This is a genomic window from Photobacterium angustum, assembly GCF_002954615.1.
GTDB lineage: Bacteria > Pseudomonadota > Gammaproteobacteria > Enterobacterales > Vibrionaceae > Photobacterium > Photobacterium angustum_A.
In genome coordinates this window covers 1,211,102-1,268,772 of sequence record NZ_MSCJ01000003.1, presented here as the reverse complement: position 1 = coordinate 1,268,772, position 57,671 = coordinate 1,211,102, and the positions used below count along the sequence as shown (strand labels likewise).

Here is a 57,671-nt window from a genome sequence, read left to right as displayed (position 1 = left end):
GGCGCACGTATCAACGTCTGTGATGCTCGTGATTTAGCAATGGTTGATCATATTGTTCCAAATAGTGCTTATGATAATGTTGTCAATCAACTAAAGCATTACCCGTGGTCAACAGTATTGGCTGATATACAAAGCCAGTCATCGGTATCAGAAGCAATCTCGACCATATTAAATAACTGTGCTGTAGAAGAGCACTCCGTGTTACCAGCAAATCAATTAATGCCATACTTTGCGCAAATTCAGGCGGCCTGTTTTTCCCAATCATTACCTACTATTTTCGAACAGATTAATGCCATTGATGGTTTGGGGCTCTGGATTGAGACTGCAAAAAAGGTAATGAATGCAGGTAGCCCTATTACCGCACATATCTGTTTTAAACAAATACAGGACTATAAAGATGTATCTTTACTAGACTGTATAAAAATGGAATTGGGCCTTTCAGTGAATTGTGGTTTGTTGGGTGAGTTTAAAGAAGGTGTCCGTGCACATTTGATCGATAAAGATTATACGCCTAACTGGATTTATTCATCAGTAAGTGATGTTGATACAAAGATCATTGAGCAAATATTTACACCTATCTGGTCTGAGCATGAAAATCCACTTAATCAGGTGAATATTAGCTAACTATTTATAATAACTTAGATTTTATGAATAGAATTATTGTGATAGTTAAATATACGTTAAAGTAGCAAAGTCAAAAATTTTGTTTTAATTCAGGAGCAATAAATGAATATTGAGAATAGCGTTGTTGTCATTACCGGTGCTAGTCAAGGTCTAGGCCAGATGATGGCTGTAACTCTAGCTCAAATGGGCGCTGAATTGGCTTTAATTGATATCAACTCAGCTGGGCTACGTCAAACGCAAGATCAGTGTCATATGCTAAATAGTAAAGCAATGATCTATGAGGCTGACGTAACAAGCGAAGAGGAAGTTGTTCAAGCATTTGCGCATATTATTGAAGATTTCGGTCATATTAATGTCTTAATTAACAATGCTGGTATTCTTGATGATGGCTTGCTGGTTAGTGAAAGTAATGACGTATTAACGAAAATGCCTTTAGAACAATTTCAAACGGTGATGGATGTTAATGTTACTGGTTCATTTTTGTGTGGACGAGAAGCTGCTGAAAAGATGATCAAAACTGGATCACAAGGCGTTATTATTAACATTTCAAGTGTCGCTAGAGCAGGAACATTAGGCCAAACTAACTACGCGGCATCAAAAGCTGCAGTTGCAACTATGGCTGTGGGTTGGTCGAAAGAGTTAGCAAAATATGGTATTCGTGTTGCTGCAATTGCTCCCGGTTTGATTGATACTCCTTTAACAGACCAATTGAAGCCCGAAGTGCTTGAAAAAATGAAGGCGTCAGCACCTTTAGAGCGTGTTGGTGAGCCTGAAGAGGTTGCTCATACAGTGAAGTATATTATTGAGAATGACTACTTCACTGGGCGTATTCTCGAAATTGATGGTGGTATGCGTTTATAACGTTAATTAACCGTAAAACATCGCATATAGTGCCATACCTCCGCCAGCTACAAACATAACCATAGAGACAGTAAAGGCGAATTTAGCAAGGTATGGCATTAATTTTTCCATGATATTTCTCTGCTCATTATTGTGTTGAATGGATAGTACCTTTCATCTTCTATTTAGTGAAGATAATTAAATGTAACAAATATAATTCTATCAGTTACTCTTTTATACTTAATTCGTATACAATTACGAAAAACAAGATTAGAGACATCTAATGAGTATATTAAAGTCTGCAAAACTCGCTTACAGTCATAAAAATCACGGTAAAACATTGTCTATCGCTAAATATGCGTTTAGAGCAATGGTATATTCACGCCAATATAAAGAACTTGCTCATTTCTTTTCAAATGCCCAACGACAAGAAGTCATTGAGCAGCAACCTGAATTTTTAATGCGCTTTACAAAACCCTATTTGGCTACGTGTTTTTCTAAAAATCAAATTGTTGAGGTTTTAAAAAAACATTATAACTGGATGGAAAACCATTTTTCAGACTCAGCTCGCCATACTATTTATACTGATGAATTAGAGCTTTATAGCTTTGATATTGAGGATAAATCCTATCAAGTCAAACTAAGTTTTGATCATACTTATCGTCGCGAGGGTGAGTTAGCGTTAATACTGACAGATAGCAACGATCACCGTTATTACGCTATCGCATTTACCGTTATTGATAACGATATTTATGTTGGTTGTATGCAAGGTGGTGCTAACGATAATGGATTTAGCCGCTTATTTACGAAAGCTTTTTATGGCTTACGACCAAAGTCATTTATGGTTGAAACCTTACGTTTATTTGCTAATGATATGAATATTGAACATATCTATGCGGTTAAAAATAGTGCGCATGTATACACCGCTAAGCGTTACGGTAAAAAAGCGTCAACGATTAATCTTAACTATGACCAATTATGGCAAGAGCATAATGGTGAAGAATTCAATGATGACTTCTATTTGTTACCATTACACACAGAGCGTCGCGCAATGGAAGACATTAAACGACCAAAGCGTAAAATGTATCGCGAACGCTATGCGTGGTTAGATGAATACGATCAAGAGTTGAAAGAGAAGTTAGACGCAGTTTCTATCGTTCACTAAGTATTCTTTAAAGTGGCAAGGGATTGAATACATATTGCATCATGGCGCCAATATTCCAAGTCACAGTCAATAAGATTATTATATTGATCATAATTTAAGCGTTCTACAAACATAGCAGGACTACCTGCTGTAGCACGAAGCGCTGTCGCTGTAGAGCCTGTTAATGATGTAGTGCTCACACGATAGCGCGTTTTTGAATATATGCGTTTGTAATGTTCACGGTAAATAATACTGAGAGAGTGAGTAAAATCTGTTTCCAGTAAATCTGGAAAGAATGACGGTAAGATGTAGTTGGTTACTACAACGACAGGGCGATTATCGAGAAAACGTAAACGCTTGATTCGATACAATTCATCTTCAGTGGTAGTTTGTAGTAATTGTGCTATTTGCTTATTGGGTTTGACTAATTCAGCAGAAAGTAACTCCGATCGGGGAGTGCGACCTTGTGCCATCGCCATTGCAGGAAACTCTGTGGTATTCGTTGGATCATAAATTAATGGTTGGGGTGATATAAACCAACCACGACGATCTTCTCTAAAGAGTTTTCCCTCAGACTCAAGTAACGATAATGCTTCTCTCAAGGTAATACGAGTTGTGTTAAACGACTCTGCCAATTTTCTTTCTGATGGCAGTTTTTGTCCTAATTGACCTGATTCAATTTGTTCAAAAATAGCATCCTTGATCTTTAAATATTGCACTAAACCACTCTCTTTTAACTGGTGCCGAATTTAATTTTTATCCGTTAAACAGTATTATATGGATATAAAATAGAATTATAAAAGTATTAATATACAAGAGGGCAAGCGTTCCCTTGCCCTTATATTATTTACCGTTTACGCCATGTTTGTGTTGTTCTTTCAAGTAATTGACTGACACCAACATAACTTATTTTCACCATTGCCGTTGTGATTAATAACATCACAGCCATTGCTGCTGCTGGTCCTGTTTGTCCTGCTTCATCCATATTTAGTACAGAAACTGACGCTGGCATAGTATCTGTTGAATATAAAAATATAATCGCAGAGGTTGTCGTCATTGCATTAACAAACAAATAGACAAAAATATCCAGAATCGCTGGTGCGCACACAGGTAAAGTAACTTTAAAAAATGCTTTATATTGCGGCAGTTTTAATGATGCCGAAATTGCTTCGATTTCTTCAGGTAATTGTTTTAATGCCGTGACTGCCGTCATATGACCCACAGTGTAGTAATGCATTATTGTGTTAATGACCAGAATAGTAAGTGTGCCGTAAATAATTGTTAGCGGGTTCGCGCTATTATTAAAAAAGAAAATATAACCTAAACCAAGCACCATTCCAGGAACTGCCATTGGAATAATTGCAAACATTTGTAGCAATTGACGAAGCGGACCCAGACAGCGTCCTTTTTCAATACAGTATGCACCTAGAAAAATGGTTATTGTTCCGAAAACGGCAACCAATACACCTAACTTAATCGAATTAAAATATGGTTCCCAACCGGATGCACTAAATTGCGCAAAGTTATAATTATGAAGACTAAGGGTGGTATTCCATGGCCAAAATGTGACGAGCGAGCCGTAAATCGCCATACCAATAATTGCTATAATAACGAGACAAATAAGGCTACAAAAAATAAAGCATAAACCATCTCGGATAAAGTTAGCTTGAGGCACATAAGCGACAGAGCGAGAATCAAATAGCCCTTTTTGTTTTTTCTGTACCCAACGATCAGCCGTAAAAGCAAGAATTGCTGGCACCAGTAACGCAACACTGGTTACCGCACCCATCTCAAAGTTTTGTTGACCAACTACTTGTTTGAAAATATCAGTTGCCAGAATGTTATAGCTACCGCCGATAACCTTAGGTACTGAAAAATCACATACAACAAGTGTAAATACCACAATCAACGCACTTATCACACCGTATTTCGCTCCTGGTAACGTCACGATAAAAAATGTTTTTAATGGCGAAGTATTAAGAGCTTTTGCTGCTTCGTATAATCTTGCATCTGAGGTGCGAAGTGACGTTTTGATGATCATCAAAGCATGAGGAAAACACCAGAAGGTTAAACCAATAGTTATTCCTATTGGGCCATAAATGGAGTGCCCCATTAGAAGTTCTTTAGCAATCCCTTGATTACCTAAGATATAGATTAAACTGAGTGCTGGTAACAGCGAAGGTGCGAGGATTGGCGCTGTTCCTAAAATACTAAATAACCCTTTAAATGGCATACAACTGCGGGTTAAAGCGTATGCGTAACAAAAAGCAAATAGACCAACGAGAGAAGTGACAGTAACACCAATAAAGAGCGTATTTCTGATTGATTGCCATACTGAAGAGTATGAAAAATACTCTACAAAATTGGCTAAACCAACAAATTGTCCAGTGTCATTTTGCATGCTCTTTTGAAGCATAGAAAAGAGTGGTGCTATAACAAAAGTCCCCATCATTACTAAAAGTAAAATGAGTATGACCGCAATAATAAAGTTGTTCTTAGTAACAGTATTTTTCAAAATTGCCAAACGCACATTGAGTGGTATCGATGTTATTTGATGACGACTATTTGGGATAGCTTTAGCTGGAAGTAGAGAAGCCATAATCATTAATCCTTTAAAATTGTTAAATCACTGAGCTTTAAAAATGTGGGTATATTGCTGAGTGATGTTCACGAAGAGGAAATGACCTTCCTTAATGGCAAGACGTCGTAGTTCTCTAATTGGTACGTCGACTTTAATATTTTTAGTGGGGTTATAGCCTTGCAGTCGACAATTTGCGCGTACGTAAGTACCTTGAAATTCTAAATCTTCAACTTGAACAGGAATCGAATATGCTGATTGTTGATTATTATCGGTGAAATGAATATCTTCAGGGCGCAGACCTAATTCAATACGTTGTCCACGATTAAGATGCTCATTCGGTGAAGGTAACAAAGTTTCACCAATTCGGATTTTATCGTCACTCACAACAGATGCATCAATAAAGTTCATGCTACCAACGAACTCTGCGACAAAGCGCGAAGCAGGATTTTGATAGATTTCTTCAGGTGTACCAACTTGCTCAATGACACCGTGATTCATGACAACAATTCTGTCAGCCATTGATAAAGCTTCTTCTTGATCGTGAGTTACCATGATTGTGGTAATGCCAAGTTTACGTTGAAGTTGGCAAATTTCATCACGAAGGTGTGTTCGTACTTTTGCATCTAATGCGGATAGAGGCTCATCGAGTAATAGTAAACCCGGTGACAAGGCGAGTGCGCGAGCCAGAGCAATACGTTGTTGTTGACCACCCGATAATTGGCTTGGGTACTTTTCACCAGAATCTGGCAATCCAATAAGTTCTAACCAATATGTGACAATGTCACTCGCTGTTTTATGAGATTTACCTTGATTACGTAAGCCTAATGCAATATTTTCTGATACCGTTAGGTTTGGGAATAGGGCATAAGATTGAAATACTATACCGAAATCACGTTTTTCTGGCGCAAGGAAAGTCGTGTCTTTGCCATCTTGAATGATATGACCTGAGCTCGCGATATCCATGCCAGCAATAGCGCGAAGTAAAGTTGTCTTACCGCAGCCAGAAGGACCTAGAAAACAAATAAATTCCCCCTTATTGATAGCGAGGGAGATATTCTTTAAGGCGGTGAATTGACCAAAATGCTTACAAAGGTTGTCAATTTGGAGATATGTACTCATGGTGATAACTCATACTAATTGGTATATACCAAATTTAGTCTTCAAGAGTTACACTTCAATGACGTAAGTTTTACGCAAATAAGACAGTTTATATTTGCGAGATATAAGGGAAAGATCAGTATGTATTTAAAATATATATAATAAAGGGTGCTGACTGATAACAAATATATATCTGTTTAATCTACCAACACCCTCTAGTTTTATCTCGATTTATTCACGTATCACACAAGACCGACGGTGAAATGTAATCCGTAAAAAACACCACGGCCAATTAATTCAGCAATAAACATTACGATAAACGCGAGTACGCCGAGCTTGGTTGTAAGCGAAGCTTTAAAAGCTGATGTTATCCATAATCCAGCCGCAATAACCAATAAAGTTAAACGCGTAACTATTGAACCCGAGTAGTTTGCTAAATGGTCAGCACCTGTTTGAATTGATGTCGTTATTTCAGCTATATCAACTAATTGCCACGCTGTAACAATGAGGTGTAGAGCGATAATGATTACACCTAAGATGGCCAATTTTACATTGAGATCACGACTTGATGAGTTTGTGAAGTTAAGTAATACATATGCTAATAGTATTCCTGACATTAATACGGTGCCAATAAATTCAACATAAGTAAAACTACTGTTCCAAACTGGCACAGTATTTATCAAATAAACTTTTACCATTGCTGCCATAAAGACAATACCAGCAATTGAAACAATTATACGAGCAAGCTTTAAAATAGACTCATTGGCGACTTTAAACAGATCAGCAAGCCAGTAAATTCCACCAAGAGCAAAAAATAGACTTCCCGTTAAGATCTCATTTGAAAGGCCTGAATGTCCAACACGGTTTAATGCATTGAATGCACGGAATGGGCTGCCTAAGTGCATCGTTGAAGCTGCAAAACCAACGGCCATAAATGCCCATAAGATAAACATGCTAAGAACAAGAGGGCGGCGCTGTTTGAATGTTGATCCCATTGCAGACAGGCGCGAAGCCATAATGATATAACTACCAACAGCTGTCTGTGCTAGAACGGTAAAGATGACTAATGGTAATTCAGGATAAATCATGATTTAACCTCTCTAGGGTTTTGTAAAAATCCGCTAGTATCACCAACCGGTTTACCATTAGGATTTAATTTAATGATCAAATTCGGGTGCGTAATGCTTGAATCTGGCAATGGTGCACAATTTGCGTTACTACCATATTTTTTACGCAGTTCACTAATCTCACCAAATTCGATGGCACGCAGTGGACAACTATCAACACAAATAGGCATTAGTCCTTCAGCAACACGTTCAAAACAGCCGTCACACTTCGTCATGTGACCTTTTTCTTCACTGTATTGTGGTGCACCGTATGGACAAGCCATATGGCAGTATTTACAACCAATGCAGACATCTTCGTTAACAACAACTAGACCATCTTCTTCACGCTTATGCATTGCACCTGATGGGCAAACTTTTGTACATGCAGGATCAGAACAGTGATTACATGAAATTGAAAGGTAGTAAGAGAAAACATCTTGGCGAAAAACGCCGTTATTTTCACTCCAGTTTCCACCAACATATTCATAAATACGGCGGAAGTTACGGTCTATACCTAGATCTTTATTATCTTTACATGAAAGCTGACAGGTTTTACAACCAGTACATTTACTGGAATCGATGTAAAAGCCATATTGTTTCTTAGGTGTCATTATGAAGCTCCCATGCTTTTCACTAGTTTAACTTCAACAAGGTTGGTATGAGATGGATTCGACTTTGCCAGTGGGCTAGGTCGGCTGGTGGTCAATACGTTAATTGAACCCGCTTGATCCACACCTTTACTGTTCGGAGAGTACCAAGCACCTTCGCCTAGTGCTGTAACATGCGGCATAATACGCGGTGTTACTTTCACACGAACATTCAATTCACCTTGTTTGCTTCTCACATTGACAAGATCACCATTTTTAATGCCGCGAGTTTGTGCATCAATAGGGTTCATCCATAGCTCTTGTGGTGCAGCTGCTTTTAACAAGGCAACGTTGCCATAAGTCGAGTGGGCACGAGCTTTATAGTGGAAGCCAGTAAGTTGCAGTGGGTATTCTTTACGATCTTTTGAATCCCAACCATTAAAGGTGGAATGGTATTCAGGGATAGGCGTAATATGCTCATCACTGTCTAATTGCCATTCTTTAGCAATGGTCGCTAATTGCTCAGAATAGATTTCAATTTTACCTGACGGTGTTGGCAATGGATTCGCTTCAGGGTTTGCACGGAAATCTTCATAAGGAACATGTGGACGTTCAAATTGTTTTTTGTAGATCCCTTGCTTACGCATTGTATCGTAATCTGGAAGATGCGGATCGTTGTTTTGTTTAACGGTTTCGGCATACATCCATTGTAACCATTCTTCTTGCGTACGACCTTCAGTAAAGGCTTGTTCCACACCCATACGCTTCGCTACACCCGTCATGATGTCGTAAATAGGTTTACACTCAAAGCGTGGTTTAATTGCTTGGCTTGCGAAAATAAAGTAAGGCATTGATGCCGCTGCGCCATCCATACAGAAGTCAGACTGTTCGGAAGTTGTACAATCAGGTAGCACAATATCGGCATATTTTGCAGATGATGTCATGTGATTATCGATAACAACAATCATCTCACACGCTTTTTCATCTTGTAGGATGTCATGGGTACGGTTGATATCAGAATGCTGGTTGATTAAACAGTTACCCGCATAGTTCCAAATAAACTTAATTGGGTTATTAAGCTTTTCTGCACCTAAAAGACCATCCGTTTTATCTGTCATTTCATGAGCACGGAAAATAGCGTCGGTCCACAGGAACATTGGAATGGCTGTTTTGATTGGGTTCTCTACTTTAGGAAAGCGCACAAAAGGATAACTATGATTTCCTTCACGAGCACCAGTACCACCACCTTGAAGGCCTACTTGACCTCTCAGTAGAGATAACATCATGATAGCTTTACAGGCTTGTTCGCCATTAGCAGAGCGTTGTAAACCCCAACCTTGAGTAATATAAATACGGTTAGAATTGCCAATTTCACGGGCTAATTTAATGATTATATCGCTTGGAATACCTGTAATAGGAGCAGCCCACTCTGGTGTTTTAGCTGTATTATCGTTGCCATGACCCAAGATATAGTCTTTATAGCTACCGTTTTTTGGCGCAGATGCTGGAAGAGTTTTCGCATCATAACCAACACAATATTTATCAAGGAAAGCTTGGTCGACTTTGTTTTCAGTGATCAATACATGGGCAATCGCAGCACACAGTGCAGCATCAGTACCATGTTTAATCGGAACCCATTGATCTTCTCGACCACCTGCGGTGTCCGTATAGCGAGGATCAATACAAATAGTGCGGGTATGATTGATCTTTTGTCCATCAACGAAACTATGAACCTGACCACCGCCAGACATACGAGTTTCAGCAGGGTTGTTACCAAACATGATACATAAGTCGGCATTTTGAACGTCATCAATACTGTTGTTATCAACAAATGAGCCGTAAAAGAATTCACTCATACGTTCAATATTTGCGGCAGAATAATCACCGTAATGGTTAAGGTAACCACCGCATAGGTTCATCATTCGAGCAATCAACGTACTTGAAGGATCCCAACTTTTAGTAACAGTGCCACCAAGGGTACCTGTACCGTAATTTAGGTAAACAGCGTCATTTCCATACTCGTTAATGGTATGTTTAAGACTATTACCAATAATATCAAAAGCTTCATCCCAGCTAATACGTTGGAACTTACCTTCACCGCGTTTACCAATACGTTTTAATGGATATTTTAAGCGGTCGGGATTATATACGCGTTGGCGCATTGAGCGTCCACGTAAACAAGCTCTGACTTGATGTGAATGGTTGAAAATGTCGTCACCAGTATTATCTGTTTCAACATATTTTATTTCACCATCAACAACATGCATTCGTAAGGGACATCGAGAACCGCAGTTTACAGTACAAGATGACCAGACGATTTTTTCATTAGGTTTAGTCGGTGTTTCTTTTGCTAGAGCTTTTACGCTGGTGAATGGTAGGGACATACCACCAACACTCGCAGCTAATAAAGAGCCACTTTTTAATACATTACGTCGAGTAATGCTCAATGACTTTTTTAAGTTAGACACGATATTTCCTTGGGACATTGCTTATTTGAATCACAATTATGCCTATATGAAATGATCGTTTATTGTTTTATGTCAATATATATAAAATAGTTAAAAAGTATTGTTGTGCTAACGGTAAAATTAATAAATTGTGAGTTGAAATGTATAGCAGTGCTGATCTGGATAATATAAGAGTGTTTAGTCGTGTTATTGGAGGGTTATTTTATTACCATCCAAGCCAATATGACGTTTCTGGTGTAAGCACTGTGCTTACATTAGAAAATACAGGGTATACACAATTTGATGTCACAACTAATGCCTTCTTAAACACTGATTCAGATGTATTAGCTGTTTGGCATGATGAACTCTTCACTGGGGTAGGTGAAATGAAAGCACCACCTTGGGGCTCGGTATATTTAGATCGAGAGTCTGTTGTGTTTGGCGAATCGACTTTAGCTTTTCGTGCTTTTTTAAAGCAATATGATATTGAATTTGAAGCTTGTCATAATGAACCAGAAGATCAATTTGGATTGATGTTAATGGTTGTTTCAAGCTTGATAGAGGCTAAGGAGTTTGATGCTGTTAAAGCGTTGCTTTCGGTTCATATATTGCCATGGGCAAGTCATTATTTAACGTTATTAGAACAAGCGGCACCAGAAGGTGCTTACCATCAGTTAGCTTTATTAGGACAAGAGTTTCTTGAGGTGCTTACTGAGGAGTTTGGTGCTGAAGCAATTCCTAGCAAGGTTTATTTTAATGCGCGAAGCTAAACAGTATAGTCGCCGAGAGTTATTTACCCGATTTGCAAGAACACAAACCCAGGTGATTCAAGAAAAAATCGTGATAAGTAATACTTGCGATAATATTTATGGTTATTGTGAAAGTTGTAGTGACAGTTGTCAGCAGCAAGCGATTACTTGGCTAGCTGAGAGTAAACCTGTGGTTGATCATGAAAAATGCACGCTTTGTAAAGAATGCATGATTAGTTGCTATATTTCAGCAATCTCTATTAGTTAGAATTAATGTGTTATTCATTTAAAACGCCGAGCCTGTGATAGGCTCGGCGTTTTAAAGTTAGATTAATTAAGATTTTGGCTCAGATTTCGAATCAAACTTTTCAGACCATGTTCTTAGTACATCTTTGCGAGATGATGCCATTTTTGAGAAGTCCATTTTAACCATGGCTTTTTCAACATCAGGGTAGTTTGGTACTGGTTTAGATTCTGCTTTACGACCTACTACAGGATAGAATTCGTTGTATAATTTGTTAGCATCGGCTGAAATTGACCAATCGACTAGGCGCTTTGCTGCTGCAGATTTAGCATTTACAAGACCAACAGCTTCCGCTTCCCAACCAACACCACCTTTAGGCATGATCACATCGATAGGTGCTCCTTGTGATTTTAGTGTTGCACCGCGAATGGCCATAGAGATACCGATAGCCACCTCACCTTGTGCTGCTTGAACGCATGGCTTAGAACCAGAGTGAGTGTAGTGATCGATGTTTTTATCAAGCTTCGCCATGTATTCCCAGCCAGCCTTATCACCCATAGTCTGTAGCCATGCTGAAACCTGCATGTAGCCAGTCCCCGAAGAAGCAGGGTTAGGCATTGCAATATGGCCTTTGTATTCAGGTTTTAATAAATCTTGCCAAGATTCAGGTTTAGTTAAACCGAGTTTCTTTCCAACCACTTCGTTATAACAAACCGCATTAAAAAATGCGTCGTTACCAAACCATGCTTTATTTGCTTGTGGGTCAATAAGAGAAGGGCGAACTTGATCTAAACCTTTAGGAGAGTACGGCTTTAAGATGCCGTTTTCTTTAAGCAATGCCATTGAAGATCCAGCCAAGCCCCAAACAACATCAGCGCGTGGTGCGTCTTTTTCAGCAAGTAATTTTGCAGTCATGATCCCTGTTGAGTCACGTACCCATTTGATTTTGATATCTGGGTTAGCTTTTTCAAAACCATCTTTAAATTTAGCTAACATATCAGTTTCAAATGCACTGTATACCGTTAGTTCCTCTGCGGCAAAAGCATGTGTCGCTGAAAGTACTGAAATAGCAGCAAGAGGGGCTAGTATCCAACGGTTCTTCATTGTTGTATCTCCATGATTGATAAAATCTAACTCAATGTTGTAATTTTGGTATGTACCAGTTTGTGAGCCATTACGATGCTAGGGTGTCTTTATGACGCTTAGATGATTACTGTATTTCAGTTTTAAGGCGGTTTTATGTGGCTTATATGACTGAACAAAGATGAGAGTTTTCTAATATGAATCTTTTATTAACTCTTTAGATGAGCCATTTACAGCTTGGTTTTTAACTCGTTATAGTTTTTAAACTGGTATAGTCCAAATGAGATTAAAAGATGGAAAACTCGACGAATCAATACTTGCTGTTAACCCCCGGCCCTTTAACAACAACGCAGTCTGTTCGTGAGGCAATGTTAAAAGATTGGTGTACATGGGATGATGATTACAACAAAGATATTGTTGAAGTGATTCGCACTAAACTGGTGGATTTGGCAACACAATATAACGGTTACACATCAGTACTGATGCAAGGGAGTGGGAGCGCCTCAGTAGAAGCAACAATTGGCACAGTTATCCCTGCTGATGGCAAATTATTAGTCATTAATAATGGTGCTTATGGCAAGCGCATCACTCAAATTGCTGAGTATTTAAACATTGATCATCATGTTATTGAGCTAAGTGAAGTTGAACAGCCAGATCTTGAGCATATTGCTAATTTGTTGGATGCCGATTCAGATATTACACATGTTGCCATGGTGCATTGTGAAACCACGACAGGCATGTTGAACCCGATTGAAGCGGTTTGTGATTTAGTTAAATCACGTAATAAGATCATGATCTTAGATGCAATGTCGAGTTTTGGTGGTATTCCAATGGATATTGGTGAGCTTGGTGTTGATTTTATGATCAGCTCTGCTAATAAATGTATTCAAGGCGTACCTGGATTTGGCTTTGTTATTGCAAAAACGTCAGAGTTAAAACAATGCCAAGGACGAGCACGATCATTATCGCTAGATCTCTATGATCAATGGGATTGCATGGAGAAAAATAACGGTAAGTGGCGTTTTACCTCTCCTACGCATACCGTACGTGCTTTCTATCAAGCCATGTTAGAGCTAGAACAAGAAGGTGGTGTTAAAGCTCGTTATCAACGCTATCTATCGAATCAACGCTTACTTGTAAAGGGCATGGAGTCATTAGGCTTCAGGTGTTTACTACCTCAATCACTTCATTCACCAATTATCACTTCATTTGACTCACCAACAGCGCCAAATTACGATTTTAAAGAGTTTTATACTCAGTTGAAATCACATGGTTTTGTTATTTATCCGGGGAAAGTTTCAAACGCTGATTGTTTCCGTATTGGTAACATTGGAGACGTCCATAACGATGATATTCGCCGTTTATTAGATGCAATTGCGCAAACCATGTTTTGGCAGAAGGCTACACAATAATGAGTATGACTGCTGAAAAAAATCTACATCTGCGTTGTGAGGGGGATACCAATACTACTGAGGCTCGAACAAAGTGGTATCGAAAATTAAACTCACCGCAAACCGAAGCAATGTTAGCGCAAGACAGCGAGTACTTTTTACATCAATCCATGTCCACACCTTGTATGAATGCGTTAGCAGCAGCCGATGGTATTTATATAGAAGATATTAGTGGTAAACGTTATATGGATTTTCATGGTAATAACGTTCACCAGCTGGGGTATGGTCACCCTAAAGTGTTAGCAAGCATTCAACAACAATTGACTGAATTGCCTTTTGCTCCGCGACGTTTTACTCATCAAGCTGCGATTGATTGTGCAAAGAAACTAACAGAAATCGCTGGTGGAGAACTCGATCGCGTGCTGTTTGCTCCCGGTGGAACATCCGTGGTTGGTATGGCATTGAAATTAGCCCGTATTGTTACGGGTAATGCAAAAGTGATTTCGTTGTGGGATTCATTTCATGGCGCGTCTTTAGATGCCATATCAGTAGGTGGTGAAGCGTGTTTTCGGCAGGGGATGGGACCATTAATGGCTGGCGTCGAGCGTATTCCACCACCGATTACCTATCGTGGCGCTTTTCCACGTGAAGATAATAGCGATTTACATTACGCCGACTACCTTGAATATGTCATTGAAAAAGAGGGCGGTGTAGGAGCATTTATCGCAGAAGGGTTACGCAATACTGATGTACAAGTGCCTTCAAAAGCCTACTGGCAACGGGTACGTGAAATATGTGACAAACACAATGTTTTGCTGATCATTGATGATATTCCAAATGGTATGGGAAGAACTGGTCACTGGTTTAGCTATCAAGCTTTTGGAATTGAACCTGATATTTTATGTATAGGCAAAGGCTTAGGTGGTGGTGTTGTGCCATTTGCAGCTTTAATTACGAAAGATAAATATAACCAAGCTGCTGATATTTCATTGGGTCACTACACCCATGAGAAAAGCCCGATAGGTTGTGCCGCCGCGCTTGCGACCATTGATGTCATCGAATCTGAAAAGCTATTAGATAAAGTAAAGCAAGACCAAGACTATGTATCTGAACGTTTATCTCAAATGCAAAAATCTTATCCCGTCATTGGCGATATAAGAGGGTTAGGGTTGTTATGGGGGATTGAACTTGTCACCGATCGCCTCACTAAAAGCCGTGCCTATGATGCTGCTGAACAAGTGCTATATCGATGCTTAGAGCTAGGTTTAAGTTTTAAAGTCTCGCAAGGTAACGTACTGCAATTAAGCCCCCCACTGATTATCAAGCGTGAAGATCTTGCTCATGCATTAGATATTGTTGAGCAAGCTATTAGCGAAATCATTATTAACTGAATTAATGTGAAAAATTAAAAGGATAGAAAATGAAACAGATTAAGGGTGTAATTTTTGATTTAGCTGGAACCGTAGTCGATTTTGGTTCATTTGCACCAACCACTATCTTTGTAGAAGCATTTCGACGTGGTTTTGACTTTGATATTTCATTACAAGAAGCTCGTGTACCAATGGGGCTAGGTAAGTGGGATCACATTAAGGTTGTGGGTGAGTTACCAGACGTTTCAGGGCGCTGGTACGCACAGTTTGGTCGTAAAATGGAAGAATCAGACATTGATGCGATTTATGAAACGTTTATGCCATTACAAATTGCAAAAGTTGGTGAACATGCTGATTTAATTCCAGGCACAGAAAGTGTTGTGGCTGTGTTACGTGAGCAAGATATTAAAATAGGTGCATGTACTGGTTATCCTCGCGCAGTGCTAGACGCCTTACTGCCTTCTTTAAATGCTAATGGTTTTGTACCTGACTGCGTTGTTGCCACTGATGATCTAGCCGTAGGTGGTCGTCCTGCAGCCTTTATGGCATTAAAAAACATGCTAGAACTAGGACTTGGCGATGTTTCAACGTGTATTAAAGTGGATGACTCTGTTCCTGGTATTAGTGAAGGGTTAAATGCAGGGATGTGGACTGTGGCGTTATTATTATCTGGTAACGAGGCAGGTCTTACTCAAGAGCAATTTGAATCTGCAGATATTGACACTTTAAACGCTGCACGTGAAAAAGCGCAGAAAGCATTTAGTCATTCTGGTGCTCACTATCAAATTGATACCATAGCAGATTTACCTAAAGTTGTGGCTGATATTAACCTTCGTCTTGCAAGGGGTGAAAGGCCCTAATTTAGTGATTATATAGTTATCATATAATTAATAAGTGAGTTAGTTCTTTTGTAGAAGGCTAACTCACTAGATTTATAGTCCTGTTTATTCATATTAAATTTATATTTCAATTGTTTGCTGTTATTAAAACGTCATACAAAGATTTTATTGTTTCTTTAATGGTCTATACCAATAAAGGAAGCAGTAGGGTATGCATAATAGTCATTTCCAACCATTTTGGTTTTCAGAAGCATTAAAGAAAGAATCTGATAATACAGTTACCTCACTCAAACACGATATTCAAACGGATGTATGTATTGTTGGAGGTGGTTACACTGGTTTATGGACCGCTATTGAGCTAAAGAAACAGCAGCCGAATCTCGACATTGTGATTATAGATAAAGGCTTATGTGGTAGTGGTGCATCTGGTCGAAATGGGGGATGTATGCTGACATGGTCAACTAAATATTCCTCCATGAAGAAACTCTACGGTGAAGAGGAAGCGGTAAAACTAGTACAAGCATCTGAACGTGCTGTTTATGAAATAGCTGATTTTTGTAAAGAAAATAATATTGATGCTGATCTACGTCTTAATGGCACTTTATATACAGCAACAAATAAAGCGCAGCAAGGTGCAATGAAAGGTGTACTTGAACAACTATCTAAACATGAAGTGAATAGTTGGCAGGAGTGGCAAAATGATAAGGTCCAGCAAGAAGCTGGCTCAAAGCTACATTGTGAAGGGTTTTATTCACCCGCAGCGGCAAGCGTACAACCTGCGTTATTAGCGCGTGGGCTTAAGCGTGTTGCTGAAAACATGGGGATTAAAATTTATGAAAATACCCCTATGGAAAATATCAGCACAGAAATTCCAATTTCAATCACGACACCAGAAGGCGATATTTTTACCAAAAAAGTTGTACTCGCGTTAAATGCATGGATGCTAGAACAATTTCCGCAGTTCAAACGAAATGTTGTTTTAGTTAGCTCTGATATGGCGATCACTCAACCAATTCCTGAAAAGCTTAATGATATGGGATTAAAAGATGGTAAAACCGTTATCGATTCACGTATTTTTGTGCACTATTATCGCTCGACGTCCGAAGGGCGTTTAATGCTGGGCAAAGGAGGGAATTATTTCTCCTATGGTAATAAAATCAGCAAAGTATTTGATTCACCGAGTCGTTATAGCAAGCTGTTGCGACGATCATTTAATAAGCTTTTTCCAAACCTTGAAGAAGAAAAATTTGCTGCGACATGGACTGGCGCATCGGATCGTTCAACGACGGGCTTACCATTTTTCGGCCAATTAGATGGCAATAAAGATATTGTGTATGGTTTAGGCTATTCGGGAAATGGAGTGGCACAAACTTGGATTGGTGGGCAAATATTATCTTCATTAGTACTCGAACAACAGAATGAGTGGAGCCAAAGTGGTCTTGTATCAGGGCCTAAAGGTAGTTTTCCTCCTGAGCCAATTCGATGGTGTGGTGCGATGATGGTGCGTAATGCAATTCGTCGAAAAGAGTGCGCCGAAGATAATGGTAAATCGCCTCTTTGGTTAGATAAGCAATTAGCAAAATTTGCTAATGCGGCTGGTAAAGCTGATAAGGCTTGATATATAGAATAAATAAGAAAAAGGCTTGTTCTAATAGATTTTAAGAACAAGCCTTTATCTGTTTATACCTCGAAAAAGATTTAGCCAGCAGCGACGTTATCTTCAGGGTATTTAAGCAAGGTTGGTTTAGGACGAGCTAACATGTATGCCAAGGTTAATGGGCCTAAACGACCGATGATCATGACTACTATCATGATGTATTTACCTGGTTCAGATAAGGTTGCAGTTAAACCAGCAGTAACGCCTACGGTTGCAAATGCTGAAATGGTTTCAAACATTACCTCATAGAATGGTGCTTTTTCCGTGATCATTAAGGCAAACATTGCAATGGTAAGTACAATGCCACTAACAACAATGATGGCCAGTGATTTCGTCACCGTTTGGTTTGAAATTGTGCGCTTAAATAGCACTACACGATCACGTTGCTTTAAGAACGACCATGTTGCCAAAATGGCTACGACGAAGGTTGATACCTTAATACCGCCACCTGTAGATGTTGAACCAGCACCAATAAGCATCAATAGCATCATGACCAACATAGTTGGTTCGGTAAACTTACCAATATCAACACTGTTGAAACCGGCTGTACGTGCTGTAGCTGATTGGAAAAAGGCTGCTAACCATTGCCCTGATTCATTAAGTGGTCCTAGAGTATGGCTATTATGGTGTTCTAAAAGCCAAATCATTACGGTACCGACAAATAATAGGATGGGTGTTGCTATTATCATTATTTTTGAATGCAAAGATAAAAAATGGAACCCACGATGTGCATTTCTTTTGATATCAGAGATAACAGTAAAACCTAAACCACCTAATATGAATAATGATGAAATCGTAATAATAACGAGTGGATCATCAACATAGCGTGTTAAGCCGTCAGAGAATAAAGAAAAACCCGCATTGTTAAAGGCTGAAATCGAATGGAAGACAGCAAAGAATAAACCTTGCTCCCAACCCATCTGAGGTACCCAGCGTAGCGACAGAAAAAATATACCGATCAATTCACAAATAAGCACAAAGATGATGATGTGTTTTACAAGGCGGCGAATATTTGTGAATTTATCTTGTCCTAATTGCTCTTTCGTTAATGCTTGTTGACGTAGACTTAACCGCAAGCCGAACATGTAAAGTAAAACGGCAGACAATGTCATTTGTCCTAAACCGCCAATTTGCATGAGTAGCATTAATAACACTTTACCACTAATGGAAAAATGCGAGCCTGTATCTACTACGCCTAAGCCCGTTACACTGATTGCTGAAGTTGCAGTAAATAGAGCATCGACAAAACTAAGCCCTGAAACTGAAAATGCAGGTAACGTGAGCAGGATTGCTGCTGGTATTAAAATGGCTAAAAAACTAAAAATGATGATCTTAGGCTCAGACCATCTTTTTTTATGGTTGTCAGTTTTGATAGGGACATACATGCCCCTGTTTGGAATGAAACTCATAGCTTTCTTAAAGTCTCAGTTAATATTTTTTCAGGTCCTGTGATAATTAAAATATCGCCAACTTGTAACTCAGTACTTGGATCTGGAGCTTTACGTACTTCAGGACCACGTTTTAGTGCTAATACTTGGGTTTCTTTATGGGCACCACATGGATGTTCAGATATTTTACGTCCCATATTTTTTGCAGTAACAACCACTTCTGCGAGTGAAATACCACTTCCTAGTTCAGAGAACTCAAAAATACGTTTATCTAACATATTGCGAGCTATACGAATCCCCATATCACGTTCTGGACGGATGATCTTATCAGCGCCAATTTTAGATAAGATTTTGCTATGAGGTGTATCTTTTGCTTTAACCCAAACTGTTTTAACTCCCGCTTCTTTTAAAAGAAGGGTAGTAAGAATACTGGCATTAACATCTTCACCAATTGACACCATAACAAGATCATAATCATCCAATTTTAGCTCAGAAATGGTGGCTTCATTTGAACAATCGGCAACAACAGCTTGAGTTGCGACATCAGCCGCTTTACGCACACAGGTTTCATCAAGATCGATAGCAAGTACTTGAGCACCGCGCTCGCTCAGTTCTTCGCAAAGTGACATGCCAAATCTGCCAAGACCAATAACGGCAAATTGTTTATCTTCAGGATTCATTGTTTTTCCCCAAACTGTTTTAGTGTAGCGTTTTAATTGTTTTGTTGTTGATTCAAAGAACATTTTTCTAAAATGTTGTAAAGACTATGGACGTATAAAATTTGTCTTGCTCAATTAAGCGTACGTAGTCGTTACACATTTCCAGTTATCAAAATAGATCGTGAATAGTGCTAGGATTTTATTTGTAATACAAGATGATTGAGTGTTCGTATGGATTTTATCTACTATAGAGTATTCTGTGATTTTAACTTAATTTATTGATTTAAATTCACTTTATTTGATTTGTAGCGCAGTTTTTTTAAAAATAGCAATCTTATATTTAGTACAAATGATAAAGAGTTATAAATTTTGCTCATCTAATTGATGTTTTTTTGTCCATTTATGCGTGTTATGTCATGCGTTTATATTAGACGTGTGTAAATGACTAACTTATTTTGTTTTTTATATTCCAAAACCCAAATTTCTTTATTGTAATAAATTATTTTTCCTGATTCTTGGTTAATATTGCTTATGGTTCTATAGCTATCAGAAAGATCACTTTGATGTGTTGTCTTTGATATGTAGCTTAATGCAGAACTGTTAACACTATAGTTGAATTTGTTATCGGCAGTGTGATGCACGATTCCATTAGACTCGAGCACTATTAGGTGGTGATATTTCCCACCTTTTTGTGTGGTAGTTGCGTTATATGCGTTGTGTTCTATTTTTATATTTCGTTCGGTAATCACACTTTTATTCCTAGGTGTTTTGTGAACCTCGCATGCATGCCAAAAGCCATCCAAATCAGCCATTGAACGTAAGTTTATAAAATAGCTAGCTGAAAAGACAAAAAGAGATAATGAGCATGTAAGTAAAAAGTAATAACGCTTCATATTTTTAATACTCTATCTAACTCTGAAAATAGTAGGTTTGTATTTTTTTTATTTACAACATGGCTTTTATTATTTTTTTTTGCACTTAATATTGAAAAAGTAACATTATATTTATCTTCAAAGTAAAATATAGTGATGTTTTCATTAACTAATTTTAATTCATTAATGATATTACTATCTATTTTATTATCAATATTATTTATAACCTTGACTGTGTGCCCGTTATTATTTATTTGATATAGATATAGACCGTCATCTACGTACTCTTTGTTTGGTGCGTTTAATAATAGTAAAACCGATACCAGCATTAAAGTAAGTGACAAATAAACAAGAAAGTGTTTAAGAAGACTAGCATCACCTTTATCAATACCGATTGATTTGAAATAGATAAAACCTACACAAGATATTAAAAAAGTACTACTGTTTTGATAGCTGTTGACTAACTTTTTTATATTATTAATAGTAATGTTAATAACATCTTCAGCATGACTATCGTTTGGATAGCAGACGTCTTTTATATTTTTTATTGTTGTAATTTTGTTGGTGTTTTTGATAAGAAAATTAAGAATCTTCACTTCATTAAATTCAAGGATGATTTCCTGATTATTTATACTGATAAGATTTAAGCTAGGGTAATAAGTTGCTCTGCCAATATTATATGTCATTATCTTTATTACCTATCTTAGCCATCAGAATAAGTAGTTTAAAAAAAGTGTGACTAAAAGCAAATATTGTCAGAATGTTTGACGTTAACTTTACAAATCTCACAATATTCTATGTGGAAGATATATAAGATAATTAACTGCCATCATTAATTTGAATGCTTATGGTTTATTTTGATAAAAATAGCTTGAAACAAATACGAGCCAGAATAAACCCTGTGATTAACCCTCCAGTATTTGCAGCTAAATCTAACCATTCGCCATAACGGTTAACATAAGGCTGGATTAACTCAATTGCTCCGCTCCATGCAATACAGCCGATAAATAGCCAATACCAGTTTTTAGGCATTTTCAGCCCAATAGCAAAAATTAATGCGCTATAGGCGATAAAGTGGTGTGTTTTATCTGTTCCTGGTACTTGGGGTAAGCTGGGTTGAGGTAATAGTGATAAAATTGTAATTACGATTAAAATTAGGAAGGTAATAATTTTCCAGTTTTTTACTATATAACGTAACAACATAGGCATAATGAAGGCTTGCTTTTATATAAGGGTAAATGGATTTTGCGATCATACGCGTTATTAAGCAATGTTCAATATTAGAATTGTTGAATAAGTAGCAGGAGTAGTCCTGCTACTTATAGTTATTCTAAATTATCGAAATCAGTCTTATCTATTAGAAAAGGGGCATTGAGTAAATAGGATTGACTTACAAAATGCTCAGCAAGTGTTCTGACCGTATGCAAGTATTGCTCAAAATCCTCTTGGTGTTGTTGACTGATATGTTGCGTTAAAATAAGTTGGCATAGTTCACCAGTAATCGAATGAGAAATTTGTTCGACAAGTTTGTATGTCGCTTGTTTTGATAGTTGGAAACCTTCATCAATATCTTGGTTAACAATGACTCGACTAAAAACAAGATCGAGACTTTCGGTGATATCTTCTTGCGTTGTAAATGTGTTAATGAGTGATGTCATTTGTTGAATAGATAAAGCAGATATAACCATTTCACATTCAGTATTAAATGTATTTTCAACTAATTCAGTTGTTTCTTTCTGCGTGATATGAGTAAGCGTTCCACGCCTATTAGCCGCTCTAATAGCAAAATCATGTTGTGATTGACGAATAACCTCAGTCAGTTTCTGACTTATTTGATCAAAATTCTGAAAGCTGACATTAGTTCCATAATGGCATTGCTTGCTAATGGTATTGAGAGATTCCCCTTGAAATGATTGCAGAAGTAGATAGAGCGTATAAGTGATCTTATTTTGAAAGATACACGCACTCTTTTTTGCACTATGGCTGTTAGATGACGGATTCAACGCCATAGTAGTTAGGATTTGCTGTACAGCACTTTGAACTTCGAGTTCTAGGCTGGCGGTTTCACATAACCTTGTGCTCATAAGCGTACTCCTTTAACGCTATTGCTCTTTAAGCATGATACAAAATTATACGAATTTCACGTCTCAAACGTTTAAATGTGACCAATATTGTCTAAAACGCTTGTTTTTATAAAGAAAATAGCAAGTTACGACATATTAATAACGATCTATTTTTTATGATACGTTTTTGGGTAGGTATATTTTACCCATAGTCTGACGTACTTTTTAACCGTTTATCTAAACTAAAAAGGATTTAGGTGCAGGGCTGTTCAGCTTTGTGAGTATTTCATGACTATGGAATAGAAAAATGAAACTAAGTGCAAGAAATCAGCTTAAGGGCATTGTCACCAATATTGAAGTTGGTGCTGTGAATGTTGAAGTGACTGTTGAAGTAGCGCCGAGTGTAGCGTTGACGTCTATTTTAACTAAGAAATCTTGTGAATATCTAGGGCTTGCTGTTGGAAAAGAAGCCGTGCTTGTTATTAAAGCATCAAGTGTGATGGTGGCAACTGAATAGTGGAAGCGAAAAGAAGATTGCTCTATCTAGCGCTTAGGTATAGCAATCTTATAATTTATCTAATAGCTAATTAGAGCGAGTAGTCGTGAGTCTTACATCTGTTACTACTCGCACATATAAAGCGATTTGATTATAAACAATCATCGGCCTTATGTTTTGTAGGCTGTTAATGTCCTAACTTATTAACTAGTGTTACTAATTGCTGGTTTAAATCATCATTAATCAATTTGTTTTTTTCTAAATCAAAGTTTTGATAGAAACTAGGTATAGATAATGATCCTACCACCTCTGCGGCAAAATAAGGTGCAGACGTAACAGCACTATTTAATACACTTGCAGCGCCACCTGGACCCGGAGAAGTAGCTAGCATGATCGCTGGTTTACCTTGGAAAACCTTTTGATCTATACGTGAAGTCCAATCGAAAACATTCTTATAAGCCGACGTATATGAACCGTTATATTCTGCAAACGAAATTAAAATAGCATCCGCTTGGCCAATCTTATCGAATAAGATTTGTGCTTGTTCTGGAATGCCTGAATTATTTTCACGATCAATACTGTAAATCGCCATCTCAAAATCATTAAGATCTAAAATTTCAACGTCATCGGTATTAGCTTGTGATGCTGCATAAGTCACTAATGCACGGTTGATAGAGTGTTGGCTGTTCGATGCCGCAAAAGCAAGTAGTTTCATTTTTAAATCCCCATATCCACAAGTCTTTTAACAACATGCCGTTGTTAACCTTTGTACAGAGTGTATATTAGAGTTCAGATGTAATTAATAGGCTAAAAGTGATTAGATAGATTCCATATGGCTAATAATAAATTGTTTGATGGCATCACTGTGTTTGTCCAAGTTGTGAAGTGCGGTGGCTTTGGCGCAGCTGCCGAAGTTACAGGACACTCTAATTCTTATGTAAGTAAAGAAATCGCCAAACTTGAAAGCCGATTGGGGGTTCGACTACTTAATCGCACCACAAGGAGCATTGCTTTAACTCCTGAAGGGAAGACTTATTATCAAGAGTGTGTACAACTTATTAGTGATGCAGAGCAAGCCGTTGCGGAAATAACACAAAGTACCGTTGAGCCAAAAGGAACGTTAAAAGTTAGTTGTCCAGTTTGGTTTGGTAAACATTATTTAGCCGATGTTTTCACAACATATTTATCTCGATTCCCTGAAGTAACGCTTGATCTAGATATGAGTGATAAGCCTATTGATGTGATTGCCGACGGTTATGATTTAGTTATTCGCGCTACTGCTAAATTAGATGACTCGAGTTTAATTTGTAAGCGTATTTATAGCAGCAGAATTTGCACAGTGGCATCAAAACAGTACTTAAAAGACTATGGCTACCCTCAACATCCCTCAGAGTTATCCGCTCATAGCTGCTTTTGCTACACAAATTTGAAAAAATTCAATATGTGGGAATACCTAGATAAAGCAGGAAACAAAACACTAGTCGAGGTACAGCAGCGCGTATTGAGCAATAATACGGAAATGTCACTAGAACTGGTTAAAAATGGATTGGGTATTATCCGTATACCTGAATTTTATATTGAGACACAACTACAATCAGGTGAGTTAACGTTATTATTTAATGATTACATATTCCCTGAAATTGACGTTTATGCCCTTTACCCAACACGTAAACATGTTGCATCGAAAGTAAGTTGTTTCCTTGAGTTAATCGCAGAAATAGTAACGCCACTTTAGGTCACTGAACATTGGCATGCTTTGTTGAATATCTTGTTACAAGTTTTCTCTTTTTTTTGTGAGGTAAAGTGGTATTTTTTCCGTATCAGCAGTAAGGCTTGTGTATTTACTGCTCCATTACTATCAAGGATATAGATAAATGAGTAATGTTATTCGTCTACGTGCACTAGAGCGTACTGATCTTCGCTTTATTCATCAATTAAATAACAATCGCACGATTATGGCGTACTGGTTTGAAGAGCCTTATGAGTCGTTTGCAGAGCTCGAAGAGCTATATCGTAAACACATTCATGATAGTACTGAGCGTCGCTTTATTGTTGAAAATGAAGATGAAGAGTCAATTGGTCTTGTTGAGCTGGTGGAAATTAACAATATTCACCGTACAGCGGAATTTCAGATTATTATTGCCCCTGATTTTCAGGGTAATGGTTACGCGCGTACTTTAATTAACCGTGCACTAAACTATGCGTTTACGATTCTTAACCTGCATAAAGTATATTTGCATGTGGCAGTTGAGAATGAAAAAGCAATCCATCTGTATGAAGAGTGTGGTTTCTTAGAAGAAGGCCATTTAGTGAAAGAAATCTTCATTAATGGTAAGTATTGCGACATTAAGCGAATGTATATCTTACAAGATGAATATTTCTTGAGCCGTAATAAGTAATTAGAATACCAGACAAGCTAATGGAGACAATAACTTGTCTGGTTTCTACTATTAAAATTAACTCATTAAGCTACTTAAATCGTTATCGCGAGAAAAGTTACCCATCTCAGGATCTGTCACAGCTTTAAAGTTGTGTTTGTGATTCATCTCAATACGTCCTGCGGCTTGTAGTGAAAAATATTTACAATTATCTGCTGTTATTGATAAATCATACCAACAGTGTTTACAGGCTTTATAAGCAATATGCTCTACTTTTCCAGCCTTGATCTGAAGCTCCACAGGATCTTTACCGTAAATATTATCTGTTAGTGTGATCACTTGAGTTTGTTTAGAGCGATTTTGAATTTTAATCGATAGATGAGGGTTAGCATGACCTGCTCTTGTCTCTCTGTGATCGATTGAAACAATTGGCATCTCCCTATGCTCAGATGTAAAACCTTTAACTCTACGAATGAACCCATTGGGACCAAAGGTCATTAAATCAAAGTCTCTGTGATCACCAAATGTCCACTTATCTGAAATTGTAGGCTCAAGGTTATTAGCCCCTTTAGACGCTACACTGTATTGACGCGGCATGGTCATATCATATGGGCTATTTTCAGGTGCGAGAAATTTGTTTTGCTGGGGCTCATTATGTGCAAGGTAGTTATAGGTTTGATATACGATGCCTTGTTTACCTTGGTTAGCGAATTCAAACATTACGGCATCAGGTTTAAAATGAATATCTACTTTCGGTCCATATGGAAGTTGGCAAGATGGGCGAGAACCGTTTTGTGTAACAACAGGTAAACCAACTAAACTCATTTGTGGCTTCGTTCTTTTTCCAGACTCATCGTAACCGTACTCACGCTCATGTCCAGGTTTAGTCGAATGTTTCTCATGTTCTTTTTCTGCTGCTGCTTTTAACTGATGGGCTTCAGATTCTGATTTACCCTGTGGAATATCAATCGCGTCATTACGCTTTTCAAAGTCAAAACAAGAGGTGAGGTCGCCACAAATTTCACGTCGCCAAGTGGAAATATTCGGCTCTTCAACGCCTGTTACTTTCTCTAAGAAGCGTAAAACTGAGGTATGATCAAACACCTGTGAGTTAATATTCCCCCCAATACTCCACGGTGAAATAACATAACAAGGGACACGTGGTCCTAATCCATGTGAAGCATTGCTTACAAAATTATCAACATTTTCCTCAGTTTTTGAATAATCGGTATCATAATAATACTCATTATGGGTACTGATGTTCGACTTACCGTATACCTTGTTATCTGGTGTTTTGTGAGGAACAGACGGTGGTGGCATATGGTCAAATAAGCCATCATTCTCATCGAAATTAACAATAAACACCGTTTTAGCCCAAGTACTAGGATCTGAAGTGAGTATATCTAAGACTTCAGATGTGTAAGCAGCACCTAAGGTTGGAGTTGAACAACCTGGATGCTCAGACAAATCATTTTCAGTAACAATCCAAGTGACCTTGGGTAAACCTTCCTCACTATTATAAAGCTCTCGGAATGTTTCGATGGAAGGTTGTGTTTCTGTTCCGATACCATTTAAATAGAAAGGTGCTGATGGATTATTATGGTGTGCATCTCTAAAGGTTTTAAAACCAGCAAGCGGGTTATCTGTGTAGTTATTGTTAATATTCTGCACTAGACGCCACGATATACCTGCTTGTTGTAATCGTTCAGGATAGGTTGTCCATTTATATCCGTTTTCTATTTCATCTGGTGTATAAAAATTTTCATGATTATTATTGATGACAGGGCCATTTTTCTTTGCGTGAGCATCATTTGTACCTGACCAATGGACAACACGATTAGGATTAGTGCCTGTTTGTGTTGAGCAATAGTATGCATCACATAAGGTAAAAGCGTTAGCGAGAGCAAACTGAAAAGGGACCTCTTTTTCAGTGAAATATCCCATCGTCCTATCGGTTTTATTCGGTAGCCATTGGTCCATTTTACCGTGTGCATTGGCATATTGTGCATTATTAAACAGATGAGGAGTACCTGCAAAAAATTCGTATCCGATATTTTTGCTAGTATTAAAATACCAAGGTAATAAGGTCTTTTTGAAAGTACTTACTTCATCTGGATTTGGGTTGTGCTGATTCCAAACAAAATCACCGTTAGGTTGTCTTAATGGAAAACGGTCAGCGAAGCCTCGAACCCCCGGCATTGTGCCAAAGTAATGATCAAAGGAACGGTTTTCTTGCATTAAAATAACGACATGCTCAACATCTTTGATACTGCCATGCTTGCGGTTTGCAGGAATTGAAAGTGCCTTTTCAATACTTGCAAACACATTTGGGGTTGTACTAATTGCAGCAGCGCCTGCACTAACAACGGCAGACTTTTTTATAAATGAGCGACGACTATCGTTTACCATAAAAATTCCTTATTAAAAATGAGGTTTAATCAACCTTCAGCTAATTTGAATAAGGAATATTTCAGAACTATTAAGCTATTGTTGTTAGTTTAGTTATTAACATAGCGCTGACATTCGCTACGCAAAATTCATAGCTAATTCACTAATTTGTCATGGTTAAGTCATTGTATTTATTAGTAACTGTGCTTCTTCTATTATCCCATAATGGATACTTTTTCATTGCTTTTGAAAAAATAGGGTCTTGATAAAGACTACTTAACCATTGCTTTATATTTGGATAACCGGCTTGTCTAAACCATTGACGTTCAATATGCGAAAATTGTCTTATAAAAGGTAATATCGCGTAATCAGCTAGGCTCAATGTATCTGTCATTAAATACTGATGGTTAGACAGACGGTTTTCGAGATCGGTTAGAAATGATTCACACAGTTTACGATATATTGGTACTTCTGGATTATGGTAGCGAGCATCGGCTTTATAGTGATCTAATGCTGAAATGTATTTATGATCATTTCTTGCGATAAGGCTGAGCATTTCAGGAAAGAAGTGAGGAGTATGACTCAATAGTAAATTGTGAGGGTCATTTTTGTTCAAAGCCCAGATCATAATTTCTAAACTTTCATCAATATAATCGCCATTTTCTAATACAAGTAAAGGTACGGTTCCTTTCTGTGTTATGTCTAACATTTCGGCAGGCTTTTGCCTTAAATCAATATCACGTTGTTCGAAATCAAGTTCAGCAAGTGTCAGGCTTAATCTTGCTCTGATAGCATAAGGGCATTGTCTTAGTGTATATAAAATAGGTACTGACATATCTAAAACCTTCTACTCATCCCTTTTGTTATTGAGGGTAGTCTAAAATACCGCATAGTGCGTATATCTAACAAAGTAACGTATTGTATTTATTCGTTCCCATAAGCTAATGGAATGGAGTATAAAGATCTGTGTTTACGATACGCTTACAAAAAATGTAACGTTTCTTTACCTTATTTTAGTTTGATTCTGGATGAGAGTAATACGGATGGATGAGCTGTTAGATCAATATATAACACAACAAAAACAGGCGTTTTTACAATGTCCTATGCCTGAATTACAAGAAAGATTATCAGATTTAGATAAGATATCGTTATTAATTACGCAGAATCAACATGCTATTTGTCATGCGATTGCACAGGACTTTGGTCAGCGCTCTGCTTCAGAAACAGCATTGCTTGAAATATTTACCAGCATTGAGTGTATTAAACATACACAAAAAAATCTGTCTCGTTGGATGAGAGTACAAAAACGTCATACCTCGATGTGGTTTCAACCCGCTAAAAATAGAGTGATACCTCAACCTGTTGGCGTGGTAGGTATTATAGTGCCGTGGAACTATCCCTTATTTTTAGCTATTGCACCATTAGTTGCCGCGATAGCTGCGGGTAATTCAGTGATGGTGAAGATGTCTGAAAATTCCCCAGAGCTCTGTCGATTGTTACAACAGCTATTTACAGATACATTTTCGTTAGAAAAGATTCGCTTTATTGCAGAAGAAGGCAACACAGGTAAAGTATTTTCAGCACTACCGTTTGATCATTTAGTCTTTACAGGCTCAAGTTCAACCGGTAAAGCCGTAATGGCAAATGCGGCTAAAAACCTTGTTCCAGTAACGCTAGAACTTGGGGGGAAATCTCCTGCTATTATTGCTGATGATTATGATCTCAATAAGGCATTAGAGCGAATTTTAGGCGGAAAAACTTATAATAGTGGCCAAACGTGTGTAGCGCCAGATTACCTATATGTTCCTGAGGCTTTGTTACCAGAAGTTGTAACAAAAGCAAAAAAGATTATTACTAAGCGCTTTGTTGATATTAACCACCAAGATTACACATCAATTATTGATAGTCAGTCCTTTGAACGATTAGTGACGACTTTAGAAGATGCAAAAGCGAAAGGGGCCGATATTTATAATTTGATCCCCAATTCTTCTCCAGATGTGAACTCGCGTAAATTCCCACTTCATCTTATAACTGGTGTAGATGATACTATGCAAGTGATGCAGCGTGAGATTTTTGGCCCTATTTTACCTATCATTGGCTATCAATCGATAGAGCTGGCTATATCATCAATAAATAAAGGTGATAGGCCACTGGCTTTATATCTATTTTCTAACAATAAAGATTTACAACAAAAGGTTATTAATGAAACACGTTCAGGTGGTGTCACAATTAATGATGTAATGTTACATGTAGCGCAAGATGATTTACCCTTTGGTGGCTCAGGCCATAGTGGGATAGGTCATTATCATGGCAAAGAAGGCTTTGAACGTTTATCAAAGATGCGTCCTGTAATGTATCAAGCTTCATTGTCATCATTGAAGCTATTATATTCACCGTATTCATCATTAGGTAAACGAATGATTAACTTTATTATTAATCGTAAGTTTGGAAAGTATGACTGATTGTAGTAGCAATAACGTAATTTATGTAGGCTTTTGGCAACGTGTTGTCGCGACGATTGTTGATACCTTAGTTGTTTCATTAGTCACTGCACCATTATTGTACAGTTTATACGGTGATTTCTTCTCGACTGGGTCGAGCGCTATTTTTGATCCTGCTAGCTTACTCGTTAATTATGGTCTGCCATTTATTGGCGTGATGCTTTTTTGGTTTTACAAATCAGCAACGCCAGGGAAAATGGCAATACATTCAATCATTGTTGATGCAAGAACAGGAAATAAACCTACGGTTAAGCAATTTATTATTCGTTATTTAGGTTATTTTGTATCAGCAATCCCTTTAGGAATAGGGTTGCTTGCCGTTGGCTGGGATAAACGAAAACAAGGCTGGCATGATAAATTAGCCAATACGGTTGTAATCAAGAAATCTAAATAAAAGATCTTTGTTGGATATAAATAACGACATAATAAAAAGCCCTTAACGATGAGAACGCTAAGGGCTTTCTTTTATCTATGTTCAGCAAAACTAAAAATTATTTCTTAGTGTATGCCGCAATGATAACCATTTGAACGCCGTCTGCACGACCTTGGATATGAAGAGGGTTATCAGTTAGGCTGATGTTACGTACAGGCGTACCACGCTTAATTACCATACTAGAACCTTTAACTGGAAGGTCTTTGATAATTGTTACGTTGTCACCAGCTTGCAGTTTAGCACCGTTTGCATCAAGCGTTGGAATAGAAGCTTGTTCTTCTTCAACAAGACCTTTATCTGCCCACTCTTTAACATCATCTTCTAGGTACATCATGTCAACTAGGTCCATTGCCCAGTCAGTTTTTGAAGATAGACGCTTAAGTTGACGGTAAGCCATTACTTGTACAGCTGGAACCTGACTCCACATAGAGTCGTTTAGGCAACGCCAGTGGTTTTCATCTGTTGTCTCTGGATCTTCAAGCTGACCACGGCAAGTATCACAAAGGTATACACTACAGCCCGCGCTCTTATCTTCAGACGCTGGAACTGCGTATACAGCTAGGTTATTTTCAGAAGAACATAGTTCACATTTTGATTCGCTACGATCTTTTAAAGCTTGTTCGATAGTCATGGGAATTGTCCATAGAGTTATTGTGGGCACATTATGCACATCAAATAATCATAAGGGAAGAAAACAAGCGCGAGATCACGAAATATATAGTACATCAGACTGTTTAGTGTCCAAAGAAAGAAAAAAGTCATAAGAATTTATCTAGAAGCCAACCAAAAAATAATTAACCTTTTTAACCTTTTTAACCTTTTTAACCTTTTTAACCTTTTTAACCTTTTTACCAAAATCAAAGTTATGTTTACGATGTTGTATTTATTTTATGGTCATAATGGTTAAAATTGCCGTTGTAATTAGTAGTTATTCTTATTTAGGTTATGAGTGGTGTCACTTTTTTACTTCTCTCTTCTGCTTGGCTAATAATAATTTGTTACTTTATAAGCCTAATTAAAAAGGAAAATAATTAAGAAGGCTTGTATGAATAAAATTACAACGTTAGGGCTAGCTATTGCCGGAATAGTGTCTTTTCCTCTTTCTGCAACGGCATCAGAAAGTGATATTAGTGCATATATTATTGGTGGTAATGAAGTTCAGACAAATCCTGAAGAATTATCAACTGTGTTTATTCAAGCTGGGACTTGGGAATGTACTGGAAGTTTAATTGCTAAACGTTGGGTATTAACCGCAGCACACTGTATAAGAACGGGTCCGCAAAATGCCTCATTGCAAACGATACCTACAGAAGATATTAAAATTTATGCAGGTGTAACAGGGCGTTCTGATTTTGAGCCGAACAATACTTATCAGGCTGTTGAAGTGATTGTGCATCCAGATTATTTACCCGAACCTTTAAAAAATGAGGATGGTAGCCTTGATAGTAAAAATAACACTAAATTTGCTTACGATATTGCTTTAATAGCTGTATCTCGAGACATAGACACGGCGAAGATTGTTTCTTTACCTACAGAGCAAGAAGCCTTTGAAATTGAAACTGCGTTAAGTGAAGAAGATGGTAAGTTACTGGCTCAAGGGTGGGGGCGTACAGCAACGAATAATGAAGGTGGATCTGAAGTTTTGATGGAAGTAAATCTCAGTTATTTACCAATGAGCCAATGTTATTTCCAATCACCGGGTGAAAATTGGTTCTCTAGCCCTGCAGATACATTAAAGATGTGCACATTTGAGAAGGATGATCTTATGGGCGTATGTTTTGGAGATAGTGGGGGGCCTCTTTATTATCAAAGTACTGCAGGAGAAACTGTTCAATTAGGAATTACCAGCTTTGGTCAACCACCATGTGGAACTGACTCTCCTGATGTTTATACCCGTGTAGGTGCTTACGATGACTGGATTAATAACGTAATTGCAGAGAAAACACCAATACCTAAAGATAATACCGATAATGGTGGTGGTGGCGGTTCTGTTGGTGCAGGTTTAGTGATGTCATTACTGGGAATGGGCTGGTTACGAAGAAAGCGTAGCTAATAACTAATGTAACGAGTTGCTGTGGGCTTGATTTAATATTTTTTATGTTTGCTAGAACAAGTTACATAGAAAAAAGAAGCCTGTCGCAACTCGTTTATCTTTCTAAGCAAGCAATGTAGAGTATTCGGTATCATTAAATTAGCTGTATTTTAAAAGGATTTAATGATGGTGAACAAATTAGCTCATTCTTTGAGTATATTCATTGCTTTAGGGGTAAGTAGTTCTGTCTACGCTCAAGCAGAACAGCAAAAACTCCTCCCTTATATTATTGGTGGTGATGAAGTCGCGGTTGCAACTGAAGATAATTTCATGGCGTCGCTACGTATGAATAAAGCGAATGAATCACATTTTTGTGGTGCAACCGTTTTAAATGATCGTTGGTTACTCACTGCAGCTCACTGCGTTGTTGGTGGTGGAGGAGCTGGAGCATCAGGGTTGGCAGTGGCAGCACCATCCGATATAACAGTTACCACAGGCCTTGTGGATAATGCATCAGCAAATATTAAAGATATTTATTCAGCGACTCATGTTGTTGTTCATCCTGATTATAACCCTCTTATTTTACTTCAAGTGTCAACAGATAACGGCGTTGATCTTGAAACCGAGATTATTAATACTGCATTAGATAATGATGTCGCTCTTATACGTGTAAACCGTGATTTTGATGGTGTTGGTAAAGTTACGCTAGCGTCAACCAGCTTAGCCGTGGAGCTTGATGATAAATTAAAGGCAGAGTGGAACGAGAAAAATCTTCCTGAAAATGTCAAAGTCCAAGGGTGGGGCGTAACAGAAGCAATATCAACGCCAGAAGATGAAGAGACGGCGGAAGAAAATAGCTTAGCTTTTGAAGGTGATACTTCAGATACCTTGCTAGAAACAATGTTAGCAAGTTTTCCAATTGATAAATGTTATGAACGTTTTGAGTCTCAAGATCCAGCCGGTATTTTTATTGATAGCCCATCAAATACAACAAAACTTTGTACATTGCCAGCGCGTAAACTTGAAGGTCCTGACTTGATAGGCCCTGATGCTTGTTTTGGTGATAGCGGCGGGCCACTATTAACTCAAGATAATAATAGTAACTGGGTACAAATTGGTATTGTAAGTGGCGGTTCAGCAGGTGAGCCTCAATGTGGTTCATTAACACGACCAACGTTTTATGCAAGAGTGGGAACATATTATAACTGGATTAATGAATCTGTTGCTGTTGTACCAGAACAAGCGATCACATTGCCTGAATTTTTAGCCAAAGAAAAAGCAGACGCAGAAATGAATTGTAATGACAGTATTTCTGCCAATAACTGTAATATCACTGAAGATGATGGTGGAAGTGGTGGCCATATTGGTGTTTTATCGCTTGCTTTACTTGGAGTAATGTCTTTTGTAAGGCGCAAAAAAAGTTAACTTATTCACTCTTAATTTATATCAACCACCAGTACAAGCTGGTGGTTTTTTTATGAATGATATTTATGTAGTTATATAGCATAAATTTATCAAAAGTTGTGTTGAATTATGAGTAATTAAAACGATTTATTCACAGTATTTTTATGTCATAAATAAAGTGAAATTAATAACTATTAAGAATTAATATTTTTGTTTTCCTTATTTAACCTTATGATTTTTAATGTTTAATTGTTATTTTTATCGGTCATTATTGTTATAAAGATTCCCTTGGAATAAGTATCGTAAGGAGAAACGAATAGTCCCTATTATCCACAGAAGCTGTGTATAACTCTGTGGGAAAAGCAGATAGGCTAGATTTGGTGCCGCCTCTGCTAAAGTCAAGAAGTTGTTAATGATAAAAATTGCGTAATTGATGCCCAATTGATTTAGTTCAATATATAGACATAAAACTAAATTTTTCCTTAAAAGTTAGCATCTTTAGTATTATGCAATTTCTTGTTGTAGCCATTCAGAAAGTGCCATCAGTTCATCATAATACTCTGAATGCGTGAGCAATAAGCCACAAACAATGGATATAACAGATTTGGCATTAAATGGATAACCAATCGCCGCTTGGCTTAAGTCATTCATCATATTGTGGTACTGGATAGGCGCATCATAGTAGACTTTGGTGATCACTCCAGCATCAACATTTAATTTTAGTTCTATCTGTCCCCATGAAAAGCCATTCTCTAACGATTCAATAAAACTAGGTGATTGACCATAATTCCAATCCCAACTTTTTAGACGATAAAAATTTGTACTAAATTCGATCCAATCTGGGTGCTGGTTATTTAAAATAACTGTATTTTCAACATCAAGCTTTAGTGTTTTTTGAATACTATCACTAATGTAATGACATAATTCATTATGCTCTAATGGACGAATATGTTGGTTAATAGTGGTATAAGATCGTTCAAGGTTTTGATGATTGAGAATAGAATAACGACTATTCATGTACTTTGATATATCACTAAGAGAAGTATTTACTCTTAAGGTAGTATGGAAAAATAAATAATCTTTAGAGACTGATAGCGCAGTATTAGAAACTTTTTTATTTTCAACTAAACATTCAAGATTATCAGATACTGTTATCTCTATTTTTAATGGTTCAAATGTACCCATTAGTATTTTTTTAATTATGCATTGTGTTAAATAATGAGTCGGGCCGATTAACGCAATATTTGTGTGTGTCAAATCTTGATAGATAGCACCGCCAATTGTATGACGCCTTACAATATTAATATTTTCACTACGAAGTAGTTTTGGCTTACATACACGCCAAGGGTTCTGATCTTTCCCTATATTAACAGAGCGCTGATTTTGCCATAAAAAAGCAATAATATTGTGGTCATTTGCTTGTTTCAGTAAGGTTTCTTCAATCGCTTGATTGAAGCTTGGATCTGTTGATTCTGAATAATAGATAGACAGTTTCATGAAATTATCTCTTATCATCAATCTTTGAATTATAAAAGTACATTGTTGCATATACGCCAAGTTTAATTAAGTGCGATAAGGACAAATTAAAAGTATTTATATGAGGTACATCGCATTAGTTATTTTTAAATTTAAAAATACTGTCATTTAATACCAAATTGGAATTTGAACGGAATTTTTTTAAAAATAATAAATACCTTTATCACTATTTAAATAATAAAGTGTGATCTTGATATTGATTCTGTTGTTAACTTTTTATTTAGAACCGCGAAATAAGTATATTCGTACTTATCTTATTTAATCAGCTGCGGCGTGATTTAATCATAAATAGAAGCATGTTATGTCATTATCAATAGTACAGCGCACCATTGTCGGCTTTATAATAATGTTTATTCTTATTGCCGTAGTAGGAAGTATTAGCTATATCAATACTAGTCGAATCCATGATCGCCTTACCGATGTAACTGAGGTGTCAACACCTATGGTTACATCGGCAAGTCAATTACTCGCGAGCTTACGTGAAAATCAGCTATCAGTTGTTGATTACCGTACGACTCAATCCTCGAACTTATTAAACGAACGAAAAGAGGCGGTATCACAGGCTCAAGCTGAATTTAACACCGCGAAACAACAAGCATTAAAATATGCTGTTGATGAGGAAGCGAAACTAAAACTATCAACGGCACTTTCTGCTGCTGATAAGTTTTTTGATTTATCACAAAAAACAATTAACACGCATAATCAATGGGTTGCTGTTAATGACCGATTAACAGAGCTTAATTTATCATTTCTTCGATTAGAAGATACTTATCAATGGGCAGCGAATTTATTACTCCAACGTGCGAGTGTAAAACGTTCTTTAAGCAATCGAGCAGAACTTATTACCAGCGGTATTAGCCGTGATTTAAAAAATGTTCGTCGTGCTAATAAAAACACTAACTTTGAAAAACTAAGCCAAGTACTTGCTAAAGATATTGAATTAGCAAAACAAGGTTTAGAGCGCATTAATGTGCCTGAAGATGTTAAAGCGCGTTATGCGCGTAATTTACAACGCGTCCATGATTTAGCATTGGGTAAAACAGGGTTACTGGCGGTTATGGCTGAAAATAACCAGCTAGAAAGTCAACTGTCAGCTTTGAATCAACAGTCTAATCAGCAAGTTGTGATTACTCAAACAGCACTTAATGACTATATGCAGTATGCGAGTAGCAATGCATCTAATAGTCGAAATGCTGCTGATGCTGCAGCCAACCAAGCGACATACAGTATTATTATTGCCTGTTTGATTTCAGGTGTTATTGCTTTAATTATTGCTTTTACTACGGCAAAAAGCATCCACACACCATTAGCACGAATTAATGCAGTATTACGTAAGATGACTGCGGGTGACATGACCCAACGTACTAATTACCAATCTCAGTGTGAATTTGGTGCACTTTCTCGCTCTATCGACCAATTATCTGAAAGTATGGCTGAAATTCTCACAAAAATTAACGATGGTTCATTACAGCTAGTAACAGAGGCAAATAAAACTGCTGTTACGAGTGAACAAGCGATGAGCCGTGTTGAAGATCAAAAACAACGTACCGATCAAGTAGCCGCTGCCATTTCTGAATTAGAAGTCAGTGCGAAAGAGATTTCACGTTCATCAGATCTGACTGTGAGTGAAGTAAATGAAGTAAATCAGGCCGCACAACAAGGGCGAGACTTAGTTTTTAATAGTCGAAACATCACAGAGCAGCTATCGGTCGATATTACTGAAGCGGTTGATATAACCCGCAAACTAGAAAGCTTTACGGTGAATATTGGCAGTATATTAGATGTTATCCGTGGCATTGCTGAACAAACGAATTTATTGGCTCTTAACGCGGCGATTGAGGCGGCACGTGCAGGTGAGCAAGGGCGCGGTTTTGCTGTGGTTGCTGATGAAGTGCGCGCTTTAGCAAATCGCACCCAACAATCAACAGAAGAAATAAATGAGATGATCGATAACCTTCAGCACAGCGCTGAAATGGTAACTAAGGTCATGGCACGAAGTCATAAACAAACTGAGCAATGTGTTGAACAGACACGCTTAACTGATGAAACATTACAAACGATAGCAGATCGTATGCGTGTTATTCTCGAAATGGCAGAGCAAGTTGCTCATGCAACCGAAGAGCAAATCTCAGTGAGCCAAGATGTCGCTGAGCATATTAACGGGATTGCGAGTGTTGCTTATAACGCAGAATCAGAAGCACGCGAGTCTGCAAATAGTAGTGAATCGCTATCGAAACTAGCTGCGGAACAACGTCAATTGATTGAACGATTTAAGGTATAAATATGAAACAGATAATGGCTTCCCCTTTTTATACAAAGGTTCAATCAACCTTATGTCGCAGCCTTGTTGTTAGCGGTATCGCGTTAGCTGGTTTTTCACCACTATCGGTGAGCGCACAACAGTATGATTCCTCATTAAAAGGTACTGTATTGGTTGATTCTTGGCGACAAGATGATGCGATTTGGAAAGATAAAATCATTCCAGCATTTAATAAGCATTACCCGAATATTAAAATTACCTATCGCTCACCAGAAGGGTTGACCTCATTTCTTGATGATTTGAATACTAACCTTGAGAAGGGTAGTGCTGGCGACTTAATTGCTTGTCGTCCATTTGATGGTTCGTTAAAGCTGTTTACGCAGGGGCACCTTAGCGATATTACAGAAATGGCTGGGATGGAGAACTTCCCGAGCTTTGCATTAAGCCCTTGGCAAACTGATTCAGGTGCACAGACCTTCTGTTTACCTATGGCATCTGTTATCCACGGTTTTTTCTATAATAAAGATGCATTTAAAAAACTCGATTTGAGTGTGCCTAAAACAACGGCTGAGTTTAATCATGTGTTGAATATGATTAAAAACAGTGGCCAATATGTGCCTTTAGCAATAGGAACGAATGATAAATGGGAAGCCAGTACGATGGGCTTTCAAAATATAGGGCCTAATTACTGGAAAGGCGAAGATGGACGATTAGGGTTGATTAACGGCACTGAGCGTTTTGACTCACCAAAATACCGACAAGTATTTCAGGAATTAGCGAATTGGAGTAAGTTTTTAGGCAATGGTTATCAGACACGTAAATATGCCGATTCCATTGAATTGTTCAAAACAGGGAAGGCGGCTATTTATCCTGCTGGCTCTTGGGATATCAGCACCTTTACAGGCCAGCTAGATTTTGGCGTATTTCCTCCTCCGGTAGAAAATGGCGGCGATGAATGTTATTTCAGTGATCATACTGATATTGGTATGGGGTTAAATACCAAGGCTCAAAATAATCCAGCAGCAAAAGCGTTATTAGAATGGATGACAACGGCGGAGTATGCTGAATTATTGACTAACTCTATTCCTGGTTTCTTCTCATTATCTAACCATTTCTTCGAGGTTGAAAACCCGATAGCGAAAGAAATGATGGGCTGGCGTAATGAGTGCGATTCGACTATTCGAAGTGCTGCGCAGATTTTATCTCGAGGTAAACAGAGTTTTGAGGCTCAAGTCGATCAAACTAGCGTTGCTGTCTTAAATGGTACAATGACACCAGAACAAGCTACACAGTTAGTGCAAGCGGGATTAGACTCATGGTATGTGCCACAAAGAGAAGCAAAAGTTGCGAGCTTAATTTGCCAAGAATAACCAGATAAGCTTTTTAAAAAGCGACGATCTAGAGATAGATCATCGCTTTTTTGTTTTAGCGGTAAATTCTTAATTTATCTTAACAGGATAGATGTATTAGCTATTGTTATCTGTTTAACAGGTGATTAATATGCAGTTTCATTGTGTTTAGGTGTCGTATTGTGTCGAAGATATTAGTAGTTGATGATGACGTTCAATTGTGTGCGTTATTAACAGAAGTTCTTGAAGATGAAGGTCATGAAGTTAGTTGCGTTCATTGTGGTGAATCAGCGTTAACATATCTTCAATCAACGGGTGTCGATCTGATACTGCTTGATGTAATGTTACCCACACTTGATGGTATGCAGGTTGCTCGTCGTATTTGTCAGCGTTTTGCAACACCAATCCTTATGCTTACAGCATTAGGAGATGAAACAACGATGCTTGATGGTTTACAGGCTGGCGCGGATCAATTCTTGGTTAAACCATTTAAAGTTGAAGAATTACTAGTACGTATTTCGACAATCTTACGAAGAGTCGGTTTAGAGCGCCAGCGCCATTCTTTGCCCTCATCATCGGTTGAATTAGAAAGTCAGCTTTCTCGCCTACCTTTAACTGGTACCGAGCTCGATCTGCTTAAATACCTAATTAAGCATAATGATATTGTCGTCTCAAAAGCCACATTACAAAAAGACGTTTTAAAGAAAGAACTTAGCCCGTTTGATCGTAATCTTGATATGCATATCAGTAATATTCGTCGAAAAATGGTATTAGCAGGAATGTCTAAACAGCACATCAAAACAATACGTGGGCGAGGGTACAGCTATTCTTCGTGTGTTTCGGAGTAATGTGCTTGTTTCAAAGATAAAAAATAAGACGATCAATGATCGTCTTATTTTTTCGGTCTAGATAATAGAGAACCATCAATTCTTTAATACACGATTATCAGTAAAAGTGAGTAATTCAAGGTTAAAAGGAGTCGCTTGTTGTTTTGGGTACTGTTGAGAAAATAATGTTTCATCACGTTGTTGATCGTAGCTATGCTGTAAATAGCCATACCCACTTGGATACTCAAGATTCCAAAGTTCACTTTTCGCTATACGGCTAACGGCAAGAAATTGTCCAATATAACTGGCTTGGTTAGCACTAATAGAAAATGTAATATCCATTTTGCTGTTGTTTTTTGAGATCAGCGTTTTATTACCATCTGAGCCTTCTAGTTGAATACTGAAAATTTCGTATTGTCCAACGGGTAACTCAATATTAAACAAATGGCCGCTAATTGTTGGATTTTCAAAATGCCCATCTTCATTGTTATTGGTGATCGTAATAATATTACTATCCGCAATACTAGGAGTGTTGGTGTTTAGAGGGCGAATGTTAATCGTTGTGATCAGATTTTTACCTGTTTTCGGCCATTCGGTATTAGCACCCAGAGTACCGACAAGATAACCTGTGGCTTGATTATTCTCATAAACTGAATCAGGAACAGAGACTTGTAAACCTGATGAACAACCGACTAATAATAATGTCAGTAAACTAATAATGGTCTTCATCATAGAACTTCCTTTTGCTGTGATGAATAGAGTGAGAAGCATAATTTTAAATTAGTAAGAATGCTAAAAATAAACGCTATAACTATTGTCATGTAAAACTACAGTATCGTCTATCTCAGGCGCATATTTTGTGACTAGGATAGGCTGAATTGCTAGTTATTATAGATAAAAAGAGAAGCAAGTGTTTAGGAGTATAAACAATTGAGTGTTTCTAATGTGATACAAGGAAAGCATCGACTTCCTTTGCATAAGCAAAGCTTAGTTTTCCGACTTTTTTCTTATTTTACCGTAGGGCTACTGGTCATATTAGGGCTTCAGAATTTAGCTGAAATAGCCCTAGTTAAAACTTTGCTGCATGTGCCTCAACATGTACAACAAGATATTATGAAGATGGCGACAGATGTAGAGCCTTTGCTTACTGAAAACGGTGACCCTCAGCGACTTGCTCAGTGGGAGAGTAAACAAAAATATTATGCTTTTGCTCTTAACAGTGATAACAAAGAGATAAGCACCCGAATAATGCATCCCCATTTTAAGTTTAAACTGAAATTTGCTCGACCATTAAATTCAATTTTAGATTCTCGTGTAAATCAACCCATTTTTACGATACCTCTAAAAAATGGTAATAAATTGGTGGTTCAGTTACCTCATGAATTGCATCCAGCTAAAAATTTTTCTTTGTACTTTGGCTTAATACAGGTAGTGATTGCTATTCTGATCACCTTAATGTTTTCGTTAATTATCGCACGCTATTTGCAGCGACCATTAGACACTTTAAGACAAGCGAGTCGTACCTTAGCGAATGGTGACTTCTCAGTGCGTGTCGCTCATGTTATGGGAGACAAAGTAAAAGAGTTTAATGAATTAGCGACTGATTTCGACAATATGGCTAATCAAATACAATTATTAACAGAGAAACAACGGCGTTTAATTCGTGATGTTTCTCATGAACTTCGAACCCCTTTGGCTAGGCATAGTTTATCATTACATTTAATTCGAAAGCGTACTTCATCTGAGCATTTGCATTTAGTGGATCGGTTAGAGCAAGAATCAGAGGAGATGAATGAACTTGTCACAGAGATCCTTGAATTCAGTCAATTTGATAATGCGAAAGCGAATATCAAGCTTATTCCTGTCGACGTTCAAACGTTCTGTGAGTCAACGGTTGATCAATGCCTGCAGCTTAAAGCGCATGGTCAATCGATAATTAAAGATATTGATAGAACACTACCAATGGTTCAGACCGATGCGCGATTACTAGTACGATCAATTAAGAATTTAATAGGTAACGCGATTAAATATGCTGGAAGTGAAGCAAATATTACAATTCATACCAGTATAAGAACGAAGTCGGATAAGTCTTATGTTGTGGTATCGGTTTCAGATGATGGTGATGGGATACCTGAACAACATTTAAAACATATTTTTGATCCGTTCACGCGCATAGAGGGTGCACGAGATAAACAATCTGGGGGTTATGGTTTAGGGCTCGCCATTGTAAAAGAAGCGATGCAAGTCACTGGAGGACAAGTAGAAGCGGGTCGTTCAGATGATGGAGGTTTAAAAATATCGTTATTGTTACCAGCTATAGAAACAATAAAAAAGTAGTCTCAAGATAAAAATAAAAAAGTGATATCCTTTCAGGCTATCACTTTTTTTAATTATGACTTACAAGATTAAAAGTCCCACACAAAAGCCTAATTCTTTTTAGGAATAACATTATTGTGTTTCTCATCTCTTGATAATTACCGCCTATTGAATCAATAGATTTATAGTATTAGCCACCATCATTCAATTGATTTAAATTTACGCCATCGAACGAGATTGTGTTTCGTAAATAATTTTTTTTTGATTTAAATCAAATCTAAAATTTTGTTTTGGTGCAGTTTAATATTCTCGTTAAAGATGAAGAATTCCTGTTAATTTTTTGAGTGTTAAATGCTTAAAAAGAATTATATCCAATTTTAAATTTCAAATTTAACGAACCTATTTAATTGTCATTTAATGCTTAAAAGCTATATTGGATAGAGCTGAAAAATTAATGACAATAATACTAATTAAAATAATGAGGTAAACACCCAATGTCTAAATGTCCATTCCACAACACGCACGCGGTTAATCCGTCAATTAACCCTGGCAATGGTACTTCTCCAAGTGATTGGTGGCCTAACCAACTTAAATTAGACATTCTTCACCAGCATGATCGTAAATCAAACCCAATGGGTGAAGATTTCGATTACGCTGCGGAATTTAAAAAGCTAGATCTTGAAGCTGTAAAGCAAGACTTACGTGAGCTAATGACTGATTCTCAAGAGTGGTGGCCTGCAGATTTTGGACACTACGGTCCTTTCTTTATTCGTATGGCTTGGCACAGTGCTGGTACTTACCGTACAGCTGATGGTCGTGGCGGTGCGAGTACAGGTAACCAACGTTTTGCGCCACTAAACAGCTGGCCTGATAACGTAAACCTTGATAAAGCCCGTCGTCTAATTTGGCCTATCAAGCAAAAATACGGCAACAAGATCTCTTGGGCTGACCTTATTATTCTAACTGGTAACGTTGCGCTAGAATCAATGGGCTTCAAAACATTTGGTTTCGCTGGTGGTCGTGAAGATATTTGGGCACCTGAGCTAGACGTTTACTGGGGTAAAGAAAAAACATGGCTTGCTGATGACACACGTTACGAAAAAGACAGCGAGCAACGCGACCTTGAAAACCCACTAGCAGCAGTACAAATGGGTCTTATCTACGTTAACCCAGAAGGTCCAGACGGTAACCCTGATCCACTACTAGCGGCACACGATATTCGTGAAACATTTGCTCGTATGGCAATGAACGACGAAGAAACAGTAGCGCTTATTGCTGGTGGTCATACATTTGGTAAAACACACGGTGCAGCAGATGCAGCACATGTAGGTGCAGAACCTGAAGGTGCTTCAATTGAAGAGCAAGGTTTCGGTTGGTCATCAAGCTACGGTAGCGGTAAAGCTGGAGATACGATTTCAAGTGGTCTAGAAGTTATTTGGACAACAACACCAACAGAGTGGAGCAACGGTTTCTTTAGCAGCCTGTTCTATAATGAGTGGGAACTTGAGAAGAGCCCTGCAGGCGCTTATCAGTGGGTATCAAAAGGTGGTGAAGTACACCCAGACGCATTTGACCCAGAGAAAAAACACAAAGCAACTATGCTAACAACTGACTTAGCATTACGTTTCGATCCAGCATACGAGAAAATTTCTCGCCGCTTCTTTGAAAAACCACAAGAGTTCGCAGATGCATTTGCTCGCGCATGGTTTAAGCTAACTCACCGTGATTTAGGTCCAGTATCTCGCTACCTTGGCCCTGAAGTACCAGCACAAGTGTTTACATGGCAAGATCCAATCCCTGCGGTTGATCATGAGCTAGTAAACGATGCGGATATTGCTAAATTAAAACAAGAAATCGCTGCATCTGGTTTATCAATCAGCGAATTAGTATCAACAGCTTGGGCATCTGCTTCTACATTCCGTGGTTCAGACAAGCGTGGTGGTGCAAACGGTGCACGTATTCGTCTAGCGCCGCAGAAAGATTGGGAAGTAAACCAACCTGAGCAACTAGCGAAAGTGCTAAACGTACTTGAAGGCATTCAAGCAAACTTCGAGAAAACAGTATCGCTAGCTGACTTAATTGTACTTGCTGGTGGTGTAGGTGTGGAAATGGCTGCTAAAAATGCAGGTCGTGACATCACTGTACCATTTACTGCTGGTCGTATGGATGCATCACAAGAAGAGACAGATGTAGAATCATTTGCTGTTCTTGAGCCAATCGCTGATGGTTTCCGTAGCTTCGAAAAAGCGAAATTCACAGTCGCTGCTGAAGAGTTACTACTAGACCGCGCACAACTACTAACACTAACAGCACCTGAAATGTCAGTGCTTGTGGCTGGTATGCGTGTACTTGGTGCAAACTACGATAACAGCGAATACGGTGTGTTCACTGAGCGTAAAGAAGCATTAACAAATGACTTCTTCGTTAACCTACTAGATATGTCTACACAATGGAAACCAACCTCTGTAGACCAAGATGTGTTTGTAGGTACAGATCGTAAGACTGGCGAGCAAAAGTGGATGGCATCACGTGTTGACCTAGTATTTGGTTCTAACTCACAACTACGTGCACTTGCAGAAGTTTACGCATGTTCTGACTCAGAAGAGAAGTTCGTTAACGACTTCGTAAATGCTTGGGTTAAAGTAATGAACGCTGACCGTTTTGATCTACACCGTTAATCAAAACGCAAAGTCTCAATACTAGCTAATAGTATGAAATAGAAACTTAACAACAAATACAAAGAGGCGCTCAATGAGTGCCTCTTTTTTCGTTTAAGCATTATAAACTGTTATTATTACGATAACTTTTAGCCACATCCGATACCGTATGAAAAAACCTTATCCTGCTTCTACTATCCAAAACGTCATTAATAGTGCGATTTACCACTTGAACTTACGTGATCACTCAGAATTTGAGTTACGCAAAAAACTTGAAGCAAAAACAGAAAATAAAGAGTGGGTCGAAACCGTAATTGAACAAATGAAAAGCTATGGTTACCTCAAAAGCGACTATGCATTTTCATTACACTTCTGTGAGTTGGCCTTTAATAGCCAATATGGGCGCAAATATATCCAGCAAAAGCTTAAAACCAAAGGCATCGATGAACTCACCATAGAGCAAGCAATCACAGAAACTATGCAACGCATGGACATCTGTGAGCAATCGATGATTAACACACGCTTGGCACGTTTTAAAGACTTCTCAACCACATCGGCAGAGAAAGTCGTCAATGATTTACTAAAACGTGGCTTTAGTATGGAGGATATTTCTCGTGGTATTTCAGAGCATAGCGCCTCAGATACCTTACTAACCAAAGCGCAAATCAAAGGCAAGAATGCCAACCTTGAAGCTGAAGTGATTAAACTTGCCAAAAAGCTAAAAGGGCGCTCATTAATCGCGCAAGAGCTAAAAATGAAGCATGTTGATATCTCAGAACTCGATACCGTACTTGATGAACTTATTGAATCAGGCGAAATAGATTTCTACTACAACTGCCAACAAGCATTAGCTAAGAAACGCTATGATCTCACCGATTTTAAAGAAAAGAGCAAAGCTTATGGTTATCTATCAAGCAAAGGCTTTTCTAGTGATGAAATTAAAGAAGCAATCAATGCTGTGTTAGAAGAGTAGAAGATTAACTTACCTATTTCTTGTGCGTATTATCACGCTAAGTCTGATCTATTTTTATACTGCTCTAAACTTTCTGGGTTGGCGATAGCACTTGTGTTTACAACATTTCGTTGGTGGATGGCATCTCTCACTGCTTTTTCTGCTATTTTCCCTGATTTAGTTCTGGGAATTGCAGAAACTTGTAAAATTTTTGCGGGGACATGATGGGGAGAGCACTGATTGCGCAGTTGCGTGTTGATACGATTGATTAAGATATTATCGAGCGTTAAATCTTGTTGTAATTGAACAAAGAGAACGATTCGAACATCGTTTTGGTGCTGCTGTCCAACAACAACAGAATCGATGACTTCATGAAACGGATTGACTTGACGATAAATTTCAGCGGTGCCAATGCGAATACCACCGGGATTTAATATTGAATCAGAGCGCCCATAGAAGGTGAGTCCGCCGTGATGAGACACACTGACATAATCGCCATGGTGCCAAGTGTTGGGGTAGGTATTCCAGTAAGCCTGAAAATATTTTTCGCCCTTTGGATCTTGGCTAAATGCGATGGGTTGATTAGGAAAACTGTTGCAACAGACAAGTTCACCGCATGTATCAAAAATAGCTTCTCCTGCCTGATTAAATACATTAACGTCCATCGCTAAGGCTTTTACTTGGCATTCCCCACGCCACACAGCACCGATTGGATTGCCAATGGCAAAGCAACCACATATATCTGTACCGCCTGCAATTGATGAGAGCTGAATATCTTGTTTGATGTACTTATAGACATAGTCAAATTGCTCAGGCGCGAGTACTGAACCTGTAGAGCAAATGACAGCAAGTTGTGACAATGTCACGTTATTCTTAGGTGTGACTTGCATTTTTTCTATAGTCTCTAAATATTTGGCGGAAGTGCCAAATAAGCGTAGGTTTTCTTTGTCTGCCATTTTCCACAATTGATAAGGATCTGGGGATAAAGGCGATCCATCATATAATACGAGTGTTGCGCCTGATGCCAAGCCACTTACTAACCAGTTCCACATCATCCAACCGCAAGTCGTAAAATAAAAAATGGGATCGGAAGGTTTAATATTGCAGTGTAATTGGTGCTCTTTCAGGTGATTTAATAGGGTTCCACCGACAGAGTGAATAATACACTTGGGTTTCCCCGTAGTACCTGATGAATACAATATATACAGCGGATGATCAAAGGGCGTAGAAGTAAATGTTAAATCAGGGTAATGAATAACATCTTCCATTTCTTGCCATGTACTCACGGTGATATGAGAAGGTAAGGAAGGACTTTGTAACAGTAGTTTATCGATAGGATTTTGGTTTATATAAGGATAAACAATTAATTTTTTGACACTAGGAAGGGAAGATAAAGCCTCTGCCAATGTGGTTAAACTGGTTATTGTTTTGTTGTTATAAATATAGCCATCGGTAGTAAAAATAACTTTAGGTCGGGTCTGACTAAAGCGTTCAACAACACTTTCAGTTCCGAAATCAGGAGAAGTGGATGTCCATACCGCACCTAAAGAGGTGGTCGCTAGCATAGCAATAACTGTTTGCGGAATATTAGGCATGTAAGCGGCAACCACATCGCCTTTTTGTACCCCTTGTTGTTGTAAATACTGTGCGACTATTGCTACTTGCTGGTGGAGTTGTTGCCAAGATAGTCGCTGTTGGGCATGTTGCTTATCTGTATCTTTAAAACTGTGTTCGTTATAAAAAACAATTGCATCTTGTTGGCTTAGCTTCGTGCTGTAAGCAAGTAAATTTTCGGCGAAATTGAGCGTGGCATCAGGAAACCAGCGTTGATCTTTATTGGGAATAGGGCTGTGTGTTGGACAATAGACAATGTTTTCACCTTGGTTGCCAATTACATTGCAAAATTGCCATAGCTGTTGCCAGAATTGGTCACTATGTTTTATAGACCAGCGATGCAATTGCGTATAATCATGAAATAGACGTTTGTGTTGTTCGCTGATCTGCACCATAAATTGATACAGCAAACTATTTTGAATGCGTTTTCGACTTGGCTTCCAGAGACATTGCTTATAATCATCAGTCATTAGTATGTTCTCCGTCCTTCTTAAAATACTCTATTTTTGCTGAAGAATTAAAGATTAGGTGCTGCTTTGATGAAAGGCTCAAGCTGGTTACAGTGTTTTTCTATGGCGTTAATGATTGGAAATTTTGATAAATCAATATTAAAACGTCGGGCGTTATACACTTGAGGGATCAAAAATATATCGGCTAAGGTTGGGGCAAGTCCAAAACAGAACTTTTCAGGGTTATTGTTACTGGCAAGCTGCTGTTCCAGTGCAGTAAAACCTTGATCTATCCAGTGGTGATACCATTGTTTTTTTTGTTCTGCTGTAACAGTTAATTTTCGTTCTAAATATCTGAGTACACGTAAGTTATTTAACGGATGGATATCACAGGCAATGGATAACGCAAAGGCTCGGCATTGCGCACTTTCTATGGTGTTACAAGGCAGTAAACTTGGTGTTGGATAACATTGCTCAAGATATTCGATAATAGCGAGAGATTGATATATGTAACATTGGTTATGTTCAAGTGTAGGTAATAAGCCCGTAGCATTAATGTTTTTGTAGTGGTGACTGTTTTGTTGATCATCAAGTAGCGAGATCGGCACACAGGTATAATCTAACTGCTTAATGTTTAAGGCAATTCTTACTCGATATGAGGCTGATGAGCGAAAGTAATCATATAGGGTAAATGCCATAATTCAGCTCTCTGTGAGTAATGAATGTACTTGAAGTTAATGTTTAATAAAGGGAATAACGGCTTGTTCAATAGCCCCAAAAATAGAATGTTTATCAGCATCAAACATTTCTATTTTTACGCTATCACCGTATTGCATGAAGGGAGTTTGAGGCTCGCCTTGTTCTATAATTTCCAGCATTCGTTTTTCAGCAATACAACAAGAGCCAGATAACCTATCTACGTTAGAAACTGTTCCTGAACCTATGATAGTGCCAGCGGTTAATGGACGACTTTTGGCTGCATGATGAATTAATTGGGCAAAGTTAAATGTCATATCAACACCTGCGTTGGGGTTACCAAATAGCTGCTGATTTAAGTGAACATAAAGTCGATTATTGACCTTGTTCTCTTTCCATGACTCGCCTAACTCATCAGGTGTCACCGCGACAGGAGAAAAAGACGATGAAGGTTTAGATTGAAAAAAACCAAAGCCTTTAGCCAGCTCTGTTGGGATTAAATTTCTTAGCGACACATCGTTAACAAGCATTAACAATTTAATGTGTTTCTCAGCATTTTTTACGCTTGTCGCCATAGGGACATCATCTGTAATAACGGCTATTTCAGCTTCAAAATCAACTCCCCAATTAAGATCTTCAACTTCGATGGGCTGTGTAGGGTTTAAAAACTTATCTGACATACCTTGATATATTAAAGGGTCTTGCCAAAAACTTTTTGGCATCTCTGCACCTCTTGCTTTGCGCACCAACTCAACATGATTAACGTAGGCACTACCATCTGCCCATTGAAAAGCGCGTGGTAGGGGAGATGCACAGTGCATTGGCTGAAAAACAAAACTATGCTCAAGCACTTTTCTATTTAGTGCGTGATAAAGATCATTAAGAATGGGTTCGACGTCAGTCCAATGGTCCAGTGCATATTGCATGGTAGGTGCAATATGTTGAGCTGATACCGCCCATTTAAGATCGCGAGAAACGACAATGAGCTTTCCATCTCTACTTTGTTGTAATGAAGCAAGTTTCATTGTTGTTATCCTTACTTTTATTGTTATTCAGGATGTTGATGACGTTGCCATGACGCCACATAATTATGTAATTCAACCTCACTAACATTGGGTGAAATATCGAGAGGGTTTCGAGTATCTATCATTACTGCTACTTCATCGATAAATGTTTTAGGTGCTTGTTGGCTTTTTATTAAAGCGTTAGGGTGTGGACCATGTGGAAATCCACAAGGATGAAACGTGATCATGCCGGGTTTAATATTGTCTCGGCTGAAAAAATCGCCACGGTGATAAAAAATTACTTCATCATAATCATTGTTACTGTGAAAAAAAGGCACTTTTAAAGCGTTAGGATCGCTTTCAACGGGACGAGGTACAAAGGTACATACAATAAAATTATCACTGACAAAGGTAGAATGTGCTGATGGTGGAAGGTGATATCGATGGCTCATGAGTGGACGAATGTCACGCCAATTAAGTTTTAGTACCGTTAGATTACCTTTCCAGCCAATGCTATCTAAGGGATTAAACGGGTAACTAATTGTATTAATCTGGTTACGCGCTTTTAAGAATACCTGCCAATTATCTTCTGTTTGTTGTGCTTTAAATGCAGCATTGATTTTAGGGTATTCAAGTATTGCGGGATCAAAGAGGGCATGTTCACCGACAATCCCATGATCAACACTTTTAAAACTGTTATTGGTTGCTTCAATCATCAACAAAGTAACCGTGTTGGGCGTTTCAATTCGCCATGTTGTAGAGCGAGGAAGCACAAGGTAATCCCCTTCATTAAAAGGCAGATGACCATAATCGCAATACAAATCTCCACTACCTTGATGAACAAACAATAATTCGTCACCGTCACCATTTCGCACTAGATGATCCATACTTTTATTGGTTTGCCATACACGCAGTTTGGTATCGCTATTTGATAGTAATAATGGTGCATCCCAAGGCGTATTACCGACCTGGGGCAAAGCTAAAGCGTCAAAAGCTCTTGGTTTATGCTCGCCACACCATGACACCCAACTTGTAGGAGGATGTTTATGGTACATGTGCGTTGCTGGGCCAAAAAAACCTTCTCGACCGCATTCACGTTCGAAACTGTCCTCGGGTAAGTCACAATGTGCTTGTTTGCTTGATAGCCCTTCAATAATCGGAAACTGAAACCATTTATGCATTCCTTGCCTCATTATTTACTATTGCTATCACTTAACTGTGGTTGAAAGTGCAGAAATCGCAATATTATTGATAAGATGCAGAATTAAAGATGTTCATTCTTGTTTACATTTTTTGCATCATCAATCCGGTTAAGTGTTAGTCAAATTAGGCATTAAAGTCTGTTTTTTAGTGATAAAAATGGCTGATAACGAGGATCACTTCTAATATTTATAGAGTTAATAATAAAAATAATAGTGTCGGTTGGTGGTTAGTCTAAAACGGAGGCTATTATGCAAAAGAATCAGAGTAGTAATCCGACAAGGCATTGCTATGTCTCAAAGCCTGTTGATCGTAATGGGGTTATTACTTGGACTGAAGAAGAAAATGCCATTTGGCATCATCTTATAACTCGCCAACTTCATTGCGTGCAAGGCAAGGCATGTGATGAGTATTTAGCGGGTTTAGCTGAATTAGATTTACCTCGCGATCATATCCCTCAATTAAAAGAAATAAACCGAGTATTACTTGATACCACGGGTTGGCAATGTGTTGCTGTGCCTGCCTTAATAAGTTTTGATCATTTCTTTTCTTTACTCGCACGCAAACAATTTCCGGTTGCCACCTTTATTCGTACAAAGGCTGATATAGATTATTTGCAAGAGCCTGATTTTTTTCATGAAGTATTTGGACATTGCGCAATGCTAACCAATCCATATTTTGCACAATTTACGCATTTTTATGGAAAACTCGGTGTAAAAGCGACGCATGAGGAAAGAGTTTATTTAGCTAGGCTATACTGGTTTACGGTTGAATTTGGTTTGCTAAACCAAAATGGTAAATACCAAGTCTATGGCGGTGGTATTTTATCATCGCCACAAGAAACACATTACGCGACAGCCAGTACTATACCGCAACGTGTTGCGTTCGATCCTATAGAAGTAATGAGGACGCCATATAGAATCGACATATTACAACCTAAATATTTTGTACTGGAAAGTATGGAGCAACTTTACCAAGTTACTAATCAAGATATTTTCGGGTTGGTAGCAGAAGCACAGCGAAAAGGATTACGTGCTGCCATCTTTACCTAAAAGGAAACCATCAATGACGAGTTTAGATAAATTGAAATGTGAAGCATGCCATTCAGGTTCACCAAAATTAAGTGATGAAGTTTTAGCTGAATACATGGAGGCATTACCTGAATGGCAAATTATTAGTCCTAACGGTGTAAATCGTATAACTCGTACATTTAAATTCAGTAATTACAAACAAGCGTGGGAGTTTAGCAATAAAGTCTCGCAATTAGCAGAAGAAGAATTTCATCATCCGACCCTTGTTTTAGAGTGGGGGAAAGTAACAGTAACATGGTGGACTCATGACATTAAGGGTATTCATTTAAATGATGTTATCTGTGCAAAAAATACTGAAAAATTGTATTTGAGTTAAATCCGCATAAATATTGCGTATATCAATTATTTTCTTGTTATAATACGATGTTTTAAATCTGTATTTGCATTAAAAATAAGGCTTTTTTTACTTTCCTAACTTAAAGTTTCTTGCTCTAAATGCAATGAAGACAGACAATACGCGCCTGTTTATATTTAGTATGTTTAGGTTTTGTCTAAGCAACACGACTCTTACTGTCTCTCGCTGTTTTAACTTTATTAAATGTATTCAACAGCACAATACGATTTCAGTAAGAATAGCGATAAAAAGAAATTAACGATGACAACACGAACGCCACAGCAACAAACTCCATCAGAATTGATGATCGCTTGCGAAGAATGCGGATTGGTAGTTGATATCCCAGATATCAAAGATGGACAAAAGGCGGATTGTCCTCGCTGTGGGCATACCTTAGCTAAAAGAATCATCATGCCGTTTCATCGCCCTTTAGCGTACGGTCTTGCATGTTTGATTATGTTGATACTCAGCCTTTCTTTCCCTTTTCTCTCATTTAGCGTGAATGGAATGGGGCAACAAATCATGCTGCTTAATGCAGCAGAAACATTGCAACATTTTGAAAATAGCTTTCTTGCATTATTGTTGATGTTAACTGTATTGGTTTTTCCTGCGGTCTACATCATGTTGGTAATGTACCTCTATTACCGTGCAGCGCATGTTAAACGTATTGGGTATGTAAGTGGGAATCCTAAAACCATAAAGCTGTTGTGTCGTATCTTATTTAAGATTCAACCTTGGCTAATGGTGGATGTTTTTCTCATTGGCGTACTAGTGAGTTTGGTTAAAATTTCAGCGTTAGCGCATATTGGGATGGGATACTCATTCTGGGCATTCTGTATTTACAGCGTTTTGGTTGTAAAATGTGTTTCATTAGTTGATCGAACATGGTTATGGGATCAGTTCTTTGCAATGAAACACCTAGAGGGGGTTCATGATGGTGATACACATTTATCGAATAATCATGTGGGATGCCATGTTTGTAACCAAATAAACCCTCTGCCAGATAGCCATCATGCCAAATGTATTCGCTGTGAAAGCAAGCTTCATAGCTTCAATCCATCGCATTCATTGCAGTATTCATGGGCTTACTTAATTGCTTCGATTATTTTTTATATTCCGGCAAATTTGTATCCTATGATGTATACCGTAAGCCTAGGACAAACCGAAGGTTCCACTATCATGGGTGGTGTGGTGATGTTGTGGAAAATGGGGTCTTGGCCAATCGCTTTGGTGATTTTTATTGCTAGTATCTTCATTCCTATGGCAAAAATGTTTGCGTTAGCGTGGCTTTATTACTGCGCAGGTAAAAAACCGAATGACTCAACACGAGAGTCTGTAAAACGTTTGAAAATCTATCGTATGACAGAATTTATCGGTCGCTGGTCTATGGTTGATATTTTTGTCGTCGCGATATTAGTTGCACTAGTGCAGTTGAAAAACTTAATGGCTATTTCACCTGGACCTGCTGCAATCTGCTTTGCAACAGTGGTGGTGTTTACCATGTTATCGGCAATGAACTTCGATCCTCGGGTGTTTTGGGGTGAAAAAAGTAAAATTAATCATGGTTCAGAGTTAAACACTACTGAATCTAATCAGTAGTCACTAGCCAGTATTAACGAGAAACAGAAAATGAGTGATAACCAGCCAAATGAGGCTAAAGTACAAAATCTGAAGCAAATATCTGCAATCTGGATCATTCCAGTTGTGGCTCTGGCTATTGGTATTTGGATGTTTGTTCAATATCTTAATAGTAAAGGGCCTGAAATAACGATTCGCCTTCCTAATGCTTCAGGCATTGAAGTGGGTAAAACCGCGATTAAATCTCTAAATGTGAAAGTCGGTGTTGTTACAAAAGTTCAGCTAAGTAAAGACTATAGCTATATAACAGTGACAGCGCAGATGGATAACGATACAGAGCGTATGTTGAAAAATGATACTAAGTTCTGGGTTGTTAAGCCTCGAATTGGCAAAGAGGGAGTGTCTGGTTTAGATACGCTTCTTTCTGGTGCATATATTGAAATGCAACCAGGCCAAGGTAAAGATGATAAATATCATTTTGAAGCGTTAGAAGTACCACCTGTTGCACCTGCTGATGCGAAAGGGTTACGTGTTGTACTGACAAGTCATGAAGCCGGTAAATTGAGTGTTGGTGATCCTGTCTTATATGACGGCTTTACTGTTGGTCGCGTTGAGAAAACGAGCTTTGATATCAATAGTAAACTAGCAAATTACCAATTGTTTATTTTTGAACCTTATAATCGATTAGTACGCACAACCAGCAAGTTCATTATGCAATCGGGTATGAATGTACAAATGAGTGCTGAAGGTTTTAACGTCAAGATTGGATCATTGGAATCGTTAATTACTGGTGGTGTAACATTCCAAACACCATCTGATGAGCAAGGTGTGGTACAGAATAAACAATTGAAACATTACCGTTTATTCGATAGCGAGCAAGATTATCACGAGAAAATGTACGATAAGCGCTTAAATTTTGTCATGCTATTTAAAGAATCCATTCGTGGTTTGAAAGCGGGCGCACCGATTGAATATCGCGGTATTCAAATTGGTACAGTACAGAAAGTGCCATTGCGTTTACCAAACAGTGAAGAAGGTTTTACAAGCGAAGAAATCCCTGTATTGGTACGTATCGATTTAGGTCGAGTATATAACCATTCAGATGAAGGTACGTTGGATAGTTTACGTGTAAACCTTGAAAAAGAGTTTAAGAACGGACTTCGTGCAACATTGAAAACCGGTAATTTATTAACAGGTGCGCTATACATTGGCACTGATGTTTATAAAGGTGAGAAACCTGAAAAACTGGCTAAATATGATGGTTATGAAGTCTTTCCAACTAAAGCGGGTGATCTTGCTGAAGTGCAGAAGCAGCTAACTAATTTACTCAATAAATTTAATAAGCTTCCTGTAGAAGATACATTGAATTCAATGACTGCGACTCTAAAGGCATCTGAGAAAACAATGAATTCAGCAGCGCGTGTTACACAAGATCTTGATCGTATTCTTAAGCAAAAAGATACTCAGACATTACCGTCTGATATCAAAGCGAGTTTGAAAGAGATCCAAAACACTCTAAATGGCTTTAGCCCAAATGCAGCAGCGTACCAAAATTTACAAGGTGCATTATCGCAATTTGAGCAAGTCATGACGGAACTACAACCAGTACTTCGTCAATTAAATGAAAAGCCAAATTCATTAGTGTTTGGTGATGAGAAAGCGAAAGATCCTATTCCAGTTGGAGGCCGTAAATAATGAAAAAGTGGTTATTAATTGCAGCGGTAGCGCTTGCTGGAACTGGATGTAGTTCAACAGAACCAACCCTAAAAACATATATGTTACCGATGCCGACCAGTGCAAATACTGCGCATAACATTAGTAATAAATCATTGTTAATTGTGCGCCCTGTTGACGTTGCGGCACATCTTGCTGGTACTGGTTTAGTGTACCAAACCAGCCCCACTGAAATTGTTGAAGCGCAGCAAAACCTTTGGGGTGAATCTCTGAGTACACAGTTAACACGCCGAATCACATTTGATTTACGCCAAAAACAAACTCAGTTTTGGGCAACGCAGCTAACACCAACATTGTCTACTGCAGGTATACCACGCTTACAAGTGCGTATTAACCAGTTTAATGGTGTCTACAGCGGTGTTGCTGAAGTGGCAGGTGAATGGTTATTGATTAATGGTAATGGCGATTTACAAACCGTACATCCATTTTCATTCCGTGTACCTTTAGCAAAAGATGGTTATTCAGCACAAGTGGAAGCACTGTCTAAAGGTGTGGATGAGTTAACGACTCAGTTAGCACGCTCTATCAAGTAGTTTTTAAATAGTATAGAAAATATTAAGCCGACGTTAAATACGTCGGCTTTTTTCTTTTTAAGAATATGAGATTCCTTATTGTAATTGGCTTATTTAAATACTAGGGTTATGTCGTTGGTTTTAGTGGGAAAGATGAAATGAAAAAACTAAATGGTTCCTGTTTATGTGGCAAGGTGCAGATAGAAGTGCCTGATGATTTTGAGTATATGGGGAATTGTCATTGTTCTGAATGTCGTAAATTTACGGGGTCAGATTACTCATCGGTGGGAGGATTAAGCTCAGAGAAATTTCGCTTTAAAGCAGGTGAAGATGCTGTGTCGATATTTCAAAAAAGTGAAGAAACGGAACTCGCTTTTTGTCGAATCTGTGGTTCAAGTTTGTTTTCAAAGAAACTAAAAACAGGCAAGCATAATATTCGTTTAGGGATTTTAGATGATATTCCAACGCATAAGCCGAGTTTTCATATTTTCACGGCATCTAAAGCACCATGGAATGACATAACCGATAACTTAATACAGTTTGAGAAAGGCCCTGTTAAATAACGTATAGATAAACAAGGAAGACAATTAACAAGGAGATAACTGATGTATATCGGTGAAGTGTCTAAATTAACAGGAGCGTCGGCCAAAGCCATACGCTTATATGAGTCGTTAGGCTTGTTGGGAACAGTAGTACGAAAGGGGAGTTATCGTATTTATGATGATAACCATGTTAGAACCGTTATTTTGATTAAAGATGCACAATCTATCGGGGTTAGTCTTGCGGAATTTAAGAGGCTGCTAGGAGATAAAACAGTGCTAAGTTGGCATGTTGTAAGCACATTTCTTGATCAGAAAAGTAAAGCAATTGAAGAACAAATTAACCTATTGCACCAGCAGCAATCGATGATCCAAACATACCAAGACAATATTAAAAAGTGTTTAGAAACTAATTGACTCTTCCCTATAGGGCAAGGTGTAAGCTGAGCTCAAAAAGGGAGAGGCATCTATGTGTAAGAAAGTATTAGTTATTAATGGAAATCCAAAGGCTAAGAGTTATTGTCATGAACTAGCACAGAGCTATATCACAGCTAGCGAGAAAAATGATGTTAGGCTGTTAAATTTAAGTAAGATGGATTTTGATATCAATTTAGTAAGTGGCTATGAAGCAGTACAACCGCTAGAGCCT

At 38.1% G+C, this 57,671-nt stretch carries 53 protein-coding genes (2 of these 53 running past the window's edge); 30 read left to right on the top strand and 23 right to left on the bottom strand.

The window, feature by feature from the left end:
- Positions 1 to 624: the 3' portion of an enoyl-CoA hydratase/isomerase family protein gene (locus BTO08_RS20450; RefSeq protein WP_105062408.1), read on the top strand. 576 nt of this gene lie to the left of the window's left edge; the window shows 624 of its 1,200 coding nt (coding positions 577-1,200); the start codon falls outside the window, past its left edge; its stop codon occupies positions 622 to 624.
- A 102-nt stretch (positions 625 to 726) separates the two neighbouring features.
- Positions 727 to 1,485 (top strand): SDR family oxidoreductase, encoded by a 759-nt coding sequence (locus tag BTO08_RS20445; protein WP_005364780.1) that lies wholly within the window; start codon positions 727 to 729, stop codon positions 1,483 to 1,485.
- Between the two features lie 6 nt (positions 1,486 to 1,491).
- On the opposite strand, the gene BTO08_RS20440 is transcribed toward BTO08_RS20445, so the two are convergent.
- Positions 1,492 to 1,584, bottom strand: coding sequence for a 3-ketoacyl-ACP reductase (locus BTO08_RS20440; RefSeq protein ID WP_105062703.1), 93 nt, complete (start codon positions 1,582 to 1,584; stop codon positions 1,492 to 1,494).
- 163 nt (positions 1,585 to 1,747) lie between these two features.
- On the opposite strand from BTO08_RS20440, the gene BTO08_RS20435 reads away from it, so the two are divergent.
- Positions 1,748 to 2,629: a VirK/YbjX family protein gene (locus tag BTO08_RS20435; protein WP_105062407.1), complete on the top strand. Its 882-nt coding sequence runs from the start codon at positions 1,748 to 1,750 to the stop codon at positions 2,627 to 2,629.
- Here BTO08_RS20435 and phnR read toward each other — a convergent pair.
- The 6 genes from phnR to BTO08_RS20405 all read right to left on the bottom strand — a co-directional run bounded on the left by phnR (position 2,626) and on the right by BTO08_RS20405 (position 10,466).
- Complete coding sequence (gene phnR, locus BTO08_RS20430) at positions 2,626 to 3,327, bottom strand: phosphonate utilization transcriptional regulator PhnR (RefSeq protein WP_105062406.1); 702 nt, start codon at positions 3,325 to 3,327, stop codon at positions 2,626 to 2,628. The two genes, BTO08_RS20435 and phnR, sit on opposite strands and share 4 nt — an antisense overlap.
- Positions 3,328 to 3,455: 128 nt before the next feature.
- On the bottom strand, positions 3,456 to 5,207 hold the full coding sequence (locus BTO08_RS20425) for a putative 2-aminoethylphosphonate ABC transporter permease subunit (RefSeq protein ID WP_105062405.1): 1,752 nt from the start codon (positions 5,205 to 5,207) through the stop codon (positions 3,456 to 3,458).
- Positions 5,208 to 5,234: 27 nt separating this feature from the next.
- The gene (locus tag BTO08_RS20420; protein ID WP_431356682.1) at positions 5,235 to 6,314 is read right to left on the bottom strand and encodes a putative 2-aminoethylphosphonate ABC transporter ATP-binding protein; all 1,080 of its coding nucleotides are present in this window, start codon (positions 6,312 to 6,314) and stop codon (positions 5,235 to 5,237) included.
- A 215-nt stretch (positions 6,315 to 6,529) separates the two neighbouring features.
- The gene (locus tag BTO08_RS20415) at positions 6,530 to 7,375 is read right to left on the bottom strand and encodes a dimethyl sulfoxide reductase anchor subunit family protein (RefSeq protein ID WP_105062403.1); all 846 of its coding nucleotides are present in this window, start codon (positions 7,373 to 7,375) and stop codon (positions 6,530 to 6,532) included.
- The gene (locus tag BTO08_RS20410; protein WP_006643938.1) at positions 7,372 to 8,004 is read right to left on the bottom strand and encodes a DMSO/selenate family reductase complex B subunit; all 633 of its coding nucleotides are present in this window, start codon (positions 8,002 to 8,004) and stop codon (positions 7,372 to 7,374) included. The genes BTO08_RS20415 and BTO08_RS20410 overlap by 4 nt, the downstream gene beginning before the upstream one ends.
- Positions 8,004 to 10,466 carry a DmsA/YnfE/YnfF family dimethyl sulfoxide reductase gene (locus BTO08_RS20405; protein ID WP_105062402.1) on the bottom strand — a complete coding sequence of 821 codons (2,463 nt, stop codon included), beginning with the start codon at positions 10,464 to 10,466 and terminating at the stop codon, positions 8,004 to 8,006. Before BTO08_RS20405 ends, BTO08_RS20410 begins: the two co-directional genes overlap by 1 nt.
- A gap of 122 nt (positions 10,467 to 10,588) precedes the next feature.
- Here BTO08_RS20405 and BTO08_RS20400 point away from each other — a divergent pair, with 122 nt between their 5' ends.
- Together BTO08_RS20400 and BTO08_RS20395 are read left to right on the top strand one after the other, a co-directional pair.
- A complete protein-coding gene (locus BTO08_RS20400) occupies positions 10,589 to 11,197 on the top strand; it encodes a molecular chaperone TorD family protein (protein WP_105062401.1) in 609 nt (202 codons plus the stop codon).
- A complete protein-coding gene (locus BTO08_RS20395) occupies positions 11,184 to 11,444 on the top strand; it encodes a 4Fe-4S binding protein (RefSeq protein ID WP_005364793.1) in 261 nt (86 codons plus the stop codon). Before BTO08_RS20400 ends, BTO08_RS20395 begins: the two co-directional genes overlap by 14 nt.
- Positions 11,445 to 11,510: 66 nt before the next feature.
- Here the strand turns inward: BTO08_RS20395 and BTO08_RS20390 are convergent, their stop codons facing one another.
- Positions 11,511 to 12,524, bottom strand: coding sequence for a putative 2-aminoethylphosphonate ABC transporter substrate-binding protein (locus BTO08_RS20390; RefSeq protein WP_105062400.1), 1,014 nt, complete (start codon positions 12,522 to 12,524; stop codon positions 11,511 to 11,513).
- A gap of 272 nt (positions 12,525 to 12,796) precedes the next feature.
- On the opposite strand from BTO08_RS20390, the gene phnW reads away from it, so the two are divergent.
- From phnW to BTO08_RS20370, 4 genes are all read left to right on the top strand, one after another.
- Positions 12,797 to 13,915 (top strand): 2-aminoethylphosphonate--pyruvate transaminase, encoded by a 1,119-nt coding sequence (phnW, locus tag BTO08_RS20385; protein WP_105062399.1) that lies wholly within the window; start codon positions 12,797 to 12,799, stop codon positions 13,913 to 13,915.
- Positions 13,915 to 15,285, top strand: a complete 1,371-nt coding sequence (locus BTO08_RS20380; protein ID WP_105062398.1) for an aspartate aminotransferase family protein — start codon at positions 13,915 to 13,917, stop codon at positions 15,283 to 15,285. Before phnW ends, BTO08_RS20380 begins: the two co-directional genes overlap by 1 nt.
- A 29-nt stretch (positions 15,286 to 15,314) precedes the next feature.
- Positions 15,315 to 16,124, top strand: a complete 810-nt coding sequence (gene phnX / locus BTO08_RS20375) for a phosphonoacetaldehyde hydrolase (protein WP_105062397.1) — start codon at positions 15,315 to 15,317, stop codon at positions 16,122 to 16,124.
- Between the two features lie 190 nt (positions 16,125 to 16,314).
- Positions 16,315 to 17,721 (top strand): FAD-dependent oxidoreductase, encoded by a 1,407-nt coding sequence (locus tag BTO08_RS20370; RefSeq protein ID WP_105062396.1) that lies wholly within the window; start codon positions 16,315 to 16,317, stop codon positions 17,719 to 17,721.
- 80 nt (positions 17,722 to 17,801) lie between these two features.
- On the opposite strand, the gene BTO08_RS20365 is transcribed toward BTO08_RS20370, so the two are convergent.
- The 5 genes from BTO08_RS20365 to BTO08_RS20340 form a co-directional block, all read right to left on the bottom strand.
- Positions 17,802 to 19,145 (bottom strand): TrkH family potassium uptake protein, encoded by a 1,344-nt coding sequence (locus tag BTO08_RS20365; RefSeq protein WP_431356681.1) that lies wholly within the window; start codon positions 19,143 to 19,145, stop codon positions 17,802 to 17,804.
- A 20-nt stretch (positions 19,146 to 19,165) separates the two neighbouring features.
- Positions 19,166 to 19,828: a potassium channel family protein gene (locus tag BTO08_RS20360; RefSeq protein ID WP_198038515.1), complete on the bottom strand. Its 663-nt coding sequence runs from the start codon at positions 19,826 to 19,828 to the stop codon at positions 19,166 to 19,168.
- A gap of 868 nt (positions 19,829 to 20,696) precedes the next feature.
- A complete protein-coding gene (locus BTO08_RS20350; RefSeq protein ID WP_105062392.1) occupies positions 20,697 to 21,365 on the bottom strand; it encodes a hypothetical protein in 669 nt (222 codons plus the stop codon).
- A gap of 166 nt (positions 21,366 to 21,531) precedes the next feature.
- Positions 21,532 to 21,888 carry a VanZ family protein gene (locus BTO08_RS20345; RefSeq protein ID WP_105062391.1) on the bottom strand — a complete coding sequence of 119 codons (357 nt, stop codon included), beginning with the start codon at positions 21,886 to 21,888 and terminating at the stop codon, positions 21,532 to 21,534.
- A 116-nt stretch (positions 21,889 to 22,004) separates the two neighbouring features.
- Positions 22,005 to 22,763: a hypothetical protein gene (locus BTO08_RS20340; protein WP_105062390.1), complete on the bottom strand. Its 759-nt coding sequence runs from the start codon at positions 22,761 to 22,763 to the stop codon at positions 22,005 to 22,007.
- A gap of 286 nt (positions 22,764 to 23,049) precedes the next feature.
- Between BTO08_RS20340 and BTO08_RS20335 the strand changes: the two genes are divergently transcribed.
- Positions 23,050 to 23,259: a TOBE domain-containing protein gene (locus BTO08_RS20335; protein WP_105062389.1), complete on the top strand. Its 210-nt coding sequence runs from the start codon at positions 23,050 to 23,052 to the stop codon at positions 23,257 to 23,259.
- Positions 23,260 to 23,425: 166 nt separating this feature from the next.
- On the opposite strand, the gene BTO08_RS20330 is transcribed toward BTO08_RS20335, so the two are convergent.
- Positions 23,426 to 23,953: an NADPH-dependent FMN reductase gene (locus tag BTO08_RS20330; RefSeq protein WP_105062388.1), complete on the bottom strand. Its 528-nt coding sequence runs from the start codon at positions 23,951 to 23,953 to the stop codon at positions 23,426 to 23,428.
- 117 nt (positions 23,954 to 24,070) lie between these two features.
- Here BTO08_RS20330 and BTO08_RS20325 point away from each other — a divergent pair, with 117 nt between their 5' ends.
- Entirely contained in the window at positions 24,071 to 24,973 is a 903-nt protein-coding gene (locus BTO08_RS20325) for a LysR family transcriptional regulator (protein WP_105062387.1), read from the top strand.
- 139 nt (positions 24,974 to 25,112) lie between these two features.
- Positions 25,113 to 25,637, top strand: coding sequence for a spermidine N1-acetyltransferase (speG, locus tag BTO08_RS20320; protein WP_105062386.1), 525 nt, complete (start codon positions 25,113 to 25,115; stop codon positions 25,635 to 25,637).
- Positions 25,638 to 25,694: 57 nt separating this feature from the next.
- Here the strand turns inward: speG and BTO08_RS20315 are convergent, their stop codons facing one another.
- Together BTO08_RS20315 and BTO08_RS20310 are read right to left on the bottom strand one after the other, a co-directional pair.
- Positions 25,695 to 28,025: a phosphocholine-specific phospholipase C gene (locus BTO08_RS20315; RefSeq protein ID WP_105062385.1), complete on the bottom strand. Its 2,331-nt coding sequence runs from the start codon at positions 28,023 to 28,025 to the stop codon at positions 25,695 to 25,697.
- Between the two features lie 142 nt (positions 28,026 to 28,167).
- Positions 28,168 to 28,839, bottom strand: a complete 672-nt coding sequence (locus tag BTO08_RS20310; protein ID WP_105062384.1) for a glutathione S-transferase — start codon at positions 28,837 to 28,839, stop codon at positions 28,168 to 28,170.
- Positions 28,840 to 29,047: 208 nt separating this feature from the next.
- Between BTO08_RS20310 and BTO08_RS20305 the strand changes: the two genes are divergently transcribed.
- Together BTO08_RS20305 and BTO08_RS20300 are read left to right on the top strand one after the other, a co-directional pair.
- Complete coding sequence (locus BTO08_RS20305; protein ID WP_105062383.1) at positions 29,048 to 30,466, top strand: coniferyl aldehyde dehydrogenase; 1,419 nt, start codon at positions 29,048 to 29,050, stop codon at positions 30,464 to 30,466.
- A complete protein-coding gene (locus tag BTO08_RS20300) occupies positions 30,459 to 30,899 on the top strand; it encodes an RDD family protein (protein WP_105062382.1) in 441 nt (146 codons plus the stop codon). Before BTO08_RS20305 ends, BTO08_RS20300 begins: the two co-directional genes overlap by 8 nt.
- A 97-nt stretch (positions 30,900 to 30,996) precedes the next feature.
- On the opposite strand, the gene BTO08_RS20295 is transcribed toward BTO08_RS20300, so the two are convergent.
- On the bottom strand, positions 30,997 to 31,569 hold the full coding sequence (locus BTO08_RS20295; protein ID WP_105062381.1) for a PhnA domain-containing protein: 573 nt from the start codon (positions 31,567 to 31,569) through the stop codon (positions 30,997 to 30,999).
- A gap of 414 nt (positions 31,570 to 31,983) precedes the next feature.
- Between BTO08_RS20295 and BTO08_RS20290 the strand changes: the two genes are divergently transcribed.
- Together BTO08_RS20290 and BTO08_RS20285 are read left to right on the top strand one after the other, a co-directional pair.
- The gene (locus BTO08_RS20290; RefSeq protein ID WP_105062380.1) at positions 31,984 to 32,991 is read left to right on the top strand and encodes a S1 family peptidase; all 1,008 of its coding nucleotides are present in this window, start codon (positions 31,984 to 31,986) and stop codon (positions 32,989 to 32,991) included.
- 162 nt (positions 32,992 to 33,153) lie between these two features.
- Positions 33,154 to 34,395 carry a trypsin-like serine protease gene (locus BTO08_RS20285; protein WP_242446312.1) on the top strand — a complete coding sequence of 414 codons (1,242 nt, stop codon included), beginning with the start codon at positions 33,154 to 33,156 and terminating at the stop codon, positions 34,393 to 34,395.
- A gap of 483 nt (positions 34,396 to 34,878) precedes the next feature.
- Here BTO08_RS20285 and BTO08_RS20280 read toward each other — a convergent pair whose 3' ends face one another.
- Positions 34,879 to 35,871 carry a lipoyl protein ligase domain-containing protein gene (locus BTO08_RS20280; RefSeq protein ID WP_105062378.1) on the bottom strand — a complete coding sequence of 331 codons (993 nt, stop codon included), beginning with the start codon at positions 35,869 to 35,871 and terminating at the stop codon, positions 34,879 to 34,881.
- A gap of 340 nt (positions 35,872 to 36,211) precedes the next feature.
- Here BTO08_RS20280 and BTO08_RS20275 point away from each other — a divergent pair, with 340 nt between their 5' ends.
- The 3 genes from BTO08_RS20275 to BTO08_RS20265 all read left to right on the top strand — a co-directional run bounded on the left by BTO08_RS20275 (position 36,212) and on the right by BTO08_RS20265 (position 40,367).
- Positions 36,212 to 38,191: a HAMP domain-containing methyl-accepting chemotaxis protein gene (locus BTO08_RS20275; RefSeq protein ID WP_105062377.1), complete on the top strand. Its 1,980-nt coding sequence runs from the start codon at positions 36,212 to 36,214 to the stop codon at positions 38,189 to 38,191.
- 2 nt (positions 38,192 to 38,193) lie between these two features.
- Complete coding sequence (locus BTO08_RS20270) at positions 38,194 to 39,540, top strand: ABC transporter substrate-binding protein (RefSeq protein WP_105062376.1); 1,347 nt, start codon at positions 38,194 to 38,196, stop codon at positions 39,538 to 39,540.
- 161 nt (positions 39,541 to 39,701) lie between these two features.
- Positions 39,702 to 40,367: a response regulator transcription factor gene (locus BTO08_RS20265; protein ID WP_005364861.1), complete on the top strand. Its 666-nt coding sequence runs from the start codon at positions 39,702 to 39,704 to the stop codon at positions 40,365 to 40,367.
- A 75-nt stretch (positions 40,368 to 40,442) separates the two neighbouring features.
- On the opposite strand, the gene BTO08_RS20260 is transcribed toward BTO08_RS20265, so the two are convergent.
- Positions 40,443 to 41,078, bottom strand: a complete 636-nt coding sequence (locus tag BTO08_RS20260) for a hypothetical protein (protein ID WP_242446311.1) — start codon at positions 41,076 to 41,078, stop codon at positions 40,443 to 40,445.
- Between the two features lie 198 nt (positions 41,079 to 41,276).
- Here BTO08_RS20260 and BTO08_RS20255 point away from each other — a divergent pair, with 198 nt between their 5' ends.
- From BTO08_RS20255 to BTO08_RS20245, 3 genes are all read left to right on the top strand, one after another.
- Entirely contained in the window at positions 41,277 to 42,683 is a 1,407-nt protein-coding gene (locus tag BTO08_RS20255; protein WP_105062375.1) for a sensor histidine kinase, read from the top strand.
- Positions 42,684 to 43,156: 473 nt separating this feature from the next.
- Positions 43,157 to 45,340 carry a catalase/peroxidase HPI gene (katG, locus tag BTO08_RS20250; protein WP_105062374.1) on the top strand — a complete coding sequence of 728 codons (2,184 nt, stop codon included), beginning with the start codon at positions 43,157 to 43,159 and terminating at the stop codon, positions 45,338 to 45,340.
- 148 nt (positions 45,341 to 45,488) lie between these two features.
- Complete coding sequence (locus BTO08_RS20245) at positions 45,489 to 46,292, top strand: RecX family transcriptional regulator (protein ID WP_105062373.1); 804 nt, start codon at positions 45,489 to 45,491, stop codon at positions 46,290 to 46,292.
- Positions 46,293 to 46,324: 32 nt separating this feature from the next.
- Here the strand turns inward: BTO08_RS20245 and BTO08_RS20240 are convergent, their stop codons facing one another.
- The 4 genes from BTO08_RS20240 to BTO08_RS20225 are packed head-to-tail and all read right to left on the bottom strand — an operon-like array spanning position 46,325 to position 51,215.
- The gene (locus tag BTO08_RS20240; RefSeq protein ID WP_105062372.1) at positions 46,325 to 48,355 is read right to left on the bottom strand and encodes an acetoacetate--CoA ligase; all 2,031 of its coding nucleotides are present in this window, start codon (positions 48,353 to 48,355) and stop codon (positions 46,325 to 46,327) included.
- A gap of 47 nt (positions 48,356 to 48,402) precedes the next feature.
- The gene (gene maiA, locus BTO08_RS20235; protein WP_105062371.1) at positions 48,403 to 49,032 is read right to left on the bottom strand and encodes a maleylacetoacetate isomerase; all 630 of its coding nucleotides are present in this window, start codon (positions 49,030 to 49,032) and stop codon (positions 48,403 to 48,405) included.
- 36 nt (positions 49,033 to 49,068) lie between these two features.
- A complete protein-coding gene (locus BTO08_RS20230; RefSeq protein WP_105062370.1) occupies positions 49,069 to 50,055 on the bottom strand; it encodes a fumarylacetoacetate hydrolase family protein in 987 nt (328 codons plus the stop codon).
- A gap of 23 nt (positions 50,056 to 50,078) precedes the next feature.
- Positions 50,079 to 51,215 carry a homogentisate 1,2-dioxygenase gene (locus BTO08_RS20225; RefSeq protein ID WP_105062369.1) on the bottom strand — a complete coding sequence of 379 codons (1,137 nt, stop codon included), beginning with the start codon at positions 51,213 to 51,215 and terminating at the stop codon, positions 50,079 to 50,081.
- A 270-nt stretch (positions 51,216 to 51,485) separates the two neighbouring features.
- On the opposite strand from BTO08_RS20225, the gene phhA reads away from it, so the two are divergent.
- The 8 genes from phhA to BTO08_RS20185 form a co-directional block, all read left to right on the top strand.
- Positions 51,486 to 52,286: a phenylalanine 4-monooxygenase gene (gene phhA, locus BTO08_RS20220; protein WP_105062368.1), complete on the top strand. Its 801-nt coding sequence runs from the start codon at positions 51,486 to 51,488 to the stop codon at positions 52,284 to 52,286.
- 13 nt (positions 52,287 to 52,299) lie between these two features.
- On the top strand, positions 52,300 to 52,641 hold the full coding sequence (locus BTO08_RS20215; protein ID WP_105062367.1) for a 4a-hydroxytetrahydrobiopterin dehydratase: 342 nt from the start codon (positions 52,300 to 52,302) through the stop codon (positions 52,639 to 52,641).
- Positions 52,642 to 52,920: 279 nt separating this feature from the next.
- Positions 52,921 to 54,258, top strand: coding sequence for a paraquat-inducible protein A (locus tag BTO08_RS20210; protein WP_105062366.1), 1,338 nt, complete (start codon positions 52,921 to 52,923; stop codon positions 54,256 to 54,258).
- A 30-nt stretch (positions 54,259 to 54,288) separates the two neighbouring features.
- Positions 54,289 to 55,932: an intermembrane transport protein PqiB gene (gene pqiB / locus BTO08_RS20205; protein ID WP_105062365.1), complete on the top strand. Its 1,644-nt coding sequence runs from the start codon at positions 54,289 to 54,291 to the stop codon at positions 55,930 to 55,932.
- Positions 55,932 to 56,504, top strand: coding sequence for a PqiC family protein (locus BTO08_RS20200; RefSeq protein ID WP_105062364.1), 573 nt, complete (start codon positions 55,932 to 55,934; stop codon positions 56,502 to 56,504). Before pqiB ends, BTO08_RS20200 begins: the two co-directional genes overlap by 1 nt.
- A 137-nt stretch (positions 56,505 to 56,641) precedes the next feature.
- Positions 56,642 to 57,046, top strand: coding sequence for a GFA family protein (locus BTO08_RS20195; RefSeq protein WP_005364875.1), 405 nt, complete (start codon positions 56,642 to 56,644; stop codon positions 57,044 to 57,046).
- Positions 57,047 to 57,088: 42 nt separating this feature from the next.
- The gene (locus tag BTO08_RS20190; RefSeq protein ID WP_005364876.1) at positions 57,089 to 57,439 is read left to right on the top strand and encodes a MerR family transcriptional regulator; all 351 of its coding nucleotides are present in this window, start codon (positions 57,089 to 57,091) and stop codon (positions 57,437 to 57,439) included.
- 52 nt (positions 57,440 to 57,491) lie between these two features.
- Positions 57,492 to 57,671 carry the 5' end (the start) of an NAD(P)H-dependent oxidoreductase gene (locus BTO08_RS20185; protein ID WP_105062363.1) on the top strand. Its footprint extends 396 nt past the window's final position, so only the first 180 of its 576 coding nucleotides appear in the window; the start codon lies at positions 57,492 to 57,494; its stop codon lies beyond the right edge, outside the window.

Excerpts from the sequence above, each read along its gene's own strand:
- BTO08_RS20445 (WP_005364780.1), top strand. The coding sequence starts at position 727 with ATGAATATTGAGAATAGCGTTGTTGTCATTACCGGTGCTAGTCAAGGT.
- BTO08_RS20440 (WP_105062703.1), bottom strand. The coding sequence starts at position 1,584 with ATGCCATACCTTGCTAAATTCGCCTTTACTGTCTCTATGGTTATGTTT.
- BTO08_RS20435 (WP_105062407.1), top strand. The coding sequence starts at position 1,748 with ATGAGTATATTAAAGTCTGCAAAACTCGCTTACAGTCATAAAAATCAC.
- BTO08_RS20425 (WP_105062405.1), bottom strand. The coding sequence starts at position 5,207 with ATGGCTTCTCTACTTCCAGCTAAAGCTATCCCAAATAGTCGTCATCAA.
- BTO08_RS20415 (WP_105062403.1), bottom strand. The coding sequence starts at position 7,375 with ATGATTTATCCTGAATTACCATTAGTCATCTTTACCGTTCTAGCACAG.
- BTO08_RS20410 (WP_006643938.1), bottom strand. The coding sequence starts at position 8,004 with ATGACACCTAAGAAACAATATGGCTTTTACATCGATTCCAGTAAATGT.
- BTO08_RS20405 (WP_105062402.1), bottom strand. The coding sequence starts at position 10,466 with ATGTCCCAAGGAAATATCGTGTCTAACTTAAAAAAGTCATTGAGCATT.
- BTO08_RS20400 (WP_105062401.1), top strand. The coding sequence starts at position 10,589 with ATGTATAGCAGTGCTGATCTGGATAATATAAGAGTGTTTAGTCGTGTT.
- BTO08_RS20395 (WP_005364793.1), top strand. The coding sequence starts at position 11,184 with ATGCGCGAAGCTAAACAGTATAGTCGCCGAGAGTTATTTACCCGATTT.
- BTO08_RS20390 (WP_105062400.1), bottom strand. The coding sequence starts at position 12,524 with ATGAAGAACCGTTGGATACTAGCCCCTCTTGCTGCTATTTCAGTACTT.
- phnW (WP_105062399.1), top strand. The coding sequence starts at position 12,797 with ATGGAAAACTCGACGAATCAATACTTGCTGTTAACCCCCGGCCCTTTA.
- BTO08_RS20380 (WP_105062398.1), top strand. The coding sequence starts at position 13,915 with ATGAGTATGACTGCTGAAAAAAATCTACATCTGCGTTGTGAGGGGGAT.
- phnX (WP_105062397.1), top strand. The coding sequence starts at position 15,315 with ATGAAACAGATTAAGGGTGTAATTTTTGATTTAGCTGGAACCGTAGTC.
- BTO08_RS20370 (WP_105062396.1), top strand. The coding sequence starts at position 16,315 with ATGCATAATAGTCATTTCCAACCATTTTGGTTTTCAGAAGCATTAAAG.
- BTO08_RS20365 (WP_431356681.1), bottom strand. The coding sequence starts at position 19,145 with ATGTATGTCCCTATCAAAACTGACAACCATAAAAAAAGATGGTCTGAG.
- BTO08_RS20360 (WP_198038515.1), bottom strand. The coding sequence starts at position 19,828 with ATGAATCCTGAAGATAAACAATTTGCCGTTATTGGTCTTGGCAGATTT.
- BTO08_RS20350 (WP_105062392.1), bottom strand. The coding sequence starts at position 21,365 with ATGACATATAATATTGGCAGAGCAACTTATTACCCTAGCTTAAATCTT.
- BTO08_RS20345 (WP_105062391.1), bottom strand. The coding sequence starts at position 21,888 with ATGCCTATGTTGTTACGTTATATAGTAAAAAACTGGAAAATTATTACC.
- BTO08_RS20340 (WP_105062390.1), bottom strand. The coding sequence starts at position 22,763 with ATGAGCACAAGGTTATGTGAAACCGCCAGCCTAGAACTCGAAGTTCAA.
- BTO08_RS20335 (WP_105062389.1), top strand. The coding sequence starts at position 23,050 with ATGAAACTAAGTGCAAGAAATCAGCTTAAGGGCATTGTCACCAATATT.
- BTO08_RS20330 (WP_105062388.1), bottom strand. The coding sequence starts at position 23,953 with ATGAAACTACTTGCTTTTGCGGCATCGAACAGCCAACACTCTATCAAC.
- BTO08_RS20325 (WP_105062387.1), top strand. The coding sequence starts at position 24,071 with ATGGCTAATAATAAATTGTTTGATGGCATCACTGTGTTTGTCCAAGTT.
- speG (WP_105062386.1), top strand. The coding sequence starts at position 25,113 with ATGAGTAATGTTATTCGTCTACGTGCACTAGAGCGTACTGATCTTCGC.
- BTO08_RS20315 (WP_105062385.1), bottom strand. The coding sequence starts at position 28,025 with ATGGTAAACGATAGTCGTCGCTCATTTATAAAAAAGTCTGCCGTTGTT.
- BTO08_RS20310 (WP_105062384.1), bottom strand. The coding sequence starts at position 28,839 with ATGTCAGTACCTATTTTATATACACTAAGACAATGCCCTTATGCTATC.
- BTO08_RS20305 (WP_105062383.1), top strand. The coding sequence starts at position 29,048 with ATGGATGAGCTGTTAGATCAATATATAACACAACAAAAACAGGCGTTT.
- BTO08_RS20300 (WP_105062382.1), top strand. The coding sequence starts at position 30,459 with ATGACTGATTGTAGTAGCAATAACGTAATTTATGTAGGCTTTTGGCAA.
- BTO08_RS20295 (WP_105062381.1), bottom strand. The coding sequence starts at position 31,569 with ATGACTATCGAACAAGCTTTAAAAGATCGTAGCGAATCAAAATGTGAA.
- BTO08_RS20290 (WP_105062380.1), top strand. The coding sequence starts at position 31,984 with ATGAATAAAATTACAACGTTAGGGCTAGCTATTGCCGGAATAGTGTCT.
- BTO08_RS20285 (WP_242446312.1), top strand. The coding sequence starts at position 33,154 with ATGATGGTGAACAAATTAGCTCATTCTTTGAGTATATTCATTGCTTTA.
- BTO08_RS20280 (WP_105062378.1), bottom strand. The coding sequence starts at position 35,871 with ATGAAACTGTCTATCTATTATTCAGAATCAACAGATCCAAGCTTCAAT.
- BTO08_RS20275 (WP_105062377.1), top strand. The coding sequence starts at position 36,212 with ATGTCATTATCAATAGTACAGCGCACCATTGTCGGCTTTATAATAATG.
- BTO08_RS20270 (WP_105062376.1), top strand. The coding sequence starts at position 38,194 with ATGAAACAGATAATGGCTTCCCCTTTTTATACAAAGGTTCAATCAACC.
- BTO08_RS20260 (WP_242446311.1), bottom strand. The coding sequence starts at position 41,078 with ATGATGAAGACCATTATTAGTTTACTGACATTATTATTAGTCGGTTGT.
- katG (WP_105062374.1), top strand. The coding sequence starts at position 43,157 with ATGTCTAAATGTCCATTCCACAACACGCACGCGGTTAATCCGTCAATT.
- BTO08_RS20245 (WP_105062373.1), top strand. The coding sequence starts at position 45,489 with ATGAAAAAACCTTATCCTGCTTCTACTATCCAAAACGTCATTAATAGT.
- BTO08_RS20240 (WP_105062372.1), bottom strand. The coding sequence starts at position 48,355 with ATGACTGATGATTATAAGCAATGTCTCTGGAAGCCAAGTCGAAAACGC.
- maiA (WP_105062371.1), bottom strand. The coding sequence starts at position 49,032 with ATGGCATTTACCCTATATGATTACTTTCGCTCATCAGCCTCATATCGA.
- BTO08_RS20230 (WP_105062370.1), bottom strand. The coding sequence starts at position 50,055 with ATGAAACTTGCTTCATTACAACAAAGTAGAGATGGAAAGCTCATTGTC.
- BTO08_RS20225 (WP_105062369.1), bottom strand. The coding sequence starts at position 51,215 with ATGCATAAATGGTTTCAGTTTCCGATTATTGAAGGGCTATCAAGCAAA.
- phhA (WP_105062368.1), top strand. The coding sequence starts at position 51,486 with ATGCAAAAGAATCAGAGTAGTAATCCGACAAGGCATTGCTATGTCTCA.
- BTO08_RS20215 (WP_105062367.1), top strand. The coding sequence starts at position 52,300 with ATGACGAGTTTAGATAAATTGAAATGTGAAGCATGCCATTCAGGTTCA.
- BTO08_RS20210 (WP_105062366.1), top strand. The coding sequence starts at position 52,921 with ATGACAACACGAACGCCACAGCAACAAACTCCATCAGAATTGATGATC.
- pqiB (WP_105062365.1), top strand. The coding sequence starts at position 54,289 with ATGAGTGATAACCAGCCAAATGAGGCTAAAGTACAAAATCTGAAGCAA.
- BTO08_RS20200 (WP_105062364.1), top strand. The coding sequence starts at position 55,932 with ATGAAAAAGTGGTTATTAATTGCAGCGGTAGCGCTTGCTGGAACTGGA.
- BTO08_RS20195 (WP_005364875.1), top strand. The coding sequence starts at position 56,642 with ATGAAAAAACTAAATGGTTCCTGTTTATGTGGCAAGGTGCAGATAGAA.
- BTO08_RS20190 (WP_005364876.1), top strand. The coding sequence starts at position 57,089 with ATGTATATCGGTGAAGTGTCTAAATTAACAGGAGCGTCGGCCAAAGCC.